Source organism: Erythrobacter sp. QSSC1-22B (assembly GCF_001678665.1).
In the GTDB taxonomy this organism is placed as follows: Bacteria; Pseudomonadota; Alphaproteobacteria; order Sphingomonadales; family Sphingomonadaceae; genus Qipengyuania.
The window spans coordinates 1-55,793 of sequence record NZ_LZRP01000005.1 but is presented as its reverse complement, the minus strand read 5'-3'; the positions used below and the strand labels follow the sequence as shown (position 1 = coordinate 55,793).

The following is a 55,793-nucleotide window of genomic DNA, read 5'->3' as shown; positions in this document are numbered from 1 at the left end:
CGACATCTTCGAATTCTTCCGTCGGCTCGCCGAGGACAATCCCGAACCCGAAACCGAGCTGGAATATGGCAACGCCTTCCAGTTGGTGGTCGCGGTGGCGCTAAGCGCGCAGGCAACCGATGTCGGGGTCAACAAGGCGACACGGGCGCTGTTCGCACAGGTCGAGACGCCCCAGCAGATGCTCGAGCTGGGCGAGGATGGCCTGAAGCAGCACATCAAGACGATCGGCCTGTTCAATTCCAAAGCGAAGAACGTCATCGCGCTCTCGCAACTGCTGGTCGACGAATACGGCAGCGAGGTGCCCGACACCCGGGAGGATCTGATCCGGCTGCCCGGGGTCGGGCGCAAGACCGCCAATGTCGTGCTCAATTGCTGGTTCGGAGAGGAGACCTTCGCGGTCGACACGCATATTCTGCGCTTGGGCAATCGCACCGGGCTGGCCAAGGGCAAGACGCCCGAAGCGGTCGAGGCAAAGCTCGAGAAGCGCGTTCCGCAGCCGTTCCGCCGCCATGCTCATCACTGGCTGATCCTCCACGGGCGCTATATCTGCAAAGCCCGGACGCCCGAATGCTGGCGCTGTCCGGTGGTGGATCTGTGCAGCTATCGCCAGAAGGTCATGGAACCACAACCCAGCGGCCGGGTTCGGAAACAGTCGGCCTAGTTCCGTCCGTTTGAGGAGTGCGACCATGATCCGTATCGCCGCCGCCATCGCCGCCACCGGCGTGCTCCTCGCGGGGTGCGCCCCGACCGAGGGCGAGGACCGCTTCGTCAGCGAAGCTCCGATGGCGAGCGTAACCGGCGATCCGGTGAACTGCCTCAACACCGCGATGGTGCGCCAGTCGCGAGTTCACGATGATCGCACGATCGATTTCGAGGTAGGCAGCCGAACCTATCGCAACACTCTGGGGCCGGGTTGCGGTGGCCTCGGATTTGAGAAATCCTTCACCTATCGCACCTCGATAAACCGGCTGTGCTCGGGGGAGATTATCTACGTGCTGCGCACCATCGGCGGGCAGCTCGATCGCGGCGCGGCCTGCAGTCTGGGCGAATTCGTGCCGATCGAATATGTCGACCGCGACATCGACACCATGCGACATTAAGCCTGCCCTAGACGTCGTCCGCGCTTGCCATTTCTTCGCGGTCGATCTCGCCGGTCATCGAGCCCACCGTGACCGCTACGGCGGCATCGCCGGTGACATTGGTGACGGTGCGCATCATATCCATGATCCGGTCCACCCCGGCGACGAAGGCGATCGTTTCCAGCGGCACGTTCACTGCGGTGAAAATCGCCGCCATCATGATCAGCCCGGCGCCCGGGATCCCCGCCGCGCCGACCGAGCCGAGCGTCGCCAGCACCGCGATAGTGAGGTAGTCCCCCGTCGAGAGATCGACTCCGAAGACCTGGGCCCCGAACAGCGTGGCGAGACCGAGATACATCGCGGTCCCGTCCATGTTGATCGTGGCACCCAGCGAGGTGGTGAAGCTGGTCACCGAGCGGCTGACGCCCAGATTGCGCTCGACGCAGCGCATCGTGACCGGCAGCGTCGCGTTAGACGATGCGGTGGAATAGGCGACCGCCTGCGCATCGACGATCCCACGGAAGAAGGGAATCACCGGCAATTTGGCCAGAAATTTTATGATCCCGGCATACATGATGATGATGATCAGCAGGCAACCAGCGTAATTGAGCGCGACCAGCTTGCCCAGCGCGAGCAGCGCGGGAACGCCCACGGTACCCGCCACCCAGGCCATCAGCGCGAACACGCCGAAGGGGGTCAGCTCCATCACCACCGCGGTGACCTTTTGCATCACGATCGAACCAGAATCGAAGATCCGCTGGACCGGCAGGCCTTCATCCTTTGCCATCAAGATGCCGATGCCGATCAGCAGCGAGAAGATGATCAGAGGCAGGACGTTGACATCGGCCATCACCTGGACCGGGCTTTGCGGCACCATCCCGAGCAGCATGTCCTGCCAGGTCATCGCCGTGGGTTCCGGAACCGGACCCATCTCGATCGCGCTGGTGTCGAGACCGATACCAGGCTGGAACAGTGATCCCAGCCCGAGGCCGAGCCAGACCGCGATCTGGCCGGTCACCACGAAGATCAGCAGCGCCCGCCCGCCGACGCTGCCCAGCTTGCGCAGATCGCCGATTGCCGCGACGCCCGCGACCAGGCTGAAGAAGATCAGCGGCACCACCAGCATCTTGATGAAGGCGATGAAGATATCGCCGACGATCTTGATGCTTTCCGCGCCCGGCCCCCACAACAGGCCGACGATAATGCCGAGGACCAGTGCAGCGATGACCCGCTGCCACAGCGGAATGGCCAACCAAGTTTTCAACTGCAATCCCCTCGCAAACCCTGCCCTATTGGCCCAGCCCCGCTTGCGCGATCGCCGTATAGATGCGGCTTAGCGCAGAAAGGTCCGCCACCGCCACCGCCTCATCACGCTTGTGCATGGTCGCGTTGACCAGGCCGAACTCGATCACCGGGCAGACCTCGCGCAGGAAGCGCGCATCCGAGGTTCCACCGGTGGTAGAGGCTTCGGGCTCGATACCCGTTTCATCCTTCACCGCAATGGCGATGCTGTCCGAGAATTCGCCCGGCGGGGTAAGGAAAGGTTCGCCCGAGACGATCGGCAGCGTCGTCCCACCATGCTTCTTTGCAATGGCGGCAACCGTCTCGGAGAGCGACGCGCCGGAATGCAGATCGTTGAAGCGGATCGAGATGCGTGCGGTCGCTTTTTCGGGGATCACATTGTGCGCGACATTGCCGACCTCGATATCGGTGATCTCGAGATTGGAGGGCTGGAACCAATCGGTGCCTTCATCGAGCACCAGCGCGTCGAGCTCGGCAAGCATCGCCACCAGCTTCGGGAGCGGATTATCGGCGAGGTGCGGATAAGCGACATGGCCCTGCACACCTTCGACCTCGAGCCAGATGTTGACCGATCCGCGACGCCCGATCTTCATCATGTCGCCCAGCCGGTTGACGCTGCTGGGCTCCCCGACGAGGCACAGGTCGGGCTGGTGGCCGTGTTCGCGCATGAAGGCGATCAGCGCGCGGGTGCCGTGGATCGCCGGGCCTTCCTCGTCGCCGGTGATGATGAAGCTGATCGTTCCGGCGTCTGCGGGCAGATCGGCGACCGCAGCGACCATGCAGGCGATCGCGCCCTTCATGTCGACCGCACCGCGCCCGTAGAGCAGCTCGCCCCCGGGGCTTGGGCGGATCTCGGGCGCGAAGGCCTCGCTGGTCCAGCCGCCCCCTGGCGGAACCACGTCGAGATGACCGGCAAAGGCGAAATGGCGCGAGCCCTCTGGCCCGCGGCGGATCGCGAAGAGGTTCTCGACCGGCCCGTCGGGCGCCTCGCCCGATACGAAGCGGCTCACCTCGAAACCGAGCGGTGCGAGCATGGCTTCCATCTCGTCGAACACCGCGCCCGTGGCGGGGGTGACGCTTGGGGCCGCCATCAGGCGCTTGGCGAGTTCGAGCACTTGGGTCATGCTCTCGCCGCTAGCGGAGTATTCATTCATGCCCAAGCTCGATCTCGACGCCATCGTGCGAACCAACGCCACCGGCTATCCCGCACCCTTCGATACCGAGGTCGAGGGTCGCTGGTACTGCCGCCTTGCGCCGGCAGCGGGGCTGACGCTGCTGGGGGCGAGCCATGTGGTGCTCAAGCCGGGTGCCTATTCGTCGCAGCGGCACTGGCACGCTGCGCAGGACGAGCTGGTGGTGTTGCTCGCGGGCGAGGCGGTGTTGATCGAGGACGAGGGCGAAACCCCGGTCCACGCGGGCGACGTGCTGGCGTGGCCGGCAGGGGTGAAGAACGGCCACCGGCTGCACAACCGCTCCGCCGAAGACTGCGTCTTCGTCGCGATCAGCAGCGGCGACCGCGAGAGTGATTCGGGCGAATATCCCGATATCGACATGGTGTTCGGGCCCGCTGGGTATGCCAGCAAAAACGGGACGCGCTATCCCGCCGAACGACTGCCCTGACCGCAGGAGCTCCAAGCGGGCCTGACTGCGGCTAGTCCTCGCGAGCCGGCAAAGGTCCCGGGGCAAAGGCTTCGTCGAGCAGCCGCGCCATCCGCAGCCCCGCCTGGACCACCCGCTGCCGCGCGACGGGGACCGCCGCGACGATATCCTCCTGCGTGAGCGCGGTGGCATCGGGCAGCTCGCCCTCACAGGGATCGCGGTCGAAGGCGTTGGGATAGACGATGTCGCGCGCCGTCTGCCAGCTTTCACGCCCCCAGTCGTCGGGACCGCCCCCGGCCAGCTCGGCGCGTTCCGCAGCGGTATAGCGCCGCACCACCGGCGGTTCGCCGGTGATCGCGCGTTCGGCCAGCGGGCCGTCCCATATCCAGTGCAGGTTGAGATCGGGCACAATGCCATAATCGGCCTCGCGATCATTGCCGCCGCGGTCGTTATGATCGCCCGAATGCAGCGGCATATGCACATCGCCGACGAAATGGACGAGGAAAGCGAGCGCCTCGAGCCGGATATGCGCGGGCAGGCTTTCGTCGGCGAGCAGACGATGGCTGCGCTCGATCTGCCCGGTGACGCAAGCGCCGCCCGAACAATTGGCGCGCGGGTTGAAAGCCTCGCATACCGGCGCGGTGCGGTAATGCCAGGCTGCGGTGTAGCCCCAGCGCGAGGAATCGCGGCGCACGCAATCGGGCCAGACCGAGGCGTCCTGCAGGGTGTCGAGATCGCAATCGGGGGTCGCCATCAGCTCGGAATGGGTCAGCAGCCGGGCGATGCCGCGCTGGGTTGCAGGCGAGATATTGGCTTCGGCGACATCGGCGGTGACCGTGTGCGCGTAGAAGCCCCAGGCCGCCGCCATCTGCGGCACAGCCAGACCCAGCATCGCCAGACACAGCGCGAGGGCACGCATCATCCTGATGCCGCTTGTCCCGGTGCCGCTCATCCGACCGCCGGCGCCGAATCGTATTGTTCTATGACCCATTCTTCATTCTCCGAAGCCTCGATCCAGGCTTGCATCCAATCATGTTCCCAAACCGCCTGCATATAGGCGCCTGCGAAACCGGGGACGGCAACGCCGTAGCTGATGAAGCGGCTGACCACCGGCGCGTAGAAGACATCCGCCGCGCCGAAAGTGCCAAACAGGAACGGCCCGCCCGAGCCGAACCGCGCGCGCGCTTCGGCCCACAGCCCGAGAATCCGCACCACTTCCTGCGTCGTGGTTTCGGAAGGCTGGACGCCCTCGAAACGCTTGCGGATGTTCATCGGGAACTGGCTGCGCATCGTGTGGTAGGAGCTGTGCATCTCGGCGACCATCGATCGTGCCATGCCGCGCGCAGCATCCTCCTTGGGCCAGAAACGTTCGCGCCCGACCTTGTCGGCGAGGTAGTCGAGGATTGCGAGGCTGTCCCACACCACCGTCTCGCCGTCCCACAGCAGCGGAACCTTGCCGCTCGAGGCCTGCAACCCGCTGTCGTCCTGCTTGGCCGATTCCCAGCCCTCGCCGTAAAGCGGGACGATGATTTCCTCGAATGCGAGGCCGGACTGTTTCGCCGCCAGCCAGGCGCGCAGCGACCAGCTCGAATAATTCTTGTTGCCGATGATCAGTTTCATGCCGGGTCCCCTGTGGCGCGCGGGCGGTAGAGCTTCCGCCCGATACTGTCGAGTGTGAGCCAGACGGTAGGAAAGCCCGTGCGAACGGGCTAGGTGCCTCGCCATGACCCTACGCCCGTTCCATCTCGCATTCCCCGTCCACGACCTCGCCGCGGCGCGCACCTTCTATGGCGAATTGCTCGGCTGCGCCGAGGGCCGCAGTTCGGACGAATGGATCGACTTCGATTTCTACGGCCACCAGATCGTCGCCCATCTGGGTGGAACAGCCGGCGATCGCGGCGCGAATTCCGTCGATGGACATGATGTCCCGGTGCCGCATTTCGGCGTGGTTCTGACGATGGCGCAATGGCGGGCGCTGGCCGAGCGGCTGCGCAGCGCGGATGTGGTGTTCGCAATGGAACCCACCGTGCGCTTCGAGGGCCAGCCCGGCGAGCAGGCGACGATGTTCTTCCGCGATCCGAGCGGCAATGCGCTGGAGATGAAAGCCTTCGCCGACGATTCGGCGCTGTTCGCAACGTAAAGTCGTCCGCGCCGGGGGCTAGACCCCGGCGTCGCTGAGCACCGCGGCGCGCAATTCGGGAATGCCCATGCCCTTCTCCGCGCTGGTGACATGCACTTCCGGAAAAGCGGCAACGTGCTTCTTGGCTTCGGCCTCGACCCGGGCGACGACCTTTTCCAGCTCGCTCGCCTTGATCTTGTCGGCCTTGGTCATCACCACGCGATAGCCCACTGCGGCCTCGTCGAGCATGGTCATCATCTCGCGATCGACGTCTTTAAGCCCATGGCGGCTGTCGACCAGCACCAGCGTGCGGACCAGCACGACCCGCCCGCGCAGAAACGTTCGGACCAGCTTCTTCCATTTGTCGACCACCGCCACCGGCGCCTTGGCGAAGCCGTAGCCGGGCATATCGACCAGCCGCATCTGCGTCGGCTCACCGACCTCGAAGAAATTGAGTTCCTGCGTCCGCCCCGGGGTGACCGAAGCGCGCGCGATCGCCTTGCGCGCGGTCAGCGCGTTGAGCAGCGAGCTCTTGCCGACGTTGGAGCGTCCGCAAAAGGCGATCTCGGGCACAGTCGGTTCGGGCAGGAACTTGAGCTGCGGCGCCGACAGCAGGAATTCCACCCGCTGCGAGAACATCTTCTCGGCCCGCTTGGTCAGCGCCTTGCGTTCGTCTTCTTCCATCACTCCTTGACCCCCGCTTTCTGCGCGGCTTTCTGGGCCTCCTTCTCGGCGCGTTCGGCGTCCGCCGCGGCGCGCAGTTGGGGGTGCTTGGAATAGAGATATTTCTGCTGCGCCAGGGTGAGGATGTTGCTGGTGTTCCAGTAGATCAGCAAGCCCGCGGCAAATGGCGCCATGACGAACATCAGCACCCAGGGCATGATGTTGAAGATCTGCCGCTGCATCGGGTCGCTGACCGGGTTGAGCTGGAAGGTCATCCACATCGTCAGACCCAGCAGCACCGCGAGCACGCCGATCGCCAGGAAGCCCGGCGGGTCGAAGGGCAGGAGGCCGAAGGCGTTGAGGATCACCGCCGGATCGGGCGCGGCGAGATCATCGATCCACAGGAAGGAGCGATGCCGCATCTCGATGGCGAGGTAGAGCACTTTGTAGAGCGCGAAGAAGATCGGGATCTGGATGATCAGCGGCAGACAGCCCGCCAGCGGGTTGACGCCCTCGTCCTTGAACAGCTTCTGCATTTCCTGCTGCTGCTTGACGCGGTCCTCCTTGTGCTTCTCCTGCACCTCTTTCATCCGCGGCTGGATCGCCTTCATGCCCGCCATCGACGAGAACTGCCTCTGCGCCACGGGGAACATGACCCCGCGGACCACCACGGTGAGCAGGATGATCGCCACGCCGAAATTGCCGGCCAGTTCGTAGAGCTGGCGCAGCAGCCACAGCAGCGGCTTCTCGAACCAGCGGAACCAGCCCCAGTCGATCGCCAGACCGAACCGCTCGATCCCGGCATCTTCGTAGCTGTCGAGGACGGTGCTTTCCTTGGCGCCGACGAACAGCCGGTTGGTGCTGGTGATCGCGCGGCCCGAGGGCAGCGTGACCGGCGCCTGGATCACATCCGCACGGAACAGGTCGTCGCCCAGCGCGCGGAAGCTGGCTTCGGTGTTGCCCGCCCCCGGGACCAGCGCGGAGAGCCAGTAGATGTCGGTGAAGCCCAGCCATTCGGCGGCGCCTTCGGGATTGGTCACCTCGCCGACGGGCAGATCGTCATAGCCATAGTCATAGCTGGCCGAGCCGCCGAACACGCCCATCGGGCCGGAATGCGCGATGAAGAAATCTTCGCTAGCGGTGCGGCTGGTGCGCGCAATCAGCGCGAAGGGCTGGATCACCGCGGCACCGGCGCCACCATTGGCGACGCGTTGCTCGGCCGTGATCATGTACTGGTCGTCGATCGTGAGGGTGATCGTGTAGGTCAGTCCGTTGGCGCCTTGATGGGTAAGAACCACCGGACTATCGGGCGAAAGCACATCTCCATCGGCCTGCCACACCGCATCGGCGGGAACGCGCTGGCCATTGGCGAGGAAGCCGAATTCGGCGAAATGCTGCACCGGAGTGCCGGCGGGCGCGAACAGCCGCACCGGCGGGCTGTCTTCGTCGGTGGTCTCGCGATATTCCTTGAGCACGATATCGTCGATCACCGCACCCCTGAGGTTGATCGAGCCCGCGAGCAGCGGCGAATCGATTCGCACGCGGTTACCCGATGCGAGCGCGCTTTCGAGCGTCACGGGCGCCACGCCCGCAACGCCGGGCGCCAGGCCCGCACCGCTAGCCGTCGCGCCAGAGGTCGCACCCGATACCGCCGCCATCTCGGCAGGCGTATCGGCAATCCCCTCGACCGCCGAATTGTTGGCGGGCTGCGGATAGAGATAACCCACGGCCGCGTCCCAACCCAGCAGGAGCAGGGCCGAAAGGACAACGGCGAACAGGAGATTGCGTTGGTTGGTCAAAGTCGATCCCGTCAAAAACTACGATCTGGGGTGCTGTATTATATTGTCAATACACCCGGTGTGCGGATGGCTCGCTTGTGCTCAGGGTACCGGGTCGTGCCCATGCCCTCCCCAGGGTTGGCAGCGCAATATACGCTTCGTCGCAAGCCATCCACCCCTGATCGCGCCGTATTTTCCCAGCGCCTGGATGGCGTATTCGCTGCAGGAGGGGGAAAAGCGGCAGGTCGGCGGCATAATGCGGCTCGGGCCAAGCTGCCACAGGCGCGCAATCCAGATCAGCGGGTATTTCACCGTCGCGGCCCGCGAGATGGACCCGACGAACGACCGCGGCGGCGATCGCCCTTGCCTGCGGCGGCCCGCTCCAGCGCATGGTCGAGCTCGGCGGCAAGGCTGGCGAAATCGCGCTCCAGCCCGCCCTCGCGGCCGATCAGCACATGATCGTGATCGGGCAGCCCCCGTACGGGCAGCGCCGCCCACAGCAACTCGCGAAAGCGGCGCTTCATCCGATTGCGGACCACCGCATTGCCGATCTTCTTGGTGACGGTGATGCCGTAGCGCCGTCCCCTCCCGCTATTGGGTCCGCCGTCGCCCCCCCCATTGGGATAGACCAGCAGCACGAAGCCCGGCTGCGCCACGCGAATCCCGCGATTCGCAGCGAGAAAATCGGCGCGCTTGGCTATGACCTGTGGGTGCCTGGACATGGGAGCCATTTACCCCGAATGCAGGCCGGAAACCACACGGGCCCCCTTGGGGAGCCCGCATGACCAAACGGCCGACCGCTGCGACGCAGGCCTGAGGCCGCGCGAACGGGAATGACGCACGCGCATCGGCGCGTGCGCAATCACATCAGGCGCAAAGCGTCTTGCGACCGCGACGGCGGCGGTTGCGCAGCACGTTGCGGCCACCCGGGGTGGCCTTGCGTGCGAAGAAACCGTGGCGGCGCTGGCGCACCAGGTTGGAAGGCTGGAAAGTCCGCTTCATCGGATCGTCCTTATCTAATATGTTCAAGGGCGCGCTACACGCGGCACCAACAAAAAGGGCCGCCATTCGAGGCGACCGCTCTTAGGGGGCGCGCATAGTGTAGCGGCGCCCCGGCGTCAAGCGACGCGACACGCCTACTGCATGCGAACCGAGAGGTAGGCAATCCGCGGCGAACGCATCTTGGCGTAGCGATCGACCCATTCCCCCATCTCGCCCGCCTCCATCCAGCGAGCGCGGTGATGGGGCACCGAATTGGTCATCGCATAGAAGGCACGGGCCTGGTGGGGCGCCATACCCATATCGGCGTAATAGTCCAGATAGACGCGGTTTTCCGGGGCATCGAGCGAGAAATCATCGGCTTCGCGGCCGTATTCATCGCGCCAGCTGTGGACCGCGAACTCGGCGCCGGGCTCCATACTGCGCTCGATCCCGGCGAGGAACAGCTCGACCGCGCCAGAGCGCACCGAGCCATGGGAAGGAACGTGGGTGGCAAGGCCGGCCTTGCGGATCATCCGCCCGAGCTGGAGATTGGCGCGATCGTCCAGCGTGCCCGGGCATTCGATCATGTCGAGCCGCGCAAGACCGGGGTTGTCCGCGAGCACGCGTGCGAACCAGCTCGGGCTCATCGCATCGGTCTCGCCGACGAGTTCGACCCGGTCGCCCACCACGCGGAAGGGGCCGTACTGCAGAGCGCCATATTGAGCAGCGGGGCGATGCGCCTGCACGAAACCCTGCGTTTCGGGCTGCTGCACCGGCGCGCGCCACTGGGGCAGATCGCGCGGAACCGCCGAGTAGGTGATCGCCTGGTTCTGAGTCGGGCGCGGCAAGGCGAAGCGCGTGGCCTGTTCGCGCGACGGGCGAGCCGTTGCAGCACGCAGCGGCTGCGACCGGATCGGGTCGGCCTGCGCCTGACCCTGCGCCTGCCACGTCACCACTGGCTGCGTCGGCAGATAAATGAGCGCCAGCGACTGGGCGGCGGCGGGGCTGGCACCGGCAAGACCGAGTGCGGCGAGCGAGAGGGTGGTGGTCCGAAGCATGCCCGATGGTCTGGGCCGCCCCACCTTGCGAACATGCCAAGGGCTTTGGATAACCCGGTCTTAACCATGTTTCCCGCGAACCGGCTCGGAACCCTGCTTCCCACGCATCCCCCACTCGACAGGCAGCGAATCGCGTTCCAAAAGGGGATGCGCCAATGCCGCTACGAAATGCTGGCGGCATGAGGGCAAGCACCTGAGGGGGGACAGCCTTGGTCGCACTGGTTCGCACGGTCGCCTATCTGGGGCTCGAGGCGCGCGCGGTCGAAGTGCAGTGTCAGGTCGCGCCCGGCTTGCCGCGCTTCAGTGTCGTCGGGCTGCCCGACAAGGCGGTGGGCGAAAGCCGCGAGCGGGTCCAGGCCGCGCTTTCCGCGATGGGGCTGGCGCTGCCGCCCAAGCGGATCACCATCAACCTTTCCCCCGCCGATCTGCCCAAGGAAGGATCGCATTACGACCTGCCGATCGCGCTGGCGCTGCTCGCCGCGATGGGCGTGACCGATCCGAACAGCTGATCGACTGGGTGGCGGTCGGCGAACTTGCGCTGGATGCGCGGGTGGTGGCTTCGCCCGGCGTGCTGCTCGCCGCGATTCACGCCAGCGAGGCGGAGCTCGGGCTGATCTGTCCGCGCGCGCAAGGGGCCGAAGCGCGCTGGGCCAGCGGGGTGCCCGTGATCGCCGCCCCCGACCTCGCCAGCCTGCTCAACCATCTCAAGGGCACGCAGCGGCTGGCCGAGCCCGAACCGGGCGAGGTGGAACAGGCGCCGCCGGGCCCCGATCTGAAACGGGTGAAAGGACAGGAAACCGCCAAGCGCGCGCTGGAGATCGCCGCGGCCGGGGCTCACAATCTCCTGATGATCGGGCCGCCGGGCGCGGGAAAGTCGCTCCTTGCATCGTGTCTGCCGGGAATCCTGCCCGAGCTCAGTCCGGCCGAAGCGCTCGAGGTGAGCATGGTGCAATCGGTTGCCGGCATGTTGGAAGACGGACGAATCAGCCGCCGCCGCCCGTTCCGCGCGCCGCATCACTCGGCCTCGATGGCGGCGCTGACCGGGGGCGGGTTGCGGGTCAAGCCGGGGGAGGTCAGCCTCGCGCATCTGGGCGTATTGTTCCTCGACGAACTGCCGGAATTCCAGCGCGCCGTGCTCGATTCGCTGCGCCAGCCGCTCGAGACCGGCCATGTCGATGTCGCGCGCGCCAATGCGCATGTGACCTTTCCCGCGCGTGTCCAACTGGTCGCGGCGATGAACCCGTGCCGCTGCGGCCATCTGGGCGATCCCGCGCTGGCCTGCAGCCGGGCACCCAAATGCGCGGCCGATTACCAGGCGCGGGTCTCGGGCCCGATGCTCGACCGGATCGATCTGCATGTCGAGGTCGATCCCGTCCGCGCTGCCGATCTCGCGCTGCCCCCGGCGGCTGAAGGCAGCGCCGAGGTCGCTGCGCGCGTTGCCGCCGCCCGCGCACGGCAGACTGCCCGCTCGCAAGTCAGCGGCGCGCGCAGCAATGCAGAGCTCGATGGCGATGCGCTGGAGGAATTCGCGACGCCCGACGAGGCTGGACGCAAGCTGCTGATGCAGGCGGCCGAGGCGATGCGGCTGACCGCGCGCTCTTATGTCCGAATGCTCAGGGTGGCGCGCACGATCGCCGATCTGGCGGGCGTGGAAACGGTCGGGCGAATCCATGTCGCCGAGGCGCTCAGCTATCGGCGGCAACCGCCGCGGGCATAACAAGAGGGGTAATCGGGATGGGAGCCATGAGCCAGGCTTCGAAGCAACTGGTCGTCGCCGGCGCGATCCTGTTCCTGCTCGGCCTGCTCCAGGGTGCGGCCGTTCCGTATGTCCTCAACCCGCGGATGGGGTTGTCGGCACATCTGACCGCCGTGCAAGGCGGCACGGCCATCATGGTTGTCGGTGCTGTCTGGGGCTGGACCCGGCTCTCCCTGCAATGGGACCGGATCGGACGGTGGGCGACCATAGCCGGCATGTACGGCTTGTGGCTCGGCCTCACGCTATCCGCCGCAACCGGAGCCAGCGACAGCCTCCCGATAGCCGGAAAAGGTTACAGTGCAGGCGAAGCCATGGAGACGGCGGTGAGCGTCGCGGTCGCAGGGTCGAGTGTGGTGCTGGTCGCGGGATGGGCCATCCTGACGATCGGCCTCATACGGAAAGAACCGAACTGAAAAGCCGTTTGCGCGTCAGTCGGCCTCGCTCATATCGAGGTTGAGTTTGACCGGTTCGTGCTCTTGGTCGCCTTCGAATTTCTTGAGGAAATCCTCGATCGGAACCGCTTGGTCGCGGTTTACCAGCGGAACGGCTTTGGTCAGTTCGAGCGCACGTTGCTCGTCCGGGGTCATGCGGACATGGATGAAGGGCACCCAGACCTCGCCATATTCGGCCTTCTGGTACCAGACGTCGATGATGTCGTAAGACACCCATTGCCCGTCGGGTTCTTCGAGACGGATGCCCTCGCCGATTCGCGGGACAGTGAACGCCTTCAGGCGAAAGACCGTCTGATGGGTCTCGTTCTGGACTTCGATCTCGATCACGTGACTGCGCCGATTCCCGTTGAGCGGTAGTGCCTAGCTTTGCATTGCCAGCAACGTGTTGAAATCGTTTTAACGGTGACGTCATGCAGGCCTCGCGGCCATCGCCGGTTCCAGATCGCGGTGTTCAGGCGGCTTCGCGCGGACCCGAGCGCTTGACGAATTCTAGGGACAGCGCACTTTTGCCTTCCTCGGCCTTGCAGCCATCGGCGCGGACACCACGCTGTGTGCGATCGATCAGCGCCAGGTCCTTGGGCCCGAGAATCCGACCGTCATGCGAAAGGATCGAGACCGGCCCGATCGGAAGACGGTCGCGTTCGTCGACCAGCATCGGGTTCTCGGACACCTCGCCACCGTATTTCTGGCCCCACTGGCGCAATGCAATCATCGCCGGCAGCAGGTCCAGGCCTTTGTCGGTGAGGCGGTACTCGATCTTGCGACGGTCCTCGGCCATTGGCTTGCGCGCCAGAATGCCGTGCTCCACCAGCTTGGCCAGCCGGTTGGAAAGGATATTGCGCGCGATGCCGAGTTCGGTAAGGAACTCCTCGAAGTGATGCAGCCCGTTGAAACCGGCGCGCAGGATCATGAAGCTCCAGCGTTCGCCCATCACCTCCAGCGCTTGCGGAAGCCCGCATTCGGTCAGTTCGCGCAGCGGCTCTCTGATCTCGCCCATGACATTCCTTTCAAGGGATCTTCCTACCCGGAAAACGCGCGGGTGCAAATCGACCCGGTTGCTGAAGATTTAAGTTGCATTGCGCAACCTAGTTAGCTAGGTGGTGATTCGCAACAGGTTTCAAATAGCAACCTAGTTGCAATTATGGAAACCCCAGTTGACGTAAACGCAAGCTCGAAGGACTCTCCCATGACTCTCTCTCTCCCCCGCCTCTCCAGCCTTTCCGCCATCGCGCTCGGCCTCGGCTACACCGCGCTGACTTTCGGCACCGCTCTGGCCCCGGCCCCCGCCACCTCCTCGAACGGTCCCTTTTACACTGCTGAACTGGCTGCCCCGGCCAGCTCGAACCGCACCGTCGCGGGCGGCGTCGCCTGGTCCTGTCAGGGCACCACCTGCGTCGCCGGCAAGGGCACCAGTCGCCCGCTGCGCATGTGCCGCGAGCTGCAGCGCTCGATGGGCGATATCACCGCCTTCACTGCCAATGGCGAAACGCTCGACGCCGAAAAGCTGGCGCGCTGCAACGGCTGACCCGCGACCGATCTCCCCCACCCCTCTCCATCGGGTGGCCAACTGCCCCGGCCGCGTCTGTCCCGACAGGCGGCCGGGGCTTTCTTTTGTCGGGTTGCGTTCGTCAGGCCAGCAGGCCGCGCTGTTCGAGATCGGCGCGCAGCGTCGGCGCATCGGTGAAGTGATGAACCTGCCAGCCGGAGGCACGCGCGCCGTCGATATTGGCGCGATTGTCGTCGATGAACAGCATGGCTTGCGGCGCCTGGCCAAACCGTTCGGCAGCGAGCGCGAAGATCGCCGGATCGGGCTTCACCAGCCGCTCCTTGCCCGAGACCACGATCTCGCGGAACAGATCGAATACCGGCTGGGTCGGGCGAAACCCGTCCCAGAATTCCGCGCCGAAATTGGTGATCGCATAGAGCGGCATTGCGCGCGCGTGGAGTTCTTCGACGATGGCCAGACTGCCCGGCACCGGGCCGGGAATGGTCTCGTTGAAGCGCGCGGCATAGGCTTCGATCAGCGGTGCATGATCCGGGAACAGCGCCTTTCTCTCGGGCACCATCTCGGCCAGCGGGCGCCCCGCATCATGCTCGAAATGCCATTTTTCGGTAACCACCTCGGCGAGCACGAAATCGAGCTCCGCCGGATCCTCGACCAGCTTTTCGAACAATGCGCGCAGCTGCCACTGAAACAGCACCCGCCCGACATCGAACACCACTGCCTCGACCATTTCGCATTCCCCCAACGGAAGCGGCCCGCGCTCCCATCAAGGGAGCCGGGCCGTTCACCTCACCATCGTCCGCGGCGCATCGCCGCGGCGCCAATCAACCCTGGCGGGCCTTGAAGCGACGGTTGGTCTTGTTGATCACATAGGTCCGCCCACGACGACGGATCACGCGGCAGTCGCGGTGACGGTTCTTGAGCGACTTGAGGCTGTTGCGGATTTTCATGACGGGTTCCGTATGACAAATAAATACGCGCCGGAGATTGAGACTCCGACGCGCGGATTTCAAGCGCGCCGGTTAGCGACGGGGCTGAGTCGGGTCAAGCACTACCTGCCGCGTCCGGATAGGTCGCATCGGTCTGCGCTATCCGTCGTTCCCAGTCCAGCGCATGCGTCACGATCGTGTCGAGATCGGCATATTGCGGCATCCAAGGCAGCGCGGCGCGGATTCGCGAGGGATCGGCAACCAGCGCCGCCGGATCGCCCGCGCGGCGCGGCTGCATTACCCTTTCGATCCGTCCGCCGGTGGCGCGGTCGACTGCATCGAGGACATCGAGCACCGAGTAGCCCTGTCCATAGCCGCAATTCATTGTCAGCGAGCGGCCGGGCTGCTCGACCAGCGCCTCCAGCGCCAGCACATGCGCCGCCACCAGGTCGCTGACATGGATATAGTCCCGCACCCCGGTACCATCGGGTGTGTCGTAATCGCTGCCATAGACCGCCACATGCTCGCGCCCGCCCAAAGCCGCCTCGCAGGCGACCTTGATCAGATGCGTCGCGCCCGCGGTGGATTGCCCGGTCCGGCCCTGCGGATCGGCGCCCGCCACATTGAAATAGCGCAGGACGCAGACATCCAGCCCGTGCGCGGCGCTGGTATCGGCGAGCATCTGCTCGGTCATCAGCTTGGACCAGCCATAGGGGTTGATCGGCTGGCACGGCGTGTCCTCGGTCACGGTCGAGTGCTCGGGCACTCCATAGACCGCCGCGGTCGAGCTGAAGATCAAGCGCGGCACCCCTGCGCGCACCGCCGCGCCGATCAGAGCCCGGCTTTTCGCAGTGTTGTTGTCGTAATAGGCGAGCGGATCCGCCACCGAATCGGGTACCACCACCGAGCCGGCAAAATGCATTACCGCGCTTATGCCCTGTTCGACGAAGATCTGTTCGAGCAAGGCGCTATTGGCGATATCGCCTTCGTAGAACGGCACCTCGTCTGGCACCGCGAAGCGGAAGCCGGTCGAGAGATTGTCCACCACTGCCACCGGCCAGCCGGCATCGCCCAGCGCCAGTACCGCATGGCTGCCGATGTAGCCCGCCCCGCCGGTGACCAGCACCGCGCCTTTTTCGCCTGCGTTCATAACCGCTCCGCTATCAGCAACGCCGCCGCGTTAGAAGCGCGGCCATCGGGGCGGCGCGCGCTGCGGCACCGCTTTGCCATCCAAACGTTAGCCAAAGACCAAGATCCCACCCCACGCATGAATTTGCACAGGAGTCGTCACATGATCCGTCGCACCCTTTCCGCAGCAGCGCTTGCGCTTTCGCTCGCCGCCTGCGCCACCGCGCCCGGTCCGGTCGAGGTCACCCGCTTCGTCGCCCCCACCGCCAGCGCCCAACTCGCGCAGGGACCGATCTTCGTCCAGAGCGCGGCCGGCGAGGACAATCTCGAACTCGCGCCCTACAAAGCCGCGGTCGCCGCCGAACTGGTCCGCCAGGGCTATCGCGAGAGCGCCCGCGCGGGTGCCGCGCAAATCGCCGAAGTCCGCGTCGAACGCTATCGTCTGGGCAGAGATGGCGGCCGCAATCCCGTCAGCGTAGGTGTCGGCGGTTCGACCGGCAGTTATGGTTCGGGTGTCGGACTTGGGGTCGGCATCAATCTGGGTGGCGGGTCGCGCAACGAGGTCGGCACCGAAATGCGCGTCGTAATCCGCGATGCCGCCAGTTCGCAGGTACTCTGGGAAGGGCGCGCCGATTTCACCGTGGCCGAAAACTCTGCCCTTGCGGATCGGACCGCCAACGCACAGACGGTCGCCGCCGCGCTGTTCAGCGAATTCCCCGGCAACAATGGCGAAACCGTGCAAGTAGAGGTAACCGAGTGAGCGATATCAGGATCGATTCCGCTTTCGACAGTGGCAATATCGAAGTCCTTTCCGTGGATGGCGCGCGCGCTACGCTGGCGATCCCGGCGGACCACCAGAGCGAATTCAGGCAGTGGTTCCATTTCCGCGTCTCGGGTGCGGCGGGGCGCGAGCTGGAACTGGTCATCACCGGGCTCAACACCAGCGCCTATCCCGGCGGCTGGCCCGATTACAATGCCTGCGTTTCGGAGGACCGCGAGTTCTGGGGCCGCGCCGAAACCAGCTTCGACAAGGATGCCGATGGCGGCTCGCTGACCATCCGCTACACCCCCGCCAGCGAAATCGCCTGGTTCGCCTATTTCGCGCCCTATTCGATGGAGCGCCACCACGACCTGATCTCCGAGGCCGCCGCTTCCGAAGGCGTTGACTACCGCCATCTCGGCACCACGCTCGACGGCCAGCCGATCGATTGCCTCGAACTGGGCGAGGGCGAGCGGCAGGTCTGGCTTTATGCCCGCCAGCATCCGGGCGAAACGCAGGCCGAATGGTGGATGGAAGGCGCGCTCGAAGTGCTGACCGATCCCAGCGATCCCATCGCCATGGTGCTGCGGCAGAAGTGCCGCTTCCACATCGTGCCCAATTGCAATCCCGACGGCTCGCGCCGGGGCCATCTGCGGACCAATGCGGCCGGGACCAATCTCAATCGCGAATGGGCCGAGCCCAGCGCCGAGAAGTCGCCCGAAGTGCTCGCCATCCGCAATGCGATGGACGAGACCGGGGTCCACTTCGCGATGGACATCCACGGCGACGAGGCGATCCCGGCGGTGTTTCTCGCCGCTTTCGAGGGCATCCCCTCATGGAGCGACGAGCAGGGCGAGCGTTTCTACCGCTACGAGCGCATTCTCGACCGCCGCACCCCGGATTTCCAGACCAAGCTCGGCTATCCCAAGACCGCGGCAGGCAAGGCCAATCTGGCGATCTCGACCAATCAGGTCGCGCACTGCTTCGGCTGCACCGCGATGACGCTCGAGATGCCCTACAAGGATCTGATCGACCTGCCCGACCCGGCGCAGGGCTGGTCGCCCGAGCGTTGCAAGCTGCTCGCGCGCGACTGCCTCGCCGCGCTGGTCGAATGGCTCGACACCGAGGAAGGCTGAGTACCGGCGGGAGCCGGGCGGATCAACCTTTCAGGATGATCTCCGCGACTTCCTCGATCGAGCCGGTCACCAGTAACGGGCTGCTGCCGACGATGCCGACCATAGTCTGGCCGTTCTCCCCGGTGCGCAGCCACGCGACGTTGGAAGCGACGATGAGGTAATTGCCGCCGCGCGAATGCAGGGGGATGAATTTCATGATTGCGGGTCTCCTGTGACCCGGCAGCGTCTACCCGCATGGACCCTGAAACGGGGTTAACGGCGCAGCGAGAAATCTTCCCGGTTCAGCCCAGGCTGGCAGGCCCGAAAGCGTCGGGCAGCAGCGCCGACAGCGTCGTGCGGCGCACTTCATCCGGCCCCACGCACAACACCTGCGGATCGGTACCGCCCAATTGCGCGAGCTCGTTGAGCACCTGCCGGCAGCGCCCGCAGGGCGTGATCGGTTCGTCGCCGGGCCCGGTCACCGCCACAGCCTCGAGCCCGCCGCGCCGCCCCTGCGCCATCGCGAGGGCCACCGCCACCGTTTCGGCGCACAGCGCCAGCCCGTAGCTGGCGTTCTCGATATTCGTGCCGGTCACCACCCCGCCATCGGCGAAACGCAGCGCAGCGCCGACAGGAAAGTTCGAATAGGGCGAATAGGACTGCGCCGCCGCGGCGCGGGCGGCGGCGATCAGGTCTTCGTCTGGCGGGGTCTGGTCGGTCATCGCCACGCTCCTAGGGCCGCACCACCATCCAGCGCAACGGTTGCTCTGCGGCTTCGGTCTGGAACGCGCTGTTGGCGGTCCACAACAGCCACGGCCGCCCGCCATAGGTCGGCTCGTTCCAATTGCGCGACAGCCACAGATTGCGGTCGATCCGCGCGGCGACCGCGTAGCCTTGCTCGAAATCCTCGGACGGCGCGAGAATCACGGGCTTGCCGGTGTGCGCCTCGATCTGGTTGACCAGCGTCATCACCTCGCTCTGGACGGCGGCACGGCTGACCCGCTCGGGGCAGTCTTCGGCAGTGCGCTCGAGCATGATCGCGGGCGGCAGCAGTTCGACATCGCGCGGCACGGTGGTGACGAAATTGGCCGATTGCCCGTCCGCGCGGGCGCAGGGATCGAAGCGATGGACCGCGCCGATCTGCAGGCCCGCGGCGCGCGCGGCGGCGAAATTATCCGGAAAGGCGGCATCCTTGCCATCGGCCCCGCGGCTTGCCTCGAGATAGACGAAGCCCGCGCCCAGTCCCTTGAGCGTAGCGAAGCGAACGGTGCCATCGACCTCGCCGACCAGTGCGCCCTGATCGGCCCATTTGCCTTCGTCGGGACGCCAGCTGCGCGATTCCCACCACGCCCAGCCACCGCCGAACAGCGCGATGAGCACCACCAGCGCCAGCAATCGCGGCAGCCAGCGCGAACCGCACTTGCCCGCCCGGCGACGCGGCGATTTGCGAGGGGCCTTGCGCACCATCCGCTCAACCCTTGATGTGCAGGACGCAGATCAGCGTGAACAGCCGCCGCGCGGTGGCGAAATCGGTCTCGACCTTGCCGTCGAGCCGCTCGACCAGCAGTTCGGCGGCGTGGTTGTGAATCCCGCGCCGGGCCATGTCGATGGTCTCGATCTCGGAGGGCGTCGCCTTGCGAATCGCCTGATAATAGCTGTCGCAAATCGCGAAATAGTCGCGAATCTGGCGGCGGAACCGCGCGAGGCCGAGTACCAGCTCTTCGAGCGTTTCGCCTTCCATATCGGCGATCCGCATCGCCAGCCGTCCGTCCACCACCGCCAGCGTCAGCTGGAAAGGCCCGCTGGCCCCGCGCTCGACCGCGCGCAGCGGCTTGAAGCTGTTCTCCTCGATCAAATCGAAGATCGCAACGCGCCGCTCCTGCTCGATATCGGCATTGCGCCAGATGATCGTCGCTTCGTCGAGATCGACCTGCGCGATGCGGTAATCGCCATCGGCGGGTGACGGAGGGGAGGAGGAATCGGGCATCGCTGGCAGCCGCTTTCGCAGATAGACCGGTGGCGCGGCAAGGGCTTGCGAATGCATCCCCGCTATCCACAGGGGCGGAGGGGCGATCTGTTGCCCTGATGCCTTGCCAGCCAAGGGTCCGCGCGCGCATCACGCGGGCATGCCCGAAACCGATACTCTCGCCCCGCCCGCCGATTCGCGCGCGCTCACCACTGCAGCCAGCGGCCCGGACAACACCGGCCGCGCCCTGCCCGCGAATCTCGAGGCCGAGGCGGCCTTCCTTGGCGCGGTGCTGATCGACAACAAGGTGATCGAGGAGCTGGGCACCCCGATCCGGCCCGAGCATTTCTTCGAGCCGGTCCACCAGCGCGTCTACGAACGGGTGCTGCGCCTGCTCGACCGCAATTCGGTCGCCACTCCAGTCACGCTCAAGCCCTATTTCGAGCAGGACGAGGCGCTGCAATCGCTCGGCGGGGTGACCTATCTCGCCAAGCTGACCGCCGACGGCCAGGGCCTGCTCGCCTCGCGCGAACTGGCCGAGCAGATCTACGATCTGGCGCTGCTGCGCGAACTGGTCAGCGTCGGGCGAGGGCTGGTCGAGGGGGCTCTCGACACCTCCGACGAGGTCGCGCCGATGGACAGGATCGCGCAGGCCGAGGCGGACCTGTTCCGCGTCGCCGAGGGCGCGACCGGCAATGCGCAAGCGACCGATTTCCGCAGTGCCACGCTCGCCGCGCTCAAGATGGCCGAGGCGGCGATGAATTCGGGTGGCGGGCTCTCGGGCAAGACCACCGGGCTCGAGGTGATCGACCAGAAGACCGCCGGCCTTCACAGTTCGGATCTCATCATCCTCGCCGGGCGCCCGGGCATGGGCAAGACCTCGCTCGCCACCAACATCGCCTTCAACTGCGCCGCCGAGCACATGAAATGGCAGCGCGAGGGCGGTACCTACAATTTCGGCGCCCCGGTGGCCTTCTTCAGCCTCGAGATGAGCGCCGACCAGCTCGCCACGCGTATCCTCGCCGAACAGGCCGAGATCACCAGCGAATCGCTGCGTTCGGGCAAGATCACCCGCGACGAGTTCCAGAAGCTATCGGCCGCCAGCCAGAAGCTGGCCGATCTGCCGCTCTATATCGACGACACGCCGGCGCTCACCATCGCCGCGTTGCGCACCCGCGCGCGGCGGCTGAAACGGCGTCACGATATCGGTATGATCGTGGTCGATTACCTCCAGCTCCTGCAGGGCTCGGGCCGCGCCAACGACAACCGCGTCAACGAGATTTCCGAGATCAGCCGCGGGTTGAAGACACTCGCCAAGGAGCTCAACCTGCCGGTGATCGCGCTGTCGCAGCTCAGCCGCGCGGTCGAACAGCGCGAGGACAAGCGACCGATGCTGTCGGATTTGCGCGAATCGGGATCGATCGAGCAGGACGCCGACATGGTGTGGTTCATCTTCCGCGCCGATTACTATCACGAGGCCTCGCGCCCCGACATGCCCGGCCCCGAGAGCTCGCCCGATGCGCGGGAGAAATACAGCGTCTGGGAAGAACGCTATCTCGAACTGCGCAACAAGGCGACGCTGATCGTGGCCAAGCAGCGCCACGGTTCGACCGGCAATGTCCCGCTGCACTTCCACGCCGAGGTCACCAAATTCACCAGCCCGAACAAGAAGGACTATACCGACTGGGGCGAACAGTGAGCCGCTTCGGGGTGCGCCCCTAAAGCCCGAGGTTGAGCTTGCGGCTGATGGTGTAGTCGAGCACCGAGACCAGCAGCCAGCTCAGGTTCCAGCGGACCCGGTTCCAGACCGTCGCGCGCCGTTCGTGCAATTCGGGGGTGATGCGCTCCGACGCGGCGACCTGGGTGTCGAGAAATTCGCGCAGTCGCGTCGCCAGCCCGGCATCCTCGATCCGCAGCATGATCTCCAGATTGATGAACAGGCTGCGCATGTCGAAATTGGCGCTGCCCAGATAGACGGTATCGTCGAGCACGATCAACTTCGTGTGCAGCTTGCACGGCGTGAACTCGTAGATCTCGGCCTGCTTGCCGAGCAGGTAGTGATAGAGCGACCGCGTCGCACCGATGGTGGCGTTGTTGTCGGATTTGCCCGCCATCACCAGCCGCGCCTCGCCCGCCTGCGCGATCCGGCCGATCCGGCGCAGCAGTTTTCGCGAGGGCGAAAAATAGGCCATGAACATATCGAGCCGCTTGCCGCGGTCGAGATCGCGTCCAACACAACCGGCCCAGTTCGAAAGGCCCCTGGTGGGACCGCCGACCAGCCAGCGAAGCCCCGTCCCTTCCGCCCAGTCCCAATCACGCACCGCGCGGCGGATGCGCCTGAAATTGCCGTCGACGTCTTCATTCCAACTCTGCAGGCGAGCGAACCATTCGACCAGCCCCGCAACCGCCGAACCCTGGATCACCACCCCCATATCGTTCCAGCCATTGTCTTCTGGCGGAGCGAAATAATCGTCCTGGATGTTGAAACCGCCAAACATCGCGCTTTCATCGTCGACGATGACCATCTTCTGATGGTTGCGGATCAGGTAGCGCTGAGTCCAGAGCGCGCCGAAGATTTGATAGGTCGCGCCGGCCTCGCGGAGCGGTTCGACGAAGGAATCGGAAAGATCGGCCCCAAAGCCGTCCACCACCAGCGTAACATCGACCCCGCGCCGCGCCGCTGCGACCAGCGCGTCGCGCAAGTCTCTGCCCACCTCGTCCTCGACGAAGATGTAGAAACACAATTTGAGCGTGTGCCGGGCCGATGCGACCAGTTCGAACAGCCGGTCTCGACGATCCGCTCCACCGGGGTAGAAAGTCAGCGACTGGCCCTGCGCCTCGCAGGTAAAGGGCTCCGGATCGCTGTAGCTGGTTCCCGGCAGGGCCGGATCCTTCACTGGGGCATCGTTCATCGCAAGGAGCCCTAGGCCAGCGGCACGCCCGGTGCAAATTCTTGACTCCGGCGCCCTTGCCGAGTATTTGGCGTTCTTTCCCGATTTCATCGAATTTTTCGGAGTGCTGCATGGCGCGCGTAACCGTCGAAGATTGCGTCGACAAGATCCCCAACCGTTTCGATCTCGTCCTGCTGGCGGCCCAGCGGGCACGCGAGATTGCGGGCGGTGCCGAACTGACCATCGATCGTGACCGCGACAAGAACCCCGTCGTCGCGCTGCGCGAGATCGCGGAGCAGACCGTCAAGCCCAAGGAATTGATGGAATCGGCGGTCACCAATCTGCAGAAGATCCTGCCCGACGATGATGACGAGGCCGATGAAGTCGGTTCGCTCAGCCAGTCGGCCGAAGCCCTGCGGATCACCGCATCGGCGCCTGCGCGCTCGACCTCGATCGGGGCCGATTACGAAGGCTGACGGCTTCCAATATTACCGATGCCAAAGGGCCGCGTCCTCACCGGGATTGCGGCCCTTTTGCTTGGTCGGCCAGTTTCGCCCGGTGGCGGAAGGGCAGCAGCAGGCTCCACCCCAGCGCAAGCGGGCGAGCGTCCTGATATTCGGCGAGGCCGATCGTCAGCCCGTCCTGCCCCTCGCGCGCGCGCGCGCGGTAGGTCCGGAACAGCCTGTCCCACCCAGACAGCATGGTGCCGTAATTGCTGTTGGTCTCGCGCTGCAGCGTCGAATGATGGATGCGGTGCATATCGGGGGTGACGATCACGAACCGCGCCAGTCGGTCGAGCGGGGGCGGTAGCGAGAGATTCGCATGAACGAACAGCGTCGCCGCGTTGAACACCACTTCGAAGACGAACACCGCCAGCGCCGCCGGCCCCAGCACCGCGACCACCGCCATCTTGTAGAGCATCGACAGCCCGATCTCGATCGGGTGGAAGCGCGCCGCGGTGGTCACGTCGAAATCGGGGTCGGCGTGGTGGACCTGATGCAGCCGCCACAACAGCGGCACGCGATGCGTCGCCCAGTGCTGGAAGAACAGCGCCAGATCGAGCGCGAACAGCGCCAACAGCAGCTCGAGCCAGAACGGCAGGTCGAACTGGTTGAACAGCCCCCAGCCGCGAACCTCAGCGAGCTGCGCAGTGCCGACCATCAACAGCGGCACCGCAACCCGCACCAGCGCGGTGTCGAGCGCGAAGAGTCCAAGATTGGTGGCCCAGCGCCGACCGCGGCCATGGCGCAGGCGGCGGCGTGGCACCACCAGCTCCACTGCGGCCAGTGCGGCGAAAACCAGCGCCATCGCGCCCAGGCCGATCAGCTGGATGCTGGGAGAATCCGGGTCCATCCTGCTCTATGTGGCGCCCACGGGTTGCGGTGCAAGCCCGGCAATCGCATTGCGCCGGATCGGCGCGGGCGGTAGAAGCGCGATCCAAAGGGGACGGCATGGGGAATCTGGGCGAAGCGGTCAGTACCGCAGTCGAGCGTGGCCCGGTCAGCCGCGCGGCTTCTGCCGTGCATCGCAAGCCCGGCGCCGACGCTCGTTCGCCTGGCGACGGCCATTTCACCGAGGCGACCTGTCTCAATTGCGGCACCATGCTGACCGGACCGCATTGCCACCAATGCGGTCAGAAGGCGCATCTCCACCGCACCATCGGCGCTTTCCTCCACGATCTGCTCCACGGCGCCCTGCATTTCGATGGCAAGACCTGGCGCACGCTGCCCAAGCTCGTGTTCAAGCCGGGCGAGCTCACCCGGCGCTATATCGATGGCGAGCGCGCCCGCTTCGTCTCGCCGATGGCGCTGTTCCTGTTCGCTGTGTTCCTGATGTTCGCGGTCTTCCAGGTGATCGGGCTGACCCCTCCGACCGATATCCAGACTGGCGATGGCGTAAATACCAGCCTTGCCGAGGTGCAGGAAAGCCTCGTGGCGGAGCGGGAGCTTGTCGCACAAGAGCCAGCGGACTCGCCCCGGTTCGAAGAGGCACAGCGTCGATTGGCCGAGATCGAGCAACGGCTGGAGGCGGTCGCCGGGACTGAAGAACTGCTGGCCGGTGGTGACGGCATGGCCACGGCTTCGACCGTCAAAACCGGCGCTGCCTGGATCGACAAGGGCCTCGACAAATGGCGGACCAATCCGGGTCTGATGCTCTACAAGCTGCAGGCGAACAGCTATAAGTTCAGCTGGCTTCTGATCCCGCTTTCGGTGCCGTTCGTGTGGCTGCTGTTCGCCTGGAAGCGCAATTTCAAGGCTTATGATCACGCGATCTTCGTTACTTACTCGCTAGCCTTTATGTCGCTGTTGTTCATCGTGCTCTCGGTGCTCGGCATGGCGGGCGCGCCCAGCAGAATCGTAGCGACGGCGACCGCCGCGATTCCACCGATCCATATCTACAAGCAGATGCGTGGCACCTATGCGCTGTCGCGCTTCTCGGCGCTGTGGCGGCTTGGCGTACTGCTCGCCTTCGTCACGATCATCGTGATGCTGTTCCTGCAGATCCTGCTCATGCTCGGAGCGTACTGAGCGCTCAGGCGCCGCGCCCGGTTTCCTTTTGCAGCGCATCGATCCGCTGCGACGCCTCGGCCTTCGTAAGCTTGGCATCATAGGCGTCGGGCTGGCCCGCTTCCTCGCTTAACGTCTTGAGGTAGCTCGCCTGCGCTCCGGTCATCGCCTCCTCGCCGGTGGTCCAGTTCTCGGGCGGTTTTTCGGCATTGGTAACGGGATCCGACTTGGGATGCTGGGTGGGAACGGTGCTGGTCATTAGACAATCTCCTTTGCCTGACCAACAGTTCAGTTCTTGCTATGTTCCCCGGAAGAGTCGAGCATCTGCAATCGATAAATTGGCACGCCAGAAATCGGAAACGGCGCGCACTGCAAGTAGCAATGCGCGCCGTTCTTACATCGAGGATGTACCGGGATCAGGCGCCCGCCGGTGCCGCGCCGCCTTCGCCGCCGAACTTCTTGCCCGCCTTGGGGACCGCGCTGCCGATGATCGGCTTGATCGCGACCTGCCCGCCGGCGGGCTTATCGGTGCGGTCGATCGTGCCGTCCTTGATCAAGCGATCAATCTCCTCGCCGGTCAGCGTCTCGTATTCGAGCAGCGCCTGCGCGAGCAGGTGGAGCTTGTCCTCCTGATCGGTCAGCACCTCGGTCGCCCGCTTGAGACCGCCTTCGACCAATTCCTTGATCTCGGCATCGATCAGCTTGTTGGTTTCGGATCCGCCCATGGTGCGCGCGGTCTGGCCCATCCCGAGATAGCCTTCCTGGCTTTCCTCGTATTGCAGCGGGCCGAGCTTGTCGCTCATGCCCCATTTGGTGACCATCGAGCGCGCCAGATCGGTGGCGTACTGGATATCGCCCGAGGCACCGCTGGAGACCTTGTTGTGACCGAAGATGATCTCTTCAGCCACGCGGCCACCCATCGCCACCGCTAGGTTCGCGTGCATCTTGTCGCGGTGGTAGGAATAGCTGTCGCGCTCGGGCAGGCGCATCACCATGCCCAAGGCGCGGCCGCGCGGGATGATCGTCGCCTTGTGGATCGGGTCCGAGGCGGGCTCGTTGACCGATACCAGAGCATGGCCTGCCTCGTGATAGGCGGTCATCTTCTTCTCGTCCTCGGTCATCACCATCGAGCGCCGCTCGGCGCCCATCATGACCTTGTCCTTGGCGTCCTCGAATTCCTGCATGGCGACCAGGCGCTTGTTGCGCCGTGCGCCCAGCAGCGCCGCCTCGTTGACGAGGTTGGCGAGATCGGCACCCGAGAAGCCGGGAGTGCCGCGCGCGATGGTGCGACTGTTCACGTCGGGCGCCAGCGGCACCTTCTGCATATGGACGGCGAGGATCTTCTCGCGCCCTTCGATATCGGGAACGGGGACCACCACCTGGCGATCGAAGCGTCCCGGGCGCAGCAGCGCCGGATCGAGCACATCGGGGCGGTTGGTCGCGGCGATGATGATGATGCCTTCATTGGCCTCGAAACCATCCATCTCGACCAGCAGCTGGTTGAGCGTCTGCTCGCGCTCGTCGTTGGAATTGCCCAGGCCATGCCCGCGGCTGCGACCCACGGCATCGATCTCGTCGATGAAGAGGATGCAGGGCGCGTTTTTCTTGGCCTGTTCGAACATGTCGCGCACGCGGCTGGCGCCGACGCCGACGAACATCTCGACGAAGTCCGAGCCCGAGATGGTGAAGAAGGGCACGCCCGCCTCGCCCGCGATGGCGCGTGCGAGCAGGGTCTTGCCGGTACCGGGCGAGCCGACCAGCAGCGCGCCCTTGGGGATCTTGCCGCCGAGCTTGGAGAAACGCTGCGGATCCTTGAGGAATTCGACGATCTCCTCGAGCTCCTCACGCGCCTCATCGATGCCCGCGACATCGGCAAAGGTGACCTTGCCCTGCTTTTCGGTGAGCATCTTGGCCTTCGACTTGCCAAAGCCCATCGCGCCGCCCGCGCCGCCGCCCTTCTGGACCTGGCGCAATGCGAAGAAGGCGATACCGAGAATGAGGATAAAGGGCAGCGACTGGATCAGCATATAGGTGAGGACACCCATTTCTTCCTTGGCCGCGCCCGAATAGGTGACGCCGTTCTCCTCGAGCAGAGGGGTCAGCGTGGTATCATTGGCGACCGGAACCGACGAGAAAGTCTCGCCATTGGTGAGCGTGCCGGTGATGCGATCCTCGGAAATGCTGACATTCTGCACCGAGCCTTCGGCCACGCGATCACGGAATTCGGAATAGCCGAGTTCCTGGCCCGCGGGCTGGGCGCTGCCGCCGAAGACGGAGACCACCACCAGCAGGGCGAGAAACACCCCGCCCCAGACCATCAGACTTTTCATCCAGGGGTTGGGACCGTTTTCCTGGGGATCGCCCGGCTCGTTCTGATCTCTCATGTCACGCACATCCTTTCGCGACCTTCAATGTAGGCGCACGGGTGTGAATGACAAGTTGCCGAAATATGCATCGAGCGATGCAGATCAGGCAATAATCCGGTCGAACAGCCAGTAGCTGCCGGTGATGCCGATGCCATAGGCCGCAAGCCGCACTGCATGGGGCTCGGCTTGCGGCGAGAAGCGCTGCACCACACGGCGTAGCGCCAGCACCCCGGCAATCACCAGCAACTGCCCTGCCTCGACCCCGAGATTGAAGCTCACGAGCGCGGCGGGGACCTCGCCCTCGGGCAGGCCGATCTCGCGCAGCGCACCCGCGAAACCGAAACCGTGGAACAGGCCGAACGCGAAGGCGACCGCCCATGGCAGGCGCTGCGTCAGCGTGTCGCGCCTGCCGCGCGCCAGTTCGACCGCCAGAAACACGATCGACAGCGCGATCAGCGCCTCGACCGGACGCGAGGGCAGTCCGGCATAGCCGAAGGTGACCGCCGCCAGCGTCAGCGAATGCGCCACGGTGAAAGCGGTCGCTGCCTTCACCACGGTCCAGCCTTTCGCCACCAGCAGCACCAGCGCGATCACGAACAGCAGGTGATCCCAGCCTTCGAGAATATGCTCGACCCCGAGCCCGAAATAGCTGCGCCATACCTGCGCGGCGGCGGGAACGCCGACGATCGTCGCTTCGGGCTGGGAGGCGGTCAGCCGATAGGTCTGCACCGCGCGTCCGAGCGGAACCACACGCAGCAGCGCATCGCCGGCAACCACCAGATCGCGCGCGCCGATGCGCTGGTCGGTGACAGCGCCGTCGCATTCGACCTCGACACCGCCGATCAGCGCCGCGGCAGCGCTACGAACCACCGGCTCCCCCGCCATCCGGCAATTGTCGGGCAAGCTCGGATAGGCGAGCCGCGTTGCGGGCGAGGCGACCGGCTGCTTCCAGTCGAGCCGCCAGCGGTCCTCATCGAGTTGGGTGAAAGAGATCGCAACCGGGCGCAGTTCGTCGGCCCGGGCAGTGCCCGGCCATGCGAGCGCGACGGTCAGCAGCGCGGCCAGCAGGGGCAGGGCCAAGACGCTCGCAGCGCGGAGGATCACTCGGCGATCTCGACCCGATAGGCATCGCGCAGCAAGCGGTAGGCGGCCTCGGTGCGCCCCGCGATGGTCGCGCCGCGCCAGTCGTCCTCGACCTCCCCGCGGATTGCGGCGAGCGGCGGGACCGCGCCCTCCTCGCGCGCGCGCAACCTGACCAGATGCCAGCCGAAACCAGAGGGTACCGGGCCCTGCCACGCCTCCCCAGGCTCCAACCCCGCGATCGCCGCGGCGAACTGGCGCCCGTAGCGGTCGGTCACGACGCGCAGGCTCGCCTTGTCCCGCGACACCGGGACCGATAGCGGCTCGCCCAGCCCCTGCCAGTCGGCGCCGCGCCGCAATTGCGCCTGCGCCGCGCGCGCAGCTTCCTCATCGGCAAAATAGAGCTGGTCGAAACCCACGCTGGCACCGCGCGCGAATCGCTGCGGATGCGCGGCCAGCCATTCGCGCAACTCGGTGTCGCTCGGCACCGCGGTTTCGGCTTGCGCGCTCGCCAGCGCGTCCATTTTCTTCGCCAGCCGCCGCCTGACCACCGCATCGTCGCGGTCGAGCCCCAGCCGCAGCGCCTCGCGACAGAGCACCTCGTCGCGCAGCCAGCGCTCGATCAGCCCGTCGAGCTCGGCATCGGTCGGCGGACGCTGCATCATTGTCTCGAACTGCAGCGCGATGCTGGCCTGCACCTCGCGATCGACCGCGATCGTACGGCTGTCGGGATCCGGCTCTTCGCCGCGCCAGGCGAACAGCACGAACAGCAGCGCACCGGCGATGAGGAAATGGACGAGCGGGTCGCGCGCCCAATTGCGGATCACGAACCGACCATGATTGCCGGAGCGGTCGAACGCGGCGACATCGGGGACGGACGGATCCAGATCGGCGAGCTGTAGGCCCGCTCCTGCGCCACCGAGGACTCCACCACCTCGTCGGACAGCTCGATCCCGAAGCGCAGCCGGTCGAACAACGGCCAGCGCGGGGTCGGGATTTCGAGCACCCGGACGTAATAGAACGCGCGCTGGCTCGCTTCGTAGTCGGGATCGGTCCAAGCCGCGCGCAGCTCGGCCGCGCCGATGGTGTTGCTGTAGCTCGCCCGGGCACGGTCGACCGTATCGCCGACCGCAGGCACCCTGCCGCCGACCCGCGCCCGTTCGGCCATGTCGGACCAGACCACGTCGTAAACGCGCTCCTGCGCCTCGCCGGTCTCGTCCACCCAGCCCTTGACCACCTGCACCCGGTCGAGATTGGCACCGTCGGGGTCCTTCAAAGCCGAGATCATCAGCACCGGCGCACGCCCGGTGGCGGAGAGTTCGCCGCCCATCGGCACGCCGCGATTGTACCCCGCGCGCACCCAGTCGCCGCGCCAGTCGGCAGCGGTGAAATCGAACCCGGCGAACACCCGGAGCACCATCCGCGGCCCGGTGGTGGCATAGACCTCGCGCCGCCTGAAAGCGTCGAAGATTTCCGCGCGGGTGTTGCCGCGCGCCCAGGCCGCGGCATAGCCGCCCGCAAGATAGTGCCAGCCGAAACGCCCCTCGCTGGTGCCCAGATTCTGCGGCGCCATCGCGCGGTCGGGACCGGGTTCGTTGCCGGTGTGCTTGCCAAAGAAATTGTCCTCATCCCCGGTCGCCAGCCCGGTGTGGCTGTCGGTCGAGCCGACCAGTCCGAAGGCATAGGGGTTGGCGCCGGTGCGCTGCTCGATCGACAGCCCGCGCTTGAGCGCCTCGCGGACGTAATTGCCGCGCTGCATTTCCGGCGTGGTCGCGGCGGTGAGCGGCAGATTGCCCAGTTCCCAGCCGGTCACGCCGAAGCCCGCGAATTCGTCATTGGGCGACATGAAGGGATGCGCCTCGCTGTCGCCCTTGATCTGGGTCGCCTCGACCACCGGCTCCCAGCGTGCGCGCTTGCGTGCATATTCTGCAGTCATCGGCCCGCCGCCGGGCATGGTCAGCTCGAACATCAAGCCGTTGGAGAGGTTGGAATTGTGCGGGATCGCCAGCACCTGCCCGCCGGTGCCTTTCTCATAGGCTGCCATGTAATCCCATAGCCCCTCGGCCTCGGTGTCGATGCCGGGATAGGGCAGCACCTTCCCGGTCGTGGCGCTGCCGTCGCGAAACATCACCACCCGGTGGAGATTGTTGCCATCAGGCATGAGCGTGTATTCGAACCCTGCCAGCGCGGTGAATTCGCCGGGTCGGTTGTAGCGGTCGAGCATCGCGAGATGCGCGTCCCAGATCGTCCGCGTCGCCTCGCGCTGGCGTTCGGGGTCGGTCAGCGCGGCGGGCAGCTCGTCGTTGGAAGCGGCGGTGATCAGCTCGGCAATCGCGCGCTGCGAGCCTTGCGGCCCCTCGTGCATCATGTCGTACCAGCGCCGGAGCGTGGGATCGCGCACCAGAATCCGCGGCGCATCGTAGAGCCGCCGCGTCGCGCCCAGGGCATCGGAATGGTCCGCGATAACGAGAAAATCGAGCGGGCGATCGAGCTGCGCGGCCAGACCGGTGGTCGCCGTGACCTCGCGCCCGCTGGCGAATTGCAGTGCCTCTTCGGGGCCCAGCCGGACGCCGAAGCCGAAAGCGTCGATCGAATTGTCGGTGTGGAGATGGGTGTCGCCCCAATAGGGGCGGTCGGGGAATTCGGCGAGTTCGATCGCTCCGCTGCCGTCGCCGCTCTGCGCTTCGGTGACACCGGCGTCCGCGCCGCAGCCCCCCAGCACCGCGACCAGACTCGCCCACGCCAAGCCGGTGATGATCCTGTGCATCGCATCCTCCCCCAATCCCGCCGCGAATGTGCGCAATCCGGGAGTGCGAAGTCAAGCGGATGCTAGAAGGGCAGGATGCTTCCCGAGGGATCGGAGGTGAACCAGAAATAGCCGCCCAGCCCCACTGCCAGCGCAGACAGCGCCAGCGCTACCAGCATCAGCAACCCGTCGCGCACCAGGATCGCCAGTCCGAAAGCGGCGATGGCCAGCATCGGGCCGCTGCTGGCAAAGGGAAGCAGTTCGAGCGGAGGCACGGTGCAGCACAGCAAGACCACCACCGCCGCGGCGATCTTCTGCATCTGCGGCCCGGTGAAGCGTTGCAGCCGCCCCTTGAACCAGCGGTCGAGAAAGGCGGCAACGCCTTCGAGCTTCTGCGCCGATTTCATCAGCTTCCGGGCGCCGACCGCACGGCGCTGGATCACCTGTGGCAGCCAGACGTGGTCGCGCCCGAGCAGCAAATGCACCGCGACCAGCGCGATAATCAGGGCAAGCAATGTCGGGATACCCGGAATCCCGCCGACCGGGGTCAGCTCGATCAGCGCGGGCACGAACAGGAACGGGCCGAAGCTGCGCTTGCCAAATTCGTCGAGCACATCGCCGATGCGGACCTCGTCGCGGCTCTCCGCCAGATCCTCGAGCGCTTCGACAGTTTCGGTGGCGCTGTGCGGCTCATGCGTCATCGATCATTCTCCCCGCCGCTCAACGGGTGACGGCGCAAATCGGCTCCCGCGCCGTCAGCCCGAGGATTTGAGCAGCGCCGAACGCTCGCAGCTGCAGACCACCTCGCCGCGCTGATTTAGCGCCTCGTGGCGGAAGGTAACGATGCCCTGCCCCGGGCGCGACTTGCTGTCCCGCAAGCCGATCACCTCGCTGCGCGCACGCAGCGTGTCGCCGATGAACACCGGGTTGGGGGTCACCACCTTGTCGAAGCCGAGATTGGCCACCAGCGTGCCGAGCGTGGTGTCGCCGACCGAGAGCCCGACCAGCAGCGCAAAGGTGAAGGTCGAGTTGACCAGGATCTGCCCGAAGCCGCTCGCCTTGGCCGCCTCGATATCGAGATGCAGCGGCTGGGGATTGTGCGTCATGGTCGAGAACAACAGATTGTCGGTCTCGGTCACGGTGCGGTGAATCTCGTGTTCGAGCGTGTCGCCCACGGTCCATTGGTCGAAAAACTTGCCGGCCATCAGGACGAGGCCCCCATCACGGCCTTGATCTCGAGGAAGTCGTGGAACCCGAACCGGCCCCATTCGCGGCCGTTACCGCTCTTCTTGTAGCCCCCGAAGGCGGCGTGCATGTCGTAGCCGCCGTTGATCGCCACCCGCCCGGCGCGGATTTTACGCGCGAGCCGCTTGGCGGTCTCGACATCCTCGCCGGTGATATGGCTGGCGAGCCCGTATTCGGTGTCGTTGGCGATCCGCACCGCGTCGTCGTAATCCTCGTAGCCGATGATGGTCAGCACTGGCCCGAAGATCTCTTCGCGCGCGATCGCCATGTCGTTGGAAACATCCGCGAACACCGTCGGGCGCACATAATGGCCGGCTTCCAGCCCCTCGGGCTTGCCCGGACCGCCCGCGATCAGCGTCGCGCCTTCGGCCACGCCCTGCTCGATCAGGCCCTGGATCTTGTCCCATTGCGCTTTCGAAACCACCGGGCCGATGGTGGCATTGCCGCGCGGATCGCCGGGAATGACCTTCTCCGCCGCATCCTTCGCGGCCGCCTTGGCTTCGTCCATCCGCCGGTGCGGCACGAGCATCCGGCTGGGCGCGGTGCAGGTCTGGCCCGAATTGCCCATCATCGCGGTCGTGCCGCGCGCAACCGATTGCGCGAAAACGGAATCGTCGAGCACGATATTGGGGCTCTTGCCGCCCAGCTCCTGCGCCACCCGCTTGACCGTGGGGGCGGCGTTGGCGGCGATGGCGACACCGGCGCGGGTCGATCCGGTGAAGCTCACCATGTCGATATCCGCATGCCCGCTGATCGCCTCGCCGACGCCGGGACCGTCGCCGTTGACGAGGTTGAACACGCCTGCAGGCACCCCTGCCGCGTGCATGATCTCGGCGAAGATGACGGCGTTGAAGGGCGCGATCTCCGAAGGTTTGAGGATCATCGTGCAGCCGGTCGCCAGCGCCGGGAAGACCTTGCAGGCGATCTGGTTGAGCGGCCAGTTCCACGGAGTGATCATCCCGACCACGCCGATCGGCTCATAGAGATGCAGCGTCGCGCCGTCCTGGCGCTCGAACTCGAAACCCTCGAGCACCTCGATGGCAGTCTGGCAATGCCCGGCCAGCAGGCCGACATGCGGCCCGTTGGCGAGCGACATCGGTGCCCCCATCTCATCGCTGATCGCGGAGGCGAGATCCTCGCGGCGCTTCTCGATCTCGGCAAGAATCGCGCGCAGCAGCTCGATCCGGGTCTCGCGGCTCGAGAACTGCCAGTCCTCGAAAGCCCGCCGCGCTGCGACGACCGCCTTGTCGACATCGGCTGCGCTGCCGAAGGAGATATGGCCGATTGCCTGCTCCGTGGCCGGGTTCTCGACCTCCCGCGCGTCGGCTTCGACCGGATCGACCCATTGGCCGTCGATGTAGAATTTCGTGTATTCGCGCATGGTGATACTCCTCGAAATTCGCCCTAGCTTCCCTGCCCCCAGCGCGCCACCACATCGGCGCCGTCCTCGGCGCTGTCGCGGATGGTGCCCGGCGTCCGCTCGAACCGCGGCGCAGGCGCGGTGTGCCAGACGCCGTCGCGTTCGACATAGGAACCGCGTGCCTGCAGATGCGGGTGCTCGCGCGCCTCGTCCACCGGCAGTACGGGGGCGAAGCAGGCGTCGCTGCCTTCGAGCAGCTCGGTCCAGTCGGCGGCGGTCCGGGTCTTGAACAGCGCCGCTAGCCGCTCGGTATAATCGTCCCAATTGGCGGGGTTCATTTGCCCCTGGCGCAATTCCTCGGGTGCATCCGCCTTGTCGAGCAGCTCGGCGTAGAACTGCGGCTCGATCGCGCCGACGCTGATCTCGCGGCCGTCGGCGCATTCGTAGCAGCGATAGAAATGCGCCGCGCCGCCGAGCATGCCCTTGCCGCGTTCGGTGCTCAAATGCGGTGCGTGGCGCGCGCCGAAGAAGAAGCTCATCAGGCTGGTTGCGCCATCGACGATCGCCGCGTCGACCACCTGGCCCTGCCCAGAACGCTCGCGCTCGTAGAGCGCGGCGAGGATACCCAGCGCGCAATAGAGCGAACCGCCGCCGAAATCGCCGACCAGATTCTGCGGCGGGGTGGCGGTCTCGCCTGCTCGGCCGACCGCCGCCAGCGCGCCGGTAATGGCGATGTAATTGATGTCATGACCCGCGGCCTTGGCGAGCGGACCCTCCTGCCCCCAGCCTGTCATCCGCGCGAAGATCAGCCGCGGATTGTCTTTCAGCAGCACCTTGGGACCCAGCCCCAGCCGCTCCATCACGCCGGGGCGATAGCCCTCTACCAGCACATCGGCATGGCGCAGCGCCTCGCGGCAGAAATTCTTGCCTTCCTCGGTCTTGAGATCGACCGCGACGCGGTTGCGGCCGCGCTCGACCACCGGGTTGAGCACCTGCGTGCCCGCGCGCTCGATCCGTACCACCTCGGCGCCCATGTCGGCGAGCAGCATCGCGACATGCGGGCCGGGCCCGATCCCGGTGAATTCGACGACCTTGAGACCCGTCAGCGGGCCGGCGGAACCGGTATCGACCATGTTTCTCTCTCCTGTTTGAGCCATCGCATTGCATGATGCGCGCTGTCCCGCAACCGCGCGGCAGAACGAAGCAAAAAGGTTGTCTTTCGGCTCGCGAAGCGGCACCGCGAACCGACATGCCATCCGCGCCGACAAAACCCGCCCGAGCCATCAGGTGAGCGAGCTGCAACGCGAATTCCGCGACGCGCTTGGCTCCTTCGCGACCGGCGTGACCATCGCCACCACTCTGGCCGCCGATGGCGAGCCGGTGGGGGTGACCGCGAGCAGCTTCAATTCGGTCAGTCTCGATCCGCCGCTGGTGCTGTGGTCGCTGGCCAAGAATTCGCTGTCGCGCGAGGCTTTCTCGGCCAGCGGGCATTTCGCGGTCCATGTGCTGGCCGCTTCGCAACGCGCCTTGTCCGACCGTTTCGCGCGCTCGGGGGCGAACAAGTTCGACGGGGTCGATTGGCTGCGCGGCGCTTTGGGAGCGCCGGTGTTTCCCGAGTTCGCCGCGCGGTTCGAATGCCGCACCCGCCACGAATACGAGGGCGGCGATCATATCATCCTGGTCGGCGAGGTGGTCGAGTTCGAGGCCCGTCCCGTCGCGCCGCTGCTGTTCCTTGCCGGCCGCTACGCGCGCCACCAGCCCGATTCCGAACCCGCTGGCGACGAAGCGGAAGAAACCATGGATATCCTCAACGAGGCGCTGTCGCTCGAACGCGCGCTGGAAACCGTGGTCGAAGGCAAGCTGGGCGAAGCGGAGCTGGCCGAGGCGAGGCGGCTGATGCAGCGGATCGTCGAACTGGCGCGCGGCGCCTCGTCCTGATCCCCTTTCGCTCGGGCTTTAGCCGGGCTTGCGCCGGGCCTTCACAGGGCTTTCACAGGGCGCGCGAGCCGCTATGCTCAGGCCCAAGGAGAGAGTGGTCATGAGCGAATTCGTCGAGCCCCCGCGCAGTAACAGCGCAACCCATTGCACACCCGAGCAATACGAGGCGCTCTATCGCCGCTCACTCGAGCAGCCCGACGCATTCTGGCTCGAACAGGCCCAGCGGCTCGACTGGTTCACCCCACCCACGCTGGGCGGCGAATGGTCCTACGATCCGGTGTTCATCGAATGGTTCGGCGATGGGACGCTCAACCTGTGCCACAATGCGGTCGATCGCCATCTGGCGGACAAGGGCGATCGCACCGCGCTGATCTTCGAACCCGACGATCCTCAGGGCGAGAGCCGCAGCCTCAGCTATCGCGAACTGCATGGCGAGGTCGTTCGGATGGCCAATGCGCTCCAAGCGCTGGGAGTCGCCAAGGGCGACCGGGTTACGCTCTACATACCGATGATCGTCGAGGGCGTCACCGCAATGCTCGCCTGCGCGCGGATCGGCGCGGTCCATTCGGTGGTGTTCGGCGGTTTCTCGCCCGAGGCGCTGGCCGGGCGGATCGTCGATTGCGACAGCCGCTTCGTCATCACCGCCGATGGCGGGATGCGCGGCGGCAAGCCGGTGGCGCTCAAAGCCAATGTCGATGCCGCGCTGGCGCATGACGGCGTCGCGGTCGACGGGGTGCTGGTGGTGCGCCACACCGGTGCCGAGACCGCGATGGAAGCGCCGCGCGATCGCTGGCTGCACGAACTCGCCAGCGACGAGGACTGCCCCTGCGCCGAAATGCGCGCCGAGGACCCGCTGTTCATCCTCTACACCTCGGGTTCGACCGGCAAGCCCAAGGGCGTCCTCCACACCACCGGCGGCTATGGCGTCTGGACCGCGGCCACCTTCCACTATGTGTTCGACTACCAGCCGGGCGAGGTGTTCTGGTGCACCGCCGATATCGGCTGGGTCACGGGGCACAGCTATGTCGTCTATGGCCCGCTCATCAACGGCGCGGCGCAGGTGATCTTCGAGGGCGTGCCCAATTATCCCGATCATGGCCGGTTCTGGGATGTGGTCGACAAGCACTCGGTCGCCATCCTCTACACCGCGCCGACCGCGATCCGCGCGCTGATGCGCGAGGGCGATCACCATGTCACCAGCCGCGACCGGTCCTCGCTGCGACTGCTGGGCACGGTGGGCGAGCCGATCAATCCCGAGGCTTGGCGGTGGTATTTCGAGGTGGTCGGCGAGAAGCGCTGCCCGGTGGTCGACACCTGGTGGCAGACCGAAACCGGCGGCGCGATGATCACCACCCTGCCCGGCGCGCACGCCATGAAGCCGGGCAGCGCCGGCAAGCCCTTCTTCGGGGTTCGCCCGCAATTGCTCGACGCCGAGGGCGAGGTGATCGAGGGTGCCGCGGCGGGCAATCTGGCGATCACCCACAGCTGGCCGGGCCAGGCACGCACCGTCTATGGCGATCACGACCGTTTCGTGCAGACCTATTTCAGCACCTATATGGGCAAATACTTCACCGGCGACGGCTGTCGCCGCGACGAGGACGACTATTACTGGATCACCGGGCGGGTCGACGACGTCATCAACGTCTCGGGCCACCGCATGGGCACCGCCGAGATCGAGAGCGCGCTGGTGCTGCACGACACAGTCGCCGAGGCGGCGGTGGTCGGCTGTCCGCACGACATCAAGGGCCAGGGCATCTATTGCTACGTCACCCTCTATGCGGGGCAAGAAGGTTCGGACGAACTGGCGAAAGAACTGCGCCAGCATGTTCGCAAAGAGATAGGCCCTATCGCCACGCCCGACCACATCCAGTTCACCGACGGCCTACCCAAGACCCGTTCGGGCAAGATCATGCGCCGCATCCTGCGCAAGATCGCCGAAAACGAGTTCGGCGCGCTGGGCGACACCTCGACGCTCGCCGACCCCTCGCTGGTCGACCGGCTGGTCGAGGGGCGCCAGAACCGCTGACCGGCCGGGCTACCCCGCACCACACGGCTTGCGCCTTTCGCCTGCGCCGATAGGGTGGCGATAAGTTCGCGATCGAAACCAATCCACCAGACGCCCGGGAGAGCGCCATGAGCTACGAGACCATCACCACCACCCGCACCGGCAATGTGCTGAAGCTGACCCTCAACCGCCCCGAACGGCTCAACGCCTGCCCGCCGCAGATGGCGGACGAGATCTTCGATGCGGTGCGCGATCTCGATGGCGCGCGCGCGGTGCTGATGACCGGCGAAGGCCGCGCCTTCTGCTCGGGCGCCGATCTCGCCGCCAATGCGGACAAGTCGGGCACCGGCCCGATCAACGGCGGCGACCGCGCCTTCACCTCGCTCCAGCGGCATTACAACCCGATGATCCAGGCGCTGGCGAGCGTGCCCGTGCCGGTGGTTTCTGCGGTGCAAGGTCCGGCAGCGGGCGTTGGCTGCTCGATCGCGCTGGCGGCAGATTTCGTGATCGCGGGCAAGAGCGGCTATTTCCTCCAGGCCTTCGTCAACATCGGGCTGGTACCCGATGGCGGCTCGAGCTGGATGCTGCCGCGTCTGGTGGGCACCGCACAGGCGACGCGGATGATGATGCTGGGCGAGAAGATCCACGGCGAGGAAGCCGAGCGGATCGGGCTGATCTACAAATGCGTCGAGGACGAAGCGCTCACCGCCGAAGCCGAGGCGCTGGCCGAGAAGCTCGCCAATGGTCCGACGCTCGCGCTGGGGCTGATGAAGCGCAACATCCGCGCCGGGCTGGAGAGCGATTTCACCGCCACGCTGCTGATGGAAGCACAGGGCCAGCGCGAGGCCGGGATGAGCCAGGATTCGATGGAGGGCGCGATGTCGTTCCTCCAGAAGCGCAAGCCCGCGTTCAAGGGCGCCTGAGCGCCGGTGGGCTGAACCAAAAGCCAGACTGAAACGAGCCAGACTGAAACGAAAAGGGGCGGCACACTGGCCGCCCCCTCCGTTTGTCTGCTTGCCAGCGCCTCAGGCGAAGGCGTCGCGCTTGATCGTGATCACCTGCGGGTAGGTGAATTCCTTCAAGCCATCGATGCCGTATTCGGCGCCGATGCCCGACTGCTTGTGCCCGCCGAAGGGGGCGAAGGGCGAGAGGTGCATGAACTCGTTGACCCACACCGTGCCGGTTTCCATCCGTTCGGCGACCGCGACGCCCTGCTCGGCATCGGCGGTCCAGACCGCGCCGGCGAGCCCGTATTCCGAGGCATTGGCGCGCTCGATGGCCTCGTCGACGGTGGCGAATTTCATCAGCGGCATCACCGGGCCGAACTGCTCCTCGGCGACGATCCGCGCATTCTCGGGCGGATTGTCGAGAATGGTGATCGGGACGTAATAGCCCGTGCCGGAAGGATCGACATCGCCCCCGGTGAGGAACTGGTAGCCCTCATCCTTGGCGTCCTGGATCAACTCGCAGACGCGCTCGAACTGCTTCTTGTTCTGGATCGGGCCGACCCCGGTGCCCTGCTCGGCGCCGTCGCCGACCTTCACCGTCTTGGCATAGGCGGCGATCGCCTTGGACAGATCGTCGTAGATGTCCTCGTGGATATAGATCCGCTTGGCGGCGATGCAGACCTGCCCGGCGTTGGAGAAGCTCGACCAGAACAGCTGTTCGGCGACTTTCTCGACATCGGCATCGGCGAGCACGATCGACGCGTCATTGCCGCCCAGTTCGAGCGTGATGCGCTTGAGATCCTTGCTCGCGCCTTCCATGATCTTCTTGCCGGTCGCGGTCGAGCCGGTGAAGGTGATCTTGTCGATCCCCGGGTGGCTGGTGATCATCGGGCCAAGTTCGTCGGGGCCGGTGATGATGTTGACCGTGCCCGCAGGCACGACATCCTTGATCAGCTCGGCGATGCGAAGCGTGGTCAGCGGGGTGAACGGCGAAGGTTTGAGCACGATGGTGCAACCCGCGACCAGCGCCGGAACGATCTTCTGGATCGCCATCATGATCGGGAAGTTCCACGGCACGATCCCGGCGACCACGCCCACGGGCACGCGGCGGGTGCGCGACAGACGCGTGTCGTCGTCCTGGTTGATCACATCCTCGAGCCGGAGCGTGGATTGCGCCGCGGCGAGCCCGGCGGCGCCGTAGATTTCCTGCTTCGCCTGGTTGTGCGGCTTGCCCTGCTCGCTGGTGAGCAGGCGGAACAGCTCGTCGGCGTTCTCCTTGATCGTCGCGGCGATCGCCTGGACCACCTTCTGGCGTTCCTCCGGCGTGGTCTTCTTCCAGCTCTGGAAGGCGCGGCGCGCAGCGGCGACCGCGCGGTCGAGCTCGTCCTTGCCCGCGGAAGGAACCTGGCCGACGACCTCCTCGGTCGCCGGGTTGATGACGTCCATCGTCCCCGATGTGGTGACGAGCTCGCCGTCGATGAGATTGGAATAGGTCTTGGTCATGTCTCTCTCCCGTTTGTGTCAGCGGATTCCTGTGGGCGTTCCCGCATAAGCTGGGCCTAAGCTGGGAACGCGAATCTCGGTTGCAATATGAGACTAGGCCTTCGTGCGGGTGAGCGCCAGCGGCCATCGCCGGGTCGGGCCTGGCGCTCGCCGGATCGCATCATGAGGCGGCCTTGGGCGTCGCCAGCAGCCCGCGGCCGATCACCTGCGCCTGGATTTCCGCCGCGCCCTCGAAAATGTTGAGGATCCGCGCATCGCACAGCACCCGGCTGACCTCGTATTCGAGCGCATAGCCATTGCCGCCGTGGATCTGCACCGCATTGTCGGCATTGGCCCAGGCGACCCGCGCCGCGAGCAGTTTGGCCATGCCTGCCTCGATGTCGCAGCGCTCGCCCTTGTCCTTGTGACGTGCCGCCGAATAGGTCAGCTCGCGCGCCATCAGCTGTTCGACCGCCATCAGCACCAGCTTGTCGGCAACGCGCGGGAAAGCCATCAGCGGCTTGCCGAACTGGCGCCGCTCGCCGGCATAGCGCAGCGCGAGGTCGAAGGCGTGCCAGCCGACCCCGATGGCGCGCGCCGCGGTCTGGATCCGCGCGCCCTCGAAGGTGCGCATCAATTGCTTGAACCCCTGCCCCTCGGCGCCGCCGAGCAGCGCATCGCCGGGCACCGCGAAACCGTCGAAGCCGAGCGTGTATTCCTTCATCCCGCGATAGCCGAGTACCTCGATCTCGTCGCCCGCCAGCCCTTCGTCGGGAAAGGGCTTTTCATCGCTGCCGCGGGTCTTTTCGGCGAGCAGCATCGACAGTCCGCCATAGCCCGGCGTGTCCGCATCGGTGCGGCACAGCAGCGTCATCAGATCGGCGCGCGCGGCGTGGGTGATCCAGGTCTTGGAACCATGCACCCCCCAATCACCCGCTTCGTCCCTCATCGCGCGGGTGCGGACCGAGGCGAGATCAGAGCCGGTGTCGGGCTCGGTGAAGACCGCGGTGGGCAGGATCGATCCATCGGCGAGGCGAGGCAAATAATGCGCCTTCTGTTCTTCGGTCCCGTTCTCGCCGATCAGCTCGCTGGCGATCTCGGAGCGGGTGCCCAGCGAACCGGCGCAGATCCAGCCGCGCGACAACTCTTCCGAGACCAGGCACATCGCCAGCTTGCCCAGCCCCAGCCCGCCATAGCGCTCGTCGATGCAGACCCCGAACACGCCCAGCGCGGCCATCTCGTCGACCAGCTCGATCGGGATCAGTGCATCGGCGAGGTGCCAGCCCTGCGCATGCGGAGTGATGCGATCCGCGGTGAAGGCGCGGAACTGGCCGCGGATCATGTCGAGCGTCTCGTCGTCGAAGCCTTCGTCGGGGACGCGCCCCTCGGCGAGATGCCCCGCCAGCGTGGCGCGGTGCTCGGCGGTGCTGCCCCCTTCGAGGAAGCGCCGCACCGCAGGATCCTCGGAAAAGTCGCGCGCCGCATCGGCGACGCCGAGTTCGGCGGGGCGGACGAACTCGCTCTGGCTCATCGGCAGCGCGGAAGCGAGCTGGTGGCAATATTCGCCGAAACCGATCGCCAGCGCCAGCCGCTCGACCTCGCCGAAGCGGCCGGCGTCCTCGACCCGCACTGCCCATTCGGCGACCGCCTCGAGCGCGGCGACGGTCGTGCCGATCCAGGCGAAACCGTGGACGCGGCGCTGTTCGCGCTCGATCAGCACGGGGTCCGCGCGGCCATCGGGGGCGACAAGAGCGTTGGTCGCTGCGCGCACCGCATCGCGATAGAGGCGCGCGGCGGCGCAGGCCCGGTGGGCCGTTTCGATCCAGTCGTTCATAGAAATCCACCAATCCCAGCGTGACGCGTTGCGCGCAAAGAAACCCGCAATCGCGGCAAATTGCAATCGTCCATCCCTCGCCGTAGAAACCGGGCGGGGCTACAAAGAGCCGCGCAGCCGCCTGATAGAAATGCTGTGTTTCGCCGCGCGGACGCGAAGATTTAGAGGACCGGACCATTATGACCCGTATCCTCACCCATCTTCAACGGCTCGAAGCCGAGAGTATCCACATCATGCGCGAGGTCGTCGCCGAGGCGGAAAAGCCGGTGATGCTCTATTCGGTCGGCAAGGACAGCGCGGTGATGCTGCATCTGGCGCGCAAGGCCTTTTATCCCGCCCCGCCGCCCTTCCCACTGCTGCATGTCGACACCACCTGGAAGTTCCAGGCCATGTACGCGCTGCGCGAAAAGGCGGCACGCGAAGCTGGGATGGAGCTGCTGGTCCATCGCAACCCCGAAGCCATCGAACGCGGCATCAACCCCTTCGATCACGGCGCACTGCACACCGACATGTGGAAGACCGAGGGATTAAAGCAGGCGCTCGACAAATATGGCTTCGATGCAGCTTTCGGAGGCGCGCGGCGCGACGAGGAAAAGAGCCGCGCGAAGGAGCGCATCTTCTCGTTCCGCACCGCCACCCACGGCTGGGACCCCAAGAACCAGCGCCCCGAATTGTGGAACCTCTACAACGCCCGCAAGGCGCCGCGCACCCGCAATGGCGGCGAGAGCATCCGCGTCTTTCCGCTGAGCAACTGGACCGAGCTCGATATCTGGCAATATATCCAGCTCGAAAACATTGAGATCGTCCCGCTCTATTTCGCCGCGCCGCGCCCCACGGTGGAGCGCGACGGGATGCTCGTAATGGTCGACGACGACCGCTTCCCGCTCGAGGGCGAACAGCCGATCGAACGCTGGATCCGCTTCCGCACATTGGGCTGCTACCCGCTCACCGGGGCGGTCGAGAGCACCGCCTCGACGCTCTCCGAGATCATCCAGGAAATGCTGCTGACCACCACCAGCGAACGCCAGGGCCGAGCCATCGACCGCGATGCGGGCGGCTCGTCGATGGAAAAGAAGAAGCAGGAGGGCTATTTCTGATGGCCGACCACTCCAGTTCCGAGGGGCCAAGCCCTCAAAACGCCTACCGCCCCGATGCGCTCGCGGGCGAGGACATCGACGCCTATCTGACCCGCCACCAGCACAAGACCATGCTGCGCTTCATCACCTGCGGCAGCGTGGACGATGGCAAGTCGACCCTGATCGGGCGGCTGCTCTACGACAGCAAGATGATCTTCGAGGACCAGCTCGCCAGTCTCGAGAGCGACAGCAAGCGGATCGGGACGCAGGGTCAGGAGCTCGATTACGCGCTGCTGGTCGATGGCCTCGCCGCCGAGCGCGAGCAGGGCATCACCATCGATGTCGCCTATCGTTTCTTCTCGACCGACCGCCGCAAGTTCATCGTCGCCGATTGCCCTGGCCACGAACAATACACCCGCAACATGGTCACCGGCGCCTCCACCGCCGAACTGGCAGTGATCCTGGTCGATGCGCGCAAGGGCGTGCTGGTACAGACCCGGCGGCACAGTTTCCTGTGCCATCGCCTGGGCATTCGCCGGATCGTGCTGGCGGTCAACAAGATGGATCTGATCGATTACGACCAGGCGGCCTACGATGCGATCGTCGCCGATTACGCGCGCTTCGCAGCGGAGATCGGGATCGAGGCCTTCACCGCGATGCCGATCTCGGGCTTCAAGGGCGACAATATCGCCGGCCCCTCGGAGCATATGCCCTGGTACACCGGCCCGTCGCTGATCGAGCATCTCGAGACCGTCGAACTGGGCGCTGCCGATGCGCAGGACCGGCCGTTCCGGATGCCGGTGCAATGGGTCAACCGCCCCGATCTCGACTTCCGCGGCTTTGCCGGGCTGATCGCCGGCGGGACGATCAAGCCGGGCGCGGCGTTGCGGGTGCTGCCCTCAGGCAAAACCACCACGCTCGAGCGGATCGTGACCTTCTCGGGCGATCTCGAAGAGGCGGTGGCGGGCCAGTCGGTCACGCTGACCTTTGCCGACGAGATCGACTGTTCGCGCGGCGATGTGATTGCCGCAGCCGAGGATCCGCCGCAGGTCTCCGACCAGTTCGAGGCGACGCTGGTGTGGATGGACGACGACCCCATGCTGGTCGGCCGCGCCTATTGGCTCAAGCTGGGCACCCAGACCGTCTCGGCCAGCGTGCAGGAACCCAAATACGAGATCAATGTCAACACCATGGCACATCTCGCCGCCAAGACGCTCACACTCAATTCGATCGGCGTCGCCGAGGTTCACACCGAAAAGCCGATCGTATTCGAGCCCTATGCCGACAACCGCACACTCGGCGGCTTCGTGCTGATCGACAAGCTCACCAACCGCACGGTCGCGGGCGGGATGCTCCATTTCGCGCTGCGCCGCGCGCAGAACGTCCATTGGCAACCCAGCGACGTCACCCGCGAGGACCATGCGGGCATCAAGAACCAGACCCCGCGGGTGCTGTGGTTCACCGGCCTATCGGGTTCGGGCAAATCGACCATTGCCAACGAGGTCGAGAAGCGGCTGGCGGTGATGAACCGCCACACCTTCCTGCTCGACGGCGACAATGTCCGACATGGGCTCAACAAGGATCTGGGCTTTACCGATGCCGACCGGATCGAGAACATCCGCCGCGTCGGCGAGGTCGCGCGGCTGATGGCCGATGCCGGACTGATCGTGCTGACCGCCTTCATCAGCCCGTTCCGCGCCGAGCGGCAGATGGTCCGCGACATGCTGCCCGATACCGAGTTCGTCGAGATTTTCGTCGATACCCCGCTCGAGATCGCCGAGCAGCGCGACGTGAAGGGGCTCTACAAGAAGGCGCGCGAAGGCAAGCTCAAGAACTTCACCGGAATCGACAGCCCCTATGAAGCGCCGGAAAATCCCGACATCGTGGTCAACACCGTCGAGATGACCCCCGGCGAGGCCGCCGAATACATCATCCGCCAGATCATGCCGCTGAAATAACAGGATTTCGATGGACGATTATGAACTCGCCGCGCAATTGGCGCACCACGCTGGCCGGATTGCGCTGGCGATCCGCGACTCGGGCCTGATCGCGGGCCGGGCGCTGGGCGATGCGGGCGACGAGGCCGCCAACCGCTTCCTGTGCCGCGCGATCGCGCAGCACCGCCCCGAGGACGGGCTGTTGTCGGAGGAATCCGCCGACACCGAGGCGCGCCTTGGCAAGCAGCGCGTCTGGATCATCGACCCGGTCGATGGGACGCGCGAATATGGCGAGGGACGCAGCGACTGGGCGGTCCATATCGGTCTGGCGATCGACGGAGTGGCAAAGGTGGGCGCGGTCGGGCTCCCTGCGCTTGATCTCGTGCTGCGCACCGACAAACCGATTGCCCTGCCCAATCGGCCGACGACCCCGCGCATGGTGGTCTCGCGCAGTCGCCCGCCCGCGCAGGCACTTGCGGTTGCCGAAGCGATCGGTGCCGAGCTCGTCCCGATGGGCAGCGCCGGCGCCAAGGCGATGGCGGTGGTGCGCGGCGAAGCGGAAATCTATCTCCACGCGGGCGGCCAGCACCAGTGGGACAATTGCGCTCCCGCTGCGGTCGCCGCGGCGCACGGCCTGCACGTCAGCCGGATCGACGGCACGCCGCTGGTCTACAATGCGCGCGACACCTTCATGCCCGATTTGCTGATCTGCCGGATCGACCTGGCAGAGCGGGTTCTGGCCGAGATCGCCGCGCTACCCGGCTGACCCGCCGCCGCAGGTCACGCGCGCCCGCATCGCGACCCGGTCGCCCTGTTGCGTCCACATGCTTGCCCCGTCATCCGTGGTGTCGCCGCACAGATTGAGCGTCATCCCGTCGAAGGCTGGCGCTTCCCCGCGAAATTCGAACGCGGTGATCGGCCGCGACACATGCCGCTCCGCCAGCGCCATCAGCAGCGTCGCCTGCAAGGGGCCGTGCACCACCAGCGCCGGATAGGCTTCCTCGCTCGTGGCGTAGGGACGGTCGTAATGGATGCGGTGCCCGTTCATCGTCAGCGCCGAATAACGGAACAGCAGCACCGAATCTGGATCGATGCTCTCCCGCCAGCCGCAATTGGGCGCAGGTGCCGGCGCAGGCAATTGCGGTCCGGAACCGGCGGCGGCGCGATAGACCAGGTCCTGCTCCTCGCGGATCGCGAGCCCGTCGGCATTGCTGATCGCATGTTCGAGAGTCACGAACACCAACGTCCCGCTGCGCCCGTGCTTCTCTTCGATAGCAAGGATCGTCGAGGTCTTTGTGACGTCCTCGCCCAGCGCCAGGGGAGCGTGAAAGCCGATCCGTCCGCCGGCCCACATCCGCCGCGGGAGCGGGATCGGTGGGAGGAAATCGCCTTTCGCCGGATGCCCGTCCGCGCCCAGCCCAGCGGGCGGGCGGACATCCCAGAAATAGAGCCAGTGGTGCAGCAACGGCAGCAAATCTCCTGCCGCGCCCCCGCCCTGCGCGCCCAGAGCCGCCAGCAGCGCGTTGCTGCGCGCGGGCTCGATCCGGTCGTGCGCGGTGACGCTGCACCCGATCCAGTCGGCGAAACCGCCGCCCATCAGTCCTCGACCTGCGCCAGCAATTGTTGCGCGCGAGAGAGATGCGGGCGGTCGAGCATCCCGCCCTCATGGCCGATCGTCCCCGCGCCGGGATTGGCTGCGAACAGCGCGACGATTGCGCGTGCCTTGTCGATCTCCTCCGCGCTCGGGGTGAAGGCTGCGTTGATCACTTCGACCTGCGCCGGGTGGATCGCCAGCATCCCGCGATAGCCCGCGCGCCGGACCTGCTCCGCCCTCGCTTTCAGCGTCTCGAGATCGCGGAAATCGGCCTGGATCGTCTCGATCGCGGGCACGCCCGCGGTCGCCGCGCCGAGCAGGCACAGGCTGCGCGCCAGCTCATAGGTGAAGCCGAGCTGGCCGTCGGGTCCGGTGTTCGCGCTCGCACCCAGCGAATCGGCGAGATCCTCCGCCCCCCAGGTCATCGCGACCAGCCGCGGCGCGCCCTTGAAATCGCCGCAATGGAACATGCTGCGCGCAGTCTCGGTGACCAGCACGATCACCGGTGTCGAACCCTGCTCGATCCCGTTCGCCACCTCGAGCGCCTCGAGATAGCGGTCGAGCACTTCCATATCCTCGCGGCCCGAAACCTTGGGCAGCATGATCCCGCCCGGCCGCGCCGGCATGACTGCCGCGAGGTCCTCGAGTGTATGGGCCCCGTCGAGCGGGTTGACGCGGACGAACAGCCGGTTGCGATGCTCCTGATTGGCGCGCAGGAAATCCGAAACGGCTTCGCGTGCCGCGGGCTTGCTCTCCAGCGCGACCGCGTCCTCGAGATCGAGGATGACCACATCCGCCGCGCCGCCGACCGCCTTGGTCATCTTTTTCTCGCTGTCGCCGGGGGCGAACAGCCAGGATCGCAATTTTATCGGGGCAGTGTCGGTCATGCTCGGTCGGGCTCCTCTTCGCGGCCCTTCGATCGAGCCGTCGCGCCTGTCAGCCATTCCCGCCCGACCATCCAGGGTCAAGCCCGTCGCGCGCTCCCGGAAAAGTTGTCGCAATTGTAGTCGCACTGTAACCGGCGGGCGAAACAGCGGCCCGACTGGCCGCGCCGCGACCTCCCGGGAAACCCAATGATGATCCTTCGCTCTCTGTTCGCCAGCCTGTTTCTCGTACTCATGGGCTGCACCACCGCCGCCGTTCCGCCGCCACAGTCCGTCGCGGCGCTGGACCGCGAGCCGGTGACCATTCTGGTCTCGATCGACGGGTTCATGCCCGACTATCTCGGGCGCGGCGACAGCCCGCATCTCGATGCGCTGGCGGCATCCGGCGTCACCGCCGAGATGCGCCCCTCCTTCCCGACCAAGACCTTCCCCAATCATTACACCATCGTCACCGGCCTGCGCCCCGACCACCACGGTATCGTCGACAACAATATGGAGGACGCCGCGCGCCCCGACGAGCGCTTCTCGATGGGCAATGCCAGCCAGGCGCTCGATCCCTTCTGGTGGGATGGCGGCGAACCGATCTGGGTCACCGCCGAGAAGCAGGGCGTCCGCACCGCGACCATGTTCTGGCCCGGCTCCGAAGTCGCGATCCGCGGCACCCGCCCATCCGACTGGCAGCGCTTCGACCAGAACATCACCAACCCGCAGCGGGTCCAGGCAGTGGTAGACTGGCTGCGCCGCCCGGAGGCCAACCGTCCCCGCTTCGTCACGCTCTATTTCGACACCGTCGACACCGCCGGGCATCGCCACGGGCCACAAGCCCCCGAAACGATGGCGGCGATCCGCGAAGTGGATGCGCGGATCGGCGAACTGCAGGCCGAACTCATCGCGCTTGGCCAGCCGGTCAATTTCGTCATCACCTCGGATCACGGCATGGCGCAGACCAGCAGCGAGCGGGTGGTGCGCGTCGATCACCTGCTCGACCCGACCGCGTTTCGCGCGATCACCGACGGTCCTTATATTGCGCTTGAACCGCAACCCGGCCGCGAAGCGGAAGTCGCCGCTGCGCTGCTCAAGCCACACGCCAATATGGAATGCTGGCGCAAATCGGAAATCCCCGCCCATTTCGCCTATGGCACCCATCCGCGCCCGGCGTTCCGATCGGGGCTTACCCTGCCGATCTTCGACAATGTCGCAATCTATCCGCTGCTCGCACAGATGCTTGAGATCGCTCCGCAACCCTCCGACGGCGACGCCGCGACCCTCGCTCCAGCGCTGCGCGACTAGGCGCTAAGGGCGGGCCCGGCAGCGCGACGACCCTTTCCTCTGAGGCTTATCCTCCGGCCCTTCCACTTTTTGCGAAGAGTTCTCAGGATATTTATTGCGAATGGTTATCAGATGCATTAGGGGCGCGGCAAATCTGCCGTATGAGGAAGCCCCGGAATGTATTTGCGTACCAGCGTCAGCCTAGCAGCCGTCTTCTCTGTCCTGGCCTCTCCAGCGATGGCGGAGGAAGCTGCAGAGGACCAGAACCCGGCGATCGGCACGATCACGGTGACGGCCTCGAAGGACGATGTTCTGGACATCGGCGGCTCGGTCCAGCGGATCGACGCAGAGGATCTCGAAACCTTTGCCTATAGCGACGTCAACCGCATCCTGCGGCAGGTCCCGGGCGTCTTCCTCCAGGAGGAAGACGGGTTCGGCCTGCGCCCCAATATCGGCATCCGCGGTTCCGGCACCGATCGCAGCGCGCGCGTTACGATCATGGAAGATGGCGTACTCAAGGCGCCTGCGCCCTATTCCGCGCCTGCAGCCTATTACTTCCCGCGGATGACGCGCATCAATGCGATCGAGGTCGCCAAGGGTCCCGCTGCGATCAAATATGGCCCCTCCACCGTGGGCGGGGCGATCAATTTCTTCTCCACTCCCATTCCCGATGTGCCGGCGGGCACGGTCGCCGCGCGCGGTACCGCGCTGATCGGCAATCACGACAGCCAGCGCCTGCATGGCTGGGTCGGCGGTTGGGCACCGCTGGGTGGCAACATCGAGATCGGTGCCTTGGCCGAGGGGCTTTACGAGCATTCGGACGGCTTCAAATCCATCGATATCGGTGGCTCGACCGGTTTCCAGATCGAGGACTACACCGCCAAGCTCGGCCTTCGCTCGGTCGACGGCAGCCATTCCCTGGAGTTCAAATACCAGCGCAACGACGAACGCAGCGACGAGACCTATCTCGGGCTGACGCTCGCCGATTTCGCCGTCTCGCCCAACCGCCGCTACAACGCCAGCCAGCTCGACGAGATGAACGTCGCGCACGAGACGTTCCAGCTCAGCCATTACCTCGAGCTCGCACCGCAGCTTTCGTTCAGCACCGTCGTTTACCGCACCGACACCGCGCGCGCGTGGTACAAGCTCAACGATGTCCGCAACGCCGCCAATACCGGCTGGAACTCGCTCTCTGCCGTGCTCGCCAATCCGGCCGGTTTTGCCATCCCCTTCGCCGATCTGGTCGGGGCCGAAGGCTACACCGGACGGGCGGGCGCGCTGCGCGTGCGCAACAACAACCGGGTGTATCAGAGCACGGGCGTCCAGTCGGTCCTCTCCGCCGGATTCGGCACCGGAGCAGTCGATCACACGCTCGAACTGTCGGCGCGCTATCACGAGGATTCCGAAGACCGCTTCCAGCAGGACGACCGCTACCAGATCGTCGACGGCGCAATGCGACTGACCACCCCGGGCGCGCCGGGCAGCCAGGACAATCGCCGCGGCGACGCCAAGGCCTGGGCCTTCTACATCCGCGACACGATCGAAGCCGGGCCGCTCACGCTGGTGCCCGGGTTGCGCTACGAGACCATCGACCTCAGGCAAACCCGCTGGGCGCCGGGCGATGCCACCCGCGCGACCCCGACATCGGTTGCAGAGCGCAATGTCGATGTCTTTATTCCCGGCATTTCGGGCACCTACCGCGTGACCGACGAGGTCCGTCTGGTGGCGGGCGTCCACAAGGGCTTCAGCACACCCGGCCCGGGTTCGACGGTCGATATCGAAACCTCGTGGAACTACGAGGCTGGGGTGCGGCTGGGGACCAATGGCTGGCAGGTCGAGGCGATCGGCTTCTTCAACGACTACGCCAATCTGGTCGGGACCTGCACCGCCTCGACGGGTGGCAATTGCGACATCGGCGACCAGTTCGACGGCGGCGAAGTCGATGTGCAGGGACTGGAAGTGCTCGCCTCCAGAACATTCGGCAGCATCGCCGAGGGCGGTTTCGCCGTGCCGGTGTCGCTCGCCTACACCTATACCGACGCTCGTTTCGAAACCGATTTCGTGAGCGGATACGAGCCTTGGGGTGCGGTGACGCAAGGCGACCGCCTGCCCTATCTGCCCGCGCACCAGCTGACGCTCACCGCCGGGGTCGAACTGCCGGCTGCCCGCCTCAACGCCTCGATCAACCGCGTCAGCGCGACGCGCGCGACCGCGGGTCAGGGCGCGATCGCCGCATCCGACCGGATCGACGCGCGCACGCTGGTCGATCTCTCGGCGGAATACGACGTCCTGGACAGCCTATCGGTGTTCGGTACGGTCCAGAACCTGTTCGACGAGACCTACAACGCCGGCTTTTCGCCCTCGGGAGCCCGACCGGGCTCCCCTCGCCTGTGGCTGGTGGGCCTGCGCGCCCGCCTCTGACCCGCGTCCGCCGAACAGATCTGGTGGCTGATGACAAGGCGCCGCCACCGTTCACCTCGTCTGAGCCAAAGACGGCAGACCGATCTATGTCGAGAATTTTTACGCGATCGCAGCCTTTGAGAGATGTAGCTTTTTTCCGGCAGTGCCCTCGGCTCGGATGAAGGCTCCAAAGTGTCCATTGCCTTTCGAGGGGTGTGCCACATGCACGAAGCGCACGCCGCTCTACCAGCAACCCACAGCGTTGATTTCGACTGCTGGGCCTCGGTGCGCCGCCACTGCTCGGCGTAAGGCGTTGATGTATGCGTCAGTGTTCCCAAGCAAGACGACAAGTTTCGTCCGCATCGGCAATCGCGTTAAATGAGTATCAACGCAGTTGGAGACAAACGTATAGCCGGGTCTATCTTCTCGGAATGCAGGGAGGACGTTTAGACTATCAGCGTTATGTAAGCCTTTGCCTTTGTGAAAACCGGTGAGAGAGCACCGAACGACGCTCGCGAATCCGAAATCCGTTTCCGAGGTTCTAAGGCGGCGCTCAAAATCTGCGTTGGTCTCGTCTTCAATTAGGCCGACAGCCTGAAGCACCGTGAGGAGGCGCGAGCGTATCCCCTTGGAGGCCACGTCGTGGGGACCTGGGCTCCAGGGAAACCAAAGCCTAGCGCTGCTACGAGAAGCCGAACGCGACGCAGTGCCTCAGATCTATTTCGAGGCAGGCTGATCACCTTGTCCCACCTTGTTCTCAGGAAGGGACACAGTTCCGGGCGGAGGGACCAGCCCGGGAGGAGGCCCCGTCCGGAGCGGAGCACCCGTGTAAAGCGCGCCAGCCGTCCGGGGGGATGGCGCAGGCTCATTCCGCTGCTCTTGGAGGGGCGCCAATCCCACCCGCTGTAATTCCACAAACGGCACCGCCTCGGGAACCGGAGCGAAGGGGAAAGGCGACACTTGCAGCGGCCCAATTGCGCGATTTGCCGATGCCCAGTTGCCTGTGGCGGGACTCACCACTACCGTTCGGACTGAAGCGGCCGGTAGTGGACTCAGCGTTGTAGATGAACCTTGCGAGCGCACGCTCGTCTGCGCAGGTACTGATGGACGATCTTTTTCAGCTTCAAGCGGAGCTCCTATATGAGGTGGAGTCCCAGCCGTCGGCGAGGAACCAATTTGAGGAGGTGTACCCGATTCCGGCAAAGGTTCAGCTTCAAGAGACTGTTCATCGAGCGAAAGCCAGGCCCCTAAAGCCGAAGTTTTTTTCTGCGGAGTTGAAGTTTGGCCACCCACGTCTTCCGCAAGGCTGACCGAGACAGTCGCCGCAATGAATAAGATGGCGGCTCCCCTGGAGCAGGCGCGAGAAAAAGGTGAGCGAAGCGTCCCTTTGGCGCACGAGCAAGAAGTCGCCCAATTCGCGTTATCCAGCCATTCGCTTCCCCGCTGTTTTTGCGCTCTCATGATTTGTTCCTGGTCATGCCGCCTCAATAGCACAGTCGCGAGCGCGTCCCACCGCAATGGTCGAAGCGCGTCTGATCGGCGTATAGCCGTCAATGGAAATGGCCACTTCCCACCCCAGCTCATGCCATTCCCGATCACTCGCCATGACCCTGAAACAGGCCCGGCGGCCATGGCCCGGATTCCGCCATGACCAGAAATTCTCCCGCCGACCCAATTCCATAAATTAGGGCCATAAAATGGCTTTGAAATGCGGATTGTCAGCTAACAATCTAGTTAGCAATTCCAATTTGGTAGGGTCCATGAGTAATGCTGCTAGGCTGGCTCTGACCTACGCTCGATTACTTTAAGCTTGGTAGCGTGGTGAACTTCGAGTTTGTCAATATCGGCAGAGGTCTGTTCTATTTCGCAAAGTTTTTCAAGAATCAGCCGTGCGACACCATCGGTAAGGCCGCCTTCCTCTACTACACGCCCCAACATGGTTGCGATGCCTGACCTCTCCGAATTAGAAGGCGGCTGATGGAGATGACCCTTGGCATCCATGAAACTTTCTACTGCCTTTGCCATCTAATCTTTGTTTGTTTCCGCTTGCCGCTGAGCGTTGGCGAGGCTTGTTATACAACTCCTTTTGACGACCCACGAGAGCCCGACGCTCTAACGTCCGCTCCAAAACATTTAGCAGATTCAACATAGCCTGCACGGTCAGAGAAAGCTGCTTGCAGCGCCGATGAGAGAAAACGCTAGGCTCATTTGAATGTCCGCAATCCACCCCAATTGTAGTCGCTCCCGGTGACCCGTCATGACCCTGAAACCCATCAGGGTGCTATCTCCTAATTTTCACTAAAAGCTGCCTGTCGAGTAACGACCCTTAATCGGACATAGCATTTTACGTGCGCCCAACCAACCCGGACATTTTAAAGACAAGGCGTATCAATTATTTACTCAATGACACGGCCACATCAACACCCCGACTTTTATAAGTGACACTAGGCCTCCCGATATTTCCCTTAACGATCATCGATTTGTGTGTTAATAAGGCCAAATACTCCTTTCGAATCGTAAGCTTTGGGTCGCCGTGCTTTGTATATTGCTCAGGAGATTAAAATGAGGAAGATCGCGATTTTTTTAGCTGGCGCTGCTTTGTTCGTGTCGCCAATCTCTGCCGCAAACTTGGCGATTTTCGGCATGAACAACATCGGTAATCTTTACGACGACAGCCACATTGTAACATATGTAACCGACGCGCAACTGGCGACTCCCGGCTTCCTCGCCACCTATGATGCTTTCGTCTACACCCGCGATGGTGCCAGCTTCGGCGTGGGACTTTCTCCCTTGGCCGCCTCTAACGTTAAATCCTACGTCACTGGTAATGTAGTACTCTTCAATGGCGATTTCCAGGATGACATAGGGGACCCTGATACGAACACACTTTTTATTAACGCGTTGAATTTCGTGTTAAGCGGGGGAGCTGGCGGTTACATAGGGGAGTATACTGGCGCTTTCTCTGCATATTCCGCCAATGGTGATGGCTACAGCCCAATCGGTCTTGTGCAAGGGGCGGCTGGTCCATCTGGTTTTGGGCTTGGGGGATCTGACACTGATATTGATATCACTGCTGCGGGAATGGTCAGCCCGGTGACTGCAGGAGTGACTTTCCCCTATAACCCGGCAGCAGTAGAGTTCGGTGCAGAACTTTCTGGCGAAAACCCAGACCGAGTTCTTGCACGTTTCGCAACCGGTAACGCAGCGATTATTGCAAGTTCCGTCGATCAGATTAGCGTTCCTACGGGAGTCCCTGAACCCGGCACTTGGGCCATGATGCTACTGGGATTCGGTTTTATTGGCGGCGCAATGCGATCCGCAAAGAGAAGGCAGAAGCTCATCGTCTCCTACGCTTGATTGCGACCCCGAGCGTAGTAGGAGCGCCGCTAGCCGAAAAGCTAGCGGCGTTTCGCCACCCGGATGAAATGTCACCTATCCACCCACTTTGAGCCACCCATGGAGGCTCGGCTCGCAGCTCTTACCGGTCAGCGCTCTCGCCGCCCAGCTCTCACGCCTCGATCTGCTCGTGCTCGATGAGCTGGGTTATCTGCCGTTCGCTCGATCAGGCGGCCAGTTGCTGTTCCACCTGATCAGCAAACTTTACGAGCAGACCAGCGTCATCATCACCACCAACACCGCGTTCGGGGAGTGGCCCACCGTGTTCGGCGATCCCAAGATGACCACCGCGCTTCTGGATCGTGTCACGCATCATTGCGACATCGTCGAAACCGGCAATGACAGCTGGCACTTCAAAAACCGCAGCTGATCCACCCCAACAGCACCCAATCAAAAGATGCCTTGCGCTGCGCGCGCCTCCGGTCGGGCAACGCCCTCTCTACGCCGCGCGCAACGCAAGGGAGCGCGTCAGATCTAACATGCGCCAGCCCGACAAGGGGGCGCCCGTTTGCACAACGATTGACAGGTTTGCCAGTCGACCAGCCAGTAGCGACTGTCGCAAATCAACCCAGCTCATGCCGTTCCCGGCAACCATTCAGGACCCTTAGAGGCCGTTTCGAAAGGGGTTGAGCGGTCGAGGTTGATGC

At 65.1% G+C, this 55,793-nt stretch carries 55 protein-coding genes and 2 pseudogenes (1 of these 57 running past the window's edge); 22 read left to right on the top strand and 35 right to left on the bottom strand.

Annotated features, from left to right (window positions below):
* Both nth and A9995_RS09340 read left to right on the top strand, forming a co-directional pair.
* Nucleotides 1–661, top strand: partial view of an endonuclease III gene (nth, locus tag A9995_RS09345; RefSeq protein ID WP_067612009.1) — the 3' portion only. It extends 11 nt beyond the left edge of the window; only the last 661 of its 672 coding nucleotides appear in the window; its start codon lies beyond the left edge, outside the window; its stop codon occupies nt 659–661.
* A 25-nt stretch (nt 662–686) separates the two neighbouring features.
* The gene (locus tag A9995_RS09340) at nt 687–1,100 is read left to right on the top strand and encodes a hypothetical protein (protein WP_067612006.1); all 414 of its coding nucleotides are present in this window, start codon (nt 687–689) and stop codon (nt 1,098–1,100) included.
* A 7-nt stretch (nt 1,101–1,107) separates the two neighbouring features.
* Here the strand turns inward: A9995_RS09340 and A9995_RS09335 are convergent, their stop codons facing one another.
* Both A9995_RS09335 and dapE read right to left on the bottom strand, forming a co-directional pair.
* On the bottom strand, nt 1,108–2,343 hold the full coding sequence (locus A9995_RS09335) for a dicarboxylate/amino acid:cation symporter (protein ID WP_067612002.1): 1,236 nt from the start codon (nt 2,341–2,343) through the stop codon (nt 1,108–1,110).
* A 25-nt stretch (nt 2,344–2,368) separates the two neighbouring features.
* Nucleotides 2,369–3,505 carry a succinyl-diaminopimelate desuccinylase gene (gene dapE / locus A9995_RS09330; protein WP_067612594.1) on the bottom strand — a complete coding sequence of 379 codons (1,137 nt, stop codon included), beginning with the start codon at nt 3,503–3,505 and terminating at the stop codon, nt 2,369–2,371.
* Nucleotides 3,506–3,533: 28 nt separating this feature from the next.
* Between dapE and A9995_RS09325 the strand changes: the two genes are divergently transcribed.
* On the top strand, nt 3,534–4,001 hold the full coding sequence (locus A9995_RS09325; protein WP_067611999.1) for a cupin domain-containing protein: 468 nt from the start codon (nt 3,534–3,536) through the stop codon (nt 3,999–4,001).
* A gap of 31 nt (nt 4,002–4,032) precedes the next feature.
* Here the strand turns inward: A9995_RS09325 and A9995_RS09320 are convergent, their stop codons facing one another.
* Nucleotides 4,033–4,902 (bottom strand): S1/P1 nuclease, encoded by an 870-nt coding sequence (locus tag A9995_RS09320; protein ID WP_145916886.1) that lies wholly within the window; start codon nt 4,900–4,902, stop codon nt 4,033–4,035.
* 26 nt (nt 4,903–4,928) lie between these two features.
* On the bottom strand, nt 4,929–5,600 hold the full coding sequence (locus A9995_RS09315; RefSeq protein ID WP_067611997.1) for a glutathione S-transferase family protein: 672 nt from the start codon (nt 5,598–5,600) through the stop codon (nt 4,929–4,931).
* Between the two features lie 103 nt (nt 5,601–5,703).
* On the opposite strand from A9995_RS09315, the gene A9995_RS09310 reads away from it, so the two are divergent.
* The gene (locus A9995_RS09310; protein WP_067611995.1) at nt 5,704–6,120 is read left to right on the top strand and encodes a VOC family protein; all 417 of its coding nucleotides are present in this window, start codon (nt 5,704–5,706) and stop codon (nt 6,118–6,120) included.
* An 18-nt stretch (nt 6,121–6,138) separates the two neighbouring features.
* Here the strand turns inward: A9995_RS09310 and yihA are convergent, their stop codons facing one another.
* From yihA to A9995_RS09285, 6 genes are all read right to left on the bottom strand, one after another.
* A complete protein-coding gene (gene yihA, locus A9995_RS09305) occupies nt 6,139–6,783 on the bottom strand; it encodes a ribosome biogenesis GTP-binding protein YihA/YsxC (RefSeq protein ID WP_067611991.1) in 645 nt (214 codons plus the stop codon).
* Complete coding sequence (gene yidC / locus A9995_RS09300; RefSeq protein WP_067612588.1) at nt 6,783–8,561, bottom strand: membrane protein insertase YidC; 1,779 nt, start codon at nt 8,559–8,561, stop codon at nt 6,783–6,785. The genes yihA and yidC overlap by 1 nt, the downstream gene beginning before the upstream one ends.
* Before the next feature lie 81 nt (nt 8,562–8,642).
* Nucleotides 8,643–8,852: a membrane protein insertion efficiency factor YidD gene (gene yidD, locus A9995_RS16025; RefSeq protein WP_082992610.1), complete on the bottom strand. Its 210-nt coding sequence runs from the start codon at nt 8,850–8,852 to the stop codon at nt 8,643–8,645.
* A complete protein-coding gene (rnpA, locus tag A9995_RS09295; RefSeq protein WP_067611988.1) occupies nt 8,849–9,262 on the bottom strand; it encodes a ribonuclease P protein component in 414 nt (137 codons plus the stop codon). The genes yidD and rnpA overlap by 4 nt, the downstream gene beginning before the upstream one ends.
* Nucleotides 9,263–9,407: 145 nt before the next feature.
* Entirely contained in the window at nt 9,408–9,542 is a 135-nt protein-coding gene (rpmH, locus tag A9995_RS09290; RefSeq protein WP_067611985.1) for a 50S ribosomal protein L34, read from the bottom strand.
* Between the two features lie 134 nt (nt 9,543–9,676).
* Complete coding sequence (locus A9995_RS09285) at nt 9,677–10,579, bottom strand: hypothetical protein (RefSeq protein ID WP_067611982.1); 903 nt, start codon at nt 10,577–10,579, stop codon at nt 9,677–9,679.
* A gap of 209 nt (nt 10,580–10,788) precedes the next feature.
* On the opposite strand from A9995_RS09285, the pseudogene A9995_RS09280 reads away from it, so the two are divergent.
* Together A9995_RS09280 and A9995_RS09275 are read left to right on the top strand one after the other, a co-directional pair.
* Nucleotides 10,789–12,296, top strand: a pseudogene (locus A9995_RS09280) (YifB family Mg chelatase-like AAA ATPase).
* A 26-nt stretch (nt 12,297–12,322) separates the two neighbouring features.
* Entirely contained in the window at nt 12,323–12,748 is a 426-nt protein-coding gene (locus A9995_RS09275; RefSeq protein ID WP_145916885.1) for a hypothetical protein, read from the top strand.
* Nucleotides 12,749–12,763: 15 nt separating this feature from the next.
* On the opposite strand, the gene A9995_RS17235 is transcribed toward A9995_RS09275, so the two are convergent.
* Together A9995_RS17235 and A9995_RS09265 are read right to left on the bottom strand one after the other, a co-directional pair.
* The gene (locus A9995_RS17235) at nt 12,764–13,114 is read right to left on the bottom strand and encodes a hypothetical protein (RefSeq protein ID WP_199797245.1); all 351 of its coding nucleotides are present in this window, start codon (nt 13,112–13,114) and stop codon (nt 12,764–12,766) included.
* Between the two features lie 124 nt (nt 13,115–13,238).
* The gene (locus A9995_RS09265) at nt 13,239–13,784 is read right to left on the bottom strand and encodes a helix-turn-helix domain-containing protein (protein ID WP_067611976.1); all 546 of its coding nucleotides are present in this window, start codon (nt 13,782–13,784) and stop codon (nt 13,239–13,241) included.
* A 189-nt stretch (nt 13,785–13,973) separates the two neighbouring features.
* Here A9995_RS09265 and A9995_RS09260 point away from each other — a divergent pair, with 189 nt between their 5' ends.
* Nucleotides 13,974–14,312: a hypothetical protein gene (locus tag A9995_RS09260; RefSeq protein ID WP_067611973.1), complete on the top strand. Its 339-nt coding sequence runs from the start codon at nt 13,974–13,976 to the stop codon at nt 14,310–14,312.
* A gap of 103 nt (nt 14,313–14,415) precedes the next feature.
* Here the strand turns inward: A9995_RS09260 and A9995_RS09255 are convergent, their stop codons facing one another.
* From A9995_RS09255 to galE, 3 genes are all read right to left on the bottom strand, one after another.
* Entirely contained in the window at nt 14,416–15,021 is a 606-nt protein-coding gene (locus A9995_RS09255; RefSeq protein ID WP_067611970.1) for an HAD family phosphatase, read from the bottom strand.
* Between the two features lie 94 nt (nt 15,022–15,115).
* A complete protein-coding gene (gene ykgO, locus A9995_RS09250; protein ID WP_007165381.1) occupies nt 15,116–15,241 on the bottom strand; it encodes a type B 50S ribosomal protein L36 in 126 nt (41 codons plus the stop codon).
* A 94-nt stretch (nt 15,242–15,335) separates the two neighbouring features.
* Nucleotides 15,336–16,370, bottom strand: coding sequence for a UDP-glucose 4-epimerase GalE (gene galE, locus A9995_RS09245; protein WP_067611967.1), 1,035 nt, complete (start codon nt 16,368–16,370; stop codon nt 15,336–15,338).
* A gap of 141 nt (nt 16,371–16,511) precedes the next feature.
* Between galE and A9995_RS09240 the strand changes: the two genes are divergently transcribed.
* Together A9995_RS09240 and A9995_RS09235 are read left to right on the top strand one after the other, a co-directional pair.
* Nucleotides 16,512–17,108, top strand: coding sequence for a DUF4136 domain-containing protein (locus tag A9995_RS09240; RefSeq protein ID WP_145916884.1), 597 nt, complete (start codon nt 16,512–16,514; stop codon nt 17,106–17,108).
* Entirely contained in the window at nt 17,105–18,244 is a 1,140-nt protein-coding gene (locus A9995_RS09235; protein WP_067611961.1) for a M14-type cytosolic carboxypeptidase, read from the top strand. The genes A9995_RS09240 and A9995_RS09235 overlap by 4 nt, the downstream gene beginning before the upstream one ends.
* 22 nt (nt 18,245–18,266) lie before the next feature.
* On the opposite strand, the gene A9995_RS17060 is transcribed toward A9995_RS09235, so the two are convergent.
* The 4 genes from A9995_RS17060 to A9995_RS09220 form a co-directional block, all read right to left on the bottom strand.
* Complete coding sequence (locus tag A9995_RS17060) at nt 18,267–18,440, bottom strand: hypothetical protein (RefSeq protein WP_168157375.1); 174 nt, start codon at nt 18,438–18,440, stop codon at nt 18,267–18,269.
* An 85-nt stretch (nt 18,441–18,525) separates the two neighbouring features.
* Complete coding sequence (gene cdd, locus A9995_RS09230) at nt 18,526–18,945, bottom strand: cytidine deaminase (protein WP_067611958.1); 420 nt, start codon at nt 18,943–18,945, stop codon at nt 18,526–18,528.
* A gap of 10 nt (nt 18,946–18,955) precedes the next feature.
* Complete coding sequence (locus A9995_RS09225; RefSeq protein ID WP_067611955.1) at nt 18,956–19,690, bottom strand: glycoside hydrolase family 25 protein; 735 nt, start codon at nt 19,688–19,690, stop codon at nt 18,956–18,958.
* A gap of 4 nt (nt 19,691–19,694) precedes the next feature.
* Entirely contained in the window at nt 19,695–20,210 is a 516-nt protein-coding gene (locus tag A9995_RS09220) for a UPF0262 family protein (RefSeq protein ID WP_067612585.1), read from the bottom strand.
* Nucleotides 20,211–20,349: 139 nt separating this feature from the next.
* On the opposite strand from A9995_RS09220, the gene A9995_RS09215 reads away from it, so the two are divergent.
* A complete protein-coding gene (locus tag A9995_RS09215; protein ID WP_067611952.1) occupies nt 20,350–21,888 on the top strand; it encodes a replicative DNA helicase in 1,539 nt (512 codons plus the stop codon).
* Nucleotides 21,889–21,907: 19 nt separating this feature from the next.
* On the opposite strand, the gene A9995_RS09210 is transcribed toward A9995_RS09215, so the two are convergent.
* Nucleotides 21,908–23,101, bottom strand: a complete 1,194-nt coding sequence (locus A9995_RS09210) for a phosphatidylserine/phosphatidylglycerophosphate/cardiolipin synthase family protein (protein WP_067611949.1) — start codon at nt 23,099–23,101, stop codon at nt 21,908–21,910.
* Nucleotides 23,102–23,211: 110 nt separating this feature from the next.
* Here A9995_RS09210 and rpoZ point away from each other — a divergent pair, with 110 nt between their 5' ends.
* A complete protein-coding gene (gene rpoZ / locus A9995_RS09205) occupies nt 23,212–23,556 on the top strand; it encodes a DNA-directed RNA polymerase subunit omega (protein ID WP_067611946.1) in 345 nt (114 codons plus the stop codon).
* Nucleotides 23,557–23,593: 37 nt separating this feature from the next.
* On the opposite strand, the gene A9995_RS09200 is transcribed toward rpoZ, so the two are convergent.
* Nucleotides 23,594–24,433, bottom strand: a complete 840-nt coding sequence (locus A9995_RS09200; protein ID WP_067611943.1) for a sterol desaturase family protein — start codon at nt 24,431–24,433, stop codon at nt 23,594–23,596.
* A 98-nt stretch (nt 24,434–24,531) separates the two neighbouring features.
* Here A9995_RS09200 and A9995_RS09195 point away from each other — a divergent pair, with 98 nt between their 5' ends.
* A complete protein-coding gene (locus A9995_RS09195) occupies nt 24,532–25,608 on the top strand; it encodes a DUF3667 domain-containing protein (RefSeq protein ID WP_067611940.1) in 1,077 nt (358 codons plus the stop codon).
* A gap of 4 nt (nt 25,609–25,612) precedes the next feature.
* On the opposite strand, the gene A9995_RS09190 is transcribed toward A9995_RS09195, so the two are convergent.
* The 9 genes from A9995_RS09190 to A9995_RS09150 form a co-directional block, all read right to left on the bottom strand.
* Nucleotides 25,613–25,846, bottom strand: a complete 234-nt coding sequence (locus tag A9995_RS09190) for a DUF3072 domain-containing protein (RefSeq protein ID WP_067611937.1) — start codon at nt 25,844–25,846, stop codon at nt 25,613–25,615.
* A gap of 157 nt (nt 25,847–26,003) precedes the next feature.
* Entirely contained in the window at nt 26,004–27,971 is a 1,968-nt protein-coding gene (gene ftsH / locus A9995_RS09185; RefSeq protein ID WP_067611934.1) for an ATP-dependent zinc metalloprotease FtsH, read from the bottom strand.
* An 84-nt stretch (nt 27,972–28,055) separates the two neighbouring features.
* On the bottom strand, nt 28,056–29,033 hold the full coding sequence (locus tag A9995_RS09180) for a HupE/UreJ family protein (protein WP_233998150.1): 978 nt from the start codon (nt 29,031–29,033) through the stop codon (nt 28,056–28,058).
* 20 nt (nt 29,034–29,053) lie between these two features.
* The gene (locus tag A9995_RS09175; protein ID WP_067611931.1) at nt 29,054–29,860 is read right to left on the bottom strand and encodes a peptidyl-prolyl cis-trans isomerase; all 807 of its coding nucleotides are present in this window, start codon (nt 29,858–29,860) and stop codon (nt 29,054–29,056) included.
* Nucleotides 29,857–31,800: a DUF3604 domain-containing protein gene (locus tag A9995_RS09170; protein ID WP_067611928.1), complete on the bottom strand. Its 1,944-nt coding sequence runs from the start codon at nt 31,798–31,800 to the stop codon at nt 29,857–29,859. The genes A9995_RS09175 and A9995_RS09170 overlap by 4 nt, the downstream gene beginning before the upstream one ends.
* 62 nt (nt 31,801–31,862) lie before the next feature.
* Nucleotides 31,863–32,480: an exopolysaccharide biosynthesis protein gene (locus A9995_RS09165; RefSeq protein ID WP_067611925.1), complete on the bottom strand. Its 618-nt coding sequence runs from the start codon at nt 32,478–32,480 to the stop codon at nt 31,863–31,865.
* A gap of 54 nt (nt 32,481–32,534) precedes the next feature.
* A complete protein-coding gene (locus A9995_RS09160; RefSeq protein ID WP_067611922.1) occupies nt 32,535–32,984 on the bottom strand; it encodes a MaoC family dehydratase in 450 nt (149 codons plus the stop codon).
* The gene (locus A9995_RS09155; protein WP_067611920.1) at nt 32,984–34,405 is read right to left on the bottom strand and encodes an aldehyde dehydrogenase family protein; all 1,422 of its coding nucleotides are present in this window, start codon (nt 34,403–34,405) and stop codon (nt 32,984–32,986) included. The genes A9995_RS09160 and A9995_RS09155 overlap by 1 nt, the downstream gene beginning before the upstream one ends.
* 23 nt (nt 34,406–34,428) lie before the next feature.
* Nucleotides 34,429–35,517: a CaiB/BaiF CoA-transferase family protein gene (locus A9995_RS09150; RefSeq protein WP_067611917.1), complete on the bottom strand. Its 1,089-nt coding sequence runs from the start codon at nt 35,515–35,517 to the stop codon at nt 34,429–34,431.
* Nucleotides 35,518–35,671: 154 nt separating this feature from the next.
* On the opposite strand from A9995_RS09150, the gene A9995_RS09145 reads away from it, so the two are divergent.
* From A9995_RS09145 to A9995_RS09135, 3 genes are all read left to right on the top strand, one after another.
* On the top strand, nt 35,672–36,322 hold the full coding sequence (locus A9995_RS09145; protein WP_082992637.1) for a flavin reductase family protein: 651 nt from the start codon (nt 35,672–35,674) through the stop codon (nt 36,320–36,322).
* 100 nt (nt 36,323–36,422) lie between these two features.
* Complete coding sequence (gene acs / locus A9995_RS09140; RefSeq protein ID WP_067612576.1) at nt 36,423–38,348, top strand: acetate--CoA ligase; 1,926 nt, start codon at nt 36,423–36,425, stop codon at nt 38,346–38,348.
* 107 nt (nt 38,349–38,455) lie between these two features.
* Nucleotides 38,456–39,250, top strand: a complete 795-nt coding sequence (locus A9995_RS09135) for an enoyl-CoA hydratase-related protein (protein ID WP_067611913.1) — start codon at nt 38,456–38,458, stop codon at nt 39,248–39,250.
* Nucleotides 39,251–39,352: 102 nt separating this feature from the next.
* Here A9995_RS09135 and A9995_RS09130 read toward each other — a convergent pair whose 3' ends face one another.
* Together A9995_RS09130 and A9995_RS09125 are read right to left on the bottom strand one after the other, a co-directional pair.
* Nucleotides 39,353–40,777, bottom strand: coding sequence for an aldehyde dehydrogenase family protein (locus A9995_RS09130; RefSeq protein ID WP_067611910.1), 1,425 nt, complete (start codon nt 40,775–40,777; stop codon nt 39,353–39,355).
* Between the two features lie 160 nt (nt 40,778–40,937).
* The gene (locus tag A9995_RS09125) at nt 40,938–42,590 is read right to left on the bottom strand and encodes an acyl-CoA dehydrogenase family protein (RefSeq protein ID WP_067611905.1); all 1,653 of its coding nucleotides are present in this window, start codon (nt 42,588–42,590) and stop codon (nt 40,938–40,940) included.
* A gap of 179 nt (nt 42,591–42,769) precedes the next feature.
* On the opposite strand from A9995_RS09125, the gene cysD reads away from it, so the two are divergent.
* Genes cysD through A9995_RS09110 form a run of 3 tightly spaced genes read left to right on the top strand, consistent with a single transcriptional unit; the run spans nt 42,770 to nt 46,369 of the window.
* Nucleotides 42,770–43,687 carry a sulfate adenylyltransferase subunit CysD gene (cysD, locus tag A9995_RS09120; RefSeq protein ID WP_067611902.1) on the top strand — a complete coding sequence of 306 codons (918 nt, stop codon included), beginning with the start codon at nt 42,770–42,772 and terminating at the stop codon, nt 43,685–43,687.
* Nucleotides 43,687–45,624: a sulfate adenylyltransferase subunit CysN gene (gene cysN, locus A9995_RS09115; RefSeq protein WP_067611899.1), complete on the top strand. Its 1,938-nt coding sequence runs from the start codon at nt 43,687–43,689 to the stop codon at nt 45,622–45,624. The genes cysD and cysN overlap by 1 nt, the downstream gene beginning before the upstream one ends.
* A gap of 10 nt (nt 45,625–45,634) precedes the next feature.
* Nucleotides 45,635–46,369, top strand: a complete 735-nt coding sequence (locus tag A9995_RS09110; RefSeq protein ID WP_067611896.1) for a 3'(2'),5'-bisphosphate nucleotidase CysQ — start codon at nt 45,635–45,637, stop codon at nt 46,367–46,369.
* On the opposite strand, the gene A9995_RS09105 is transcribed toward A9995_RS09110, so the two are convergent.
* Together A9995_RS09105 and A9995_RS09100 are read right to left on the bottom strand one after the other, a co-directional pair.
* On the bottom strand, nt 46,358–47,200 hold the full coding sequence (locus A9995_RS09105) for a MaoC family dehydratase N-terminal domain-containing protein (RefSeq protein WP_067611893.1): 843 nt from the start codon (nt 47,198–47,200) through the stop codon (nt 46,358–46,360). The two genes, A9995_RS09110 and A9995_RS09105, sit on opposite strands and share 12 nt — an antisense overlap.
* Entirely contained in the window at nt 47,200–48,084 is an 885-nt protein-coding gene (locus A9995_RS09100; protein WP_067611890.1) for a CoA ester lyase, read from the bottom strand. Before A9995_RS09100 ends, A9995_RS09105 begins: the two co-directional genes overlap by 1 nt.
* Nucleotides 48,085–48,273: 189 nt before the next feature.
* Here A9995_RS09100 and A9995_RS09095 point away from each other — a divergent pair, with 189 nt between their 5' ends.
* Together A9995_RS09095 and A9995_RS09090 are read left to right on the top strand one after the other, a co-directional pair.
* Nucleotides 48,274–49,371, top strand: a complete 1,098-nt coding sequence (locus A9995_RS09095) for an ectonucleotide pyrophosphatase/phosphodiesterase (RefSeq protein ID WP_067612573.1) — start codon at nt 48,274–48,276, stop codon at nt 49,369–49,371.
* A 156-nt stretch (nt 49,372–49,527) separates the two neighbouring features.
* Nucleotides 49,528–51,771, top strand: a complete 2,244-nt coding sequence (locus A9995_RS09090) for a TonB-dependent receptor domain-containing protein (protein WP_067611887.1) — start codon at nt 49,528–49,530, stop codon at nt 51,769–51,771.
* Nucleotides 51,772–53,523: 1,752 nt separating this feature from the next.
* Here the strand turns inward: A9995_RS09090 and A9995_RS16660 are convergent.
* Nucleotides 53,524–53,775 carry a hypothetical protein gene (locus A9995_RS16660; RefSeq protein ID WP_145916883.1) on the bottom strand — a complete coding sequence of 84 codons (252 nt, stop codon included), beginning with the start codon at nt 53,773–53,775 and terminating at the stop codon, nt 53,524–53,526.
* 537 nt (nt 53,776–54,312) lie between these two features.
* Between A9995_RS16660 and A9995_RS17370 the strand changes: the two genes are divergently transcribed.
* Complete coding sequence (locus tag A9995_RS17370; RefSeq protein WP_067611879.1) at nt 54,313–55,107, top strand: PEPxxWA-CTERM sorting domain-containing protein; 795 nt, start codon at nt 54,313–54,315, stop codon at nt 55,105–55,107.
* A gap of 136 nt (nt 55,108–55,243) precedes the next feature.
* A pseudogene (locus A9995_RS09075) lies at nt 55,244–55,516 on the top strand (ATP-binding protein); the annotation flags it as partial.
* Between the last annotated feature and the right edge of the window lie 277 nt (nt 55,517–55,793).

Coding starts and splice junctions, on each gene's coding strand:
- ykgO (WP_007165381.1), bottom strand. CDS start 15,241: ATGAAAATCCGCAACAGCCTCAAGTCGCTCAAGAACCGTCACCGCGAC.
- A9995_RS09220 (WP_067612585.1), bottom strand. CDS start 20,210: ATGCCCGATTCCTCCTCCCCTCCGTCACCCGCCGATGGCGATTACCGC.
- cdd (WP_067611958.1), bottom strand. CDS start 18,945: ATGACCGACCAGACCCCGCCAGACGAAGACCTGATCGCCGCCGCCCGC.
- rnpA (WP_067611988.1), bottom strand. CDS start 9,262: ATGTCCAGGCACCCACAGGTCATAGCCAAGCGCGCCGATTTTCTCGCT.
- A9995_RS09165 (WP_067611925.1), bottom strand. CDS start 32,480: ATGACGCATGAGCCGCACAGCGCCACCGAAACTGTCGAAGCGCTCGAG.
- A9995_RS09190 (WP_067611937.1), bottom strand. CDS start 25,846: ATGACCAGCACCGTTCCCACCCAGCATCCCAAGTCGGATCCCGTTACC.
- rpmH (WP_067611985.1), bottom strand. CDS start 9,542: ATGAAGCGGACTTTCCAGCCTTCCAACCTGGTGCGCCAGCGCCGCCAC.
- acs (WP_067612576.1), top strand. CDS start 36,423: ATGAGCGAATTCGTCGAGCCCCCGCGCAGTAACAGCGCAACCCATTGC.
- dapE (WP_067612594.1), bottom strand. CDS start 3,505: ATGACCCAAGTGCTCGAACTCGCCAAGCGCCTGATGGCGGCCCCAAGC.
- A9995_RS09130 (WP_067611910.1), bottom strand. CDS start 40,777: ATGACCAAGACCTATTCCAATCTCATCGACGGCGAGCTCGTCACCACA.
- A9995_RS09105 (WP_067611893.1), bottom strand. CDS start 47,200: ATGGGCGGCGGTTTCGCCGACTGGATCGGGTGCAGCGTCACCGCGCAC.
- cysN (WP_067611899.1), top strand. CDS start 43,687: ATGGCCGACCACTCCAGTTCCGAGGGGCCAAGCCCTCAAAACGCCTAC.
- A9995_RS09325 (WP_067611999.1), top strand. CDS start 3,534: ATGCCCAAGCTCGATCTCGACGCCATCGTGCGAACCAACGCCACCGGC.
- A9995_RS09315 (WP_067611997.1), bottom strand. CDS start 5,600: ATGAAACTGATCATCGGCAACAAGAATTATTCGAGCTGGTCGCTGCGC.
- A9995_RS09275 (WP_145916885.1), top strand. CDS start 12,323: ATGAGCCAGGCTTCGAAGCAACTGGTCGTCGCCGGCGCGATCCTGTTC.
- A9995_RS09210 (WP_067611949.1), bottom strand. CDS start 23,101: ATGAACGATGCCCCAGTGAAGGATCCGGCCCTGCCGGGAACCAGCTAC.
- A9995_RS09125 (WP_067611905.1), bottom strand. CDS start 42,590: ATGAACGACTGGATCGAAACGGCCCACCGGGCCTGCGCCGCCGCGCGC.
- A9995_RS09240 (WP_145916884.1), top strand. CDS start 16,512: ATGATCCGTCGCACCCTTTCCGCAGCAGCGCTTGCGCTTTCGCTCGCC.
- A9995_RS16660 (WP_145916883.1), bottom strand. CDS start 53,775: ATGGCAAAGGCAGTAGAAAGTTTCATGGATGCCAAGGGTCATCTCCAT.
- A9995_RS09260 (WP_067611973.1), top strand. CDS start 13,974: ATGACTCTCTCTCTCCCCCGCCTCTCCAGCCTTTCCGCCATCGCGCTC.
- A9995_RS17060 (WP_168157375.1), bottom strand. CDS start 18,440: ATGAAATTCATCCCCCTGCATTCGCGCGGCGGCAATTACCTCATCGTC.
- A9995_RS09225 (WP_067611955.1), bottom strand. CDS start 19,690: ATGGTGCGCAAGGCCCCTCGCAAATCGCCGCGTCGCCGGGCGGGCAAG.
- A9995_RS09310 (WP_067611995.1), top strand. CDS start 5,704: ATGACCCTACGCCCGTTCCATCTCGCATTCCCCGTCCACGACCTCGCC.
- A9995_RS09135 (WP_067611913.1), top strand. CDS start 38,456: ATGAGCTACGAGACCATCACCACCACCCGCACCGGCAATGTGCTGAAG.
- A9995_RS09095 (WP_067612573.1), top strand. CDS start 48,274: ATGATCCTTCGCTCTCTGTTCGCCAGCCTGTTTCTCGTACTCATGGGC.
- A9995_RS09150 (WP_067611917.1), bottom strand. CDS start 35,517: ATGGTCGATACCGGTTCCGCCGGCCCGCTGACGGGTCTCAAGGTCGTC.
- rpoZ (WP_067611946.1), top strand. CDS start 23,212: ATGGCGCGCGTAACCGTCGAAGATTGCGTCGACAAGATCCCCAACCGT.
- ftsH (WP_067611934.1), bottom strand. CDS start 27,971: ATGAGAGATCAGAACGAGCCGGGCGATCCCCAGGAAAACGGTCCCAAC.
- yihA (WP_067611991.1), bottom strand. CDS start 6,783: ATGGAAGAAGACGAACGCAAGGCGCTGACCAAGCGGGCCGAGAAGATG.
- A9995_RS17370 (WP_067611879.1), top strand. CDS start 54,313: ATGAGGAAGATCGCGATTTTTTTAGCTGGCGCTGCTTTGTTCGTGTCG.
- A9995_RS09255 (WP_067611970.1), bottom strand. CDS start 15,021: ATGGTCGAGGCAGTGGTGTTCGATGTCGGGCGGGTGCTGTTTCAGTGG.
- A9995_RS09340 (WP_067612006.1), top strand. CDS start 687: ATGATCCGTATCGCCGCCGCCATCGCCGCCACCGGCGTGCTCCTCGCG.
- A9995_RS09100 (WP_067611890.1), bottom strand. CDS start 48,084: ATGACCGACACTGCCCCGATAAAATTGCGATCCTGGCTGTTCGCCCCC.
- A9995_RS09195 (WP_067611940.1), top strand. CDS start 24,532: ATGGGGAATCTGGGCGAAGCGGTCAGTACCGCAGTCGAGCGTGGCCCG.
- A9995_RS09265 (WP_067611976.1), bottom strand. CDS start 13,784: ATGGGCGAGATCAGAGAGCCGCTGCGCGAACTGACCGAATGCGGGCTT.
- A9995_RS09285 (WP_067611982.1), bottom strand. CDS start 10,579: ATGCTTCGGACCACCACCCTCTCGCTCGCCGCACTCGGTCTTGCCGGT.
- A9995_RS09215 (WP_067611952.1), top strand. CDS start 20,350: ATGCCCGAAACCGATACTCTCGCCCCGCCCGCCGATTCGCGCGCGCTC.
- A9995_RS09155 (WP_067611920.1), bottom strand. CDS start 34,405: ATGCGCGAATACACGAAATTCTACATCGACGGCCAATGGGTCGATCCG.
- cysD (WP_067611902.1), top strand. CDS start 42,770: ATGACCCGTATCCTCACCCATCTTCAACGGCTCGAAGCCGAGAGTATC.
- A9995_RS09320 (WP_145916886.1), bottom strand. CDS start 4,902: ATGATGCGTGCCCTCGCGCTGTGTCTGGCGATGCTGGGTCTGGCTGTG.
- galE (WP_067611967.1), bottom strand. CDS start 16,370: ATGAACGCAGGCGAAAAAGGCGCGGTGCTGGTCACCGGCGGGGCGGGC.
- A9995_RS09170 (WP_067611928.1), bottom strand. CDS start 31,800: ATGCACAGGATCATCACCGGCTTGGCGTGGGCGAGTCTGGTCGCGGTG.
- A9995_RS09160 (WP_067611922.1), bottom strand. CDS start 32,984: ATGGCCGGCAAGTTTTTCGACCAATGGACCGTGGGCGACACGCTCGAA.
- A9995_RS09200 (WP_067611943.1), bottom strand. CDS start 24,433: ATGGACCCGGATTCTCCCAGCATCCAGCTGATCGGCCTGGGCGCGATG.
- A9995_RS09090 (WP_067611887.1), top strand. CDS start 49,528: ATGTATTTGCGTACCAGCGTCAGCCTAGCAGCCGTCTTCTCTGTCCTG.
- A9995_RS09110 (WP_067611896.1), top strand. CDS start 45,635: ATGGACGATTATGAACTCGCCGCGCAATTGGCGCACCACGCTGGCCGG.